At 42.1% G+C, this 57,671-nt stretch carries 43 protein-coding genes, 2 tRNA genes and 1 pseudogene (2 of these 46 cut by a window edge); 24 read left to right on the plus strand and 22 right to left on the minus strand.

What is annotated here, in order from left to right; genetic code table 11:
* The 8 genes from AACZ11_RS01335 to AACZ11_RS01370 form a co-directional block, all read left to right on the plus strand.
* A protein-coding gene (locus AACZ11_RS01335; RefSeq protein WP_290628727.1) for a TatD family hydrolase crosses the window boundary here: on the plus strand, nt 1-723 show its 3' portion. Its footprint begins 45 nt before the window's first position; 723 of the gene's 768 nt are visible here — the last part of the coding sequence; its start codon lies off the left edge, out of view; its stop codon occupies nt 721-723.
* A 25-nt stretch (nt 724-748) separates the two neighbouring features.
* Nucleotides 749-1,777 (plus strand): asparaginase, encoded by a 1,029-nt coding sequence (locus tag AACZ11_RS01340; protein WP_290628715.1) that lies wholly within the window; start codon nt 749-751, stop codon nt 1,775-1,777.
* An 82-nt stretch (nt 1,778-1,859) separates the two neighbouring features.
* A tRNA-Ser gene (locus tag AACZ11_RS01345) sits at nt 1,860-1,947 on the plus strand.
* A gap of 777 nt (nt 1,948-2,724) precedes the next feature.
* Nucleotides 2,725-3,531 carry a MotA/TolQ/ExbB proton channel family protein gene (locus AACZ11_RS01350; RefSeq protein ID WP_290628714.1) on the plus strand — a complete coding sequence of 269 codons (807 nt, stop codon included), beginning with the start codon at nt 2,725-2,727 and terminating at the stop codon, nt 3,529-3,531.
* Nucleotides 3,532-3,549: 18 nt separating this feature from the next.
* On the plus strand, nt 3,550-3,975 hold the full coding sequence (locus tag AACZ11_RS01355; protein WP_290628713.1) for a hypothetical protein: 426 nt from the start codon (nt 3,550-3,552) through the stop codon (nt 3,973-3,975).
* Entirely contained in the window at nt 3,975-4,598 is a 624-nt protein-coding gene (locus AACZ11_RS01360; RefSeq protein WP_290628712.1) for a biopolymer transporter ExbD, read from the plus strand. The genes AACZ11_RS01355 and AACZ11_RS01360 overlap by 1 nt, the downstream gene beginning before the upstream one ends.
* Nucleotides 4,599-4,610: 12 nt before the next feature.
* Entirely contained in the window at nt 4,611-5,084 is a 474-nt protein-coding gene (locus tag AACZ11_RS01365) for a biopolymer transporter ExbD (RefSeq protein ID WP_290628711.1), read from the plus strand.
* A gap of 90 nt (nt 5,085-5,174) precedes the next feature.
* A complete protein-coding gene (locus AACZ11_RS01370; RefSeq protein ID WP_290628710.1) occupies nt 5,175-5,876 on the plus strand; it encodes a porin family protein in 702 nt (233 codons plus the stop codon).
* Here the strand turns inward: AACZ11_RS01370 and AACZ11_RS01375 are convergent.
* From AACZ11_RS01375 to pyrH, 7 genes are all read right to left on the minus strand, one after another.
* A complete protein-coding gene (locus tag AACZ11_RS01375; protein WP_290628709.1) occupies nt 5,871-6,476 on the minus strand; it encodes a hypothetical protein in 606 nt (201 codons plus the stop codon). The genes AACZ11_RS01370 and AACZ11_RS01375 overlap by 6 nt on opposite strands.
* Nucleotides 6,476-7,942 carry an RNA polymerase factor sigma-54 gene (gene rpoN, locus AACZ11_RS01380; RefSeq protein WP_290628708.1) on the minus strand — a complete coding sequence of 489 codons (1,467 nt, stop codon included), beginning with the start codon at nt 7,940-7,942 and terminating at the stop codon, nt 6,476-6,478. The genes AACZ11_RS01375 and rpoN overlap by 1 nt, the downstream gene beginning before the upstream one ends.
* An 88-nt stretch (nt 7,943-8,030) precedes the next feature.
* Nucleotides 8,031-9,473, minus strand: a complete 1,443-nt coding sequence (asnS, locus tag AACZ11_RS01385; protein ID WP_290628707.1) for an asparagine--tRNA ligase — start codon at nt 9,471-9,473, stop codon at nt 8,031-8,033.
* Nucleotides 9,474-9,524: 51 nt separating this feature from the next.
* The gene (locus tag AACZ11_RS01390; RefSeq protein ID WP_290628706.1) at nt 9,525-11,930 is read right to left on the minus strand and encodes an efflux RND transporter permease subunit; all 2,406 of its coding nucleotides are present in this window, start codon (nt 11,928-11,930) and stop codon (nt 9,525-9,527) included.
* Nucleotides 11,931-12,000: 70 nt separating this feature from the next.
* Nucleotides 12,001-13,266, minus strand: coding sequence for a DUF5686 family protein (locus AACZ11_RS01395; RefSeq protein WP_290628705.1), 1,266 nt, complete (start codon nt 13,264-13,266; stop codon nt 12,001-12,003).
* Between the two features lie 85 nt (nt 13,267-13,351).
* The gene (gene frr / locus AACZ11_RS01400; protein ID WP_290628704.1) at nt 13,352-13,906 is read right to left on the minus strand and encodes a ribosome recycling factor; all 555 of its coding nucleotides are present in this window, start codon (nt 13,904-13,906) and stop codon (nt 13,352-13,354) included.
* Between the two features lie 65 nt (nt 13,907-13,971).
* A complete protein-coding gene (pyrH, locus tag AACZ11_RS01405; RefSeq protein ID WP_290628703.1) occupies nt 13,972-14,679 on the minus strand; it encodes a UMP kinase in 708 nt (235 codons plus the stop codon).
* Between the two features lie 176 nt (nt 14,680-14,855).
* On the opposite strand from pyrH, the gene AACZ11_RS01410 reads away from it, so the two are divergent.
* Nucleotides 14,856-16,310, plus strand: coding sequence for a peptidoglycan DD-metalloendopeptidase family protein (locus tag AACZ11_RS01410; protein ID WP_290628702.1), 1,455 nt, complete (start codon nt 14,856-14,858; stop codon nt 16,308-16,310).
* A gap of 101 nt (nt 16,311-16,411) precedes the next feature.
* Here the strand turns inward: AACZ11_RS01410 and tsf are convergent, their stop codons facing one another.
* The 4 genes from tsf to rplM all read right to left on the minus strand — a co-directional run bounded on the left by tsf (nt 16,412) and on the right by rplM (nt 19,372).
* Entirely contained in the window at nt 16,412-17,377 is a 966-nt protein-coding gene (gene tsf / locus AACZ11_RS01415) for a translation elongation factor Ts (RefSeq protein ID WP_290628701.1), read from the minus strand.
* A 101-nt stretch (nt 17,378-17,478) separates the two neighbouring features.
* On the minus strand, nt 17,479-18,261 hold the full coding sequence (gene rpsB, locus AACZ11_RS01420) for a 30S ribosomal protein S2 (protein ID WP_290628700.1): 783 nt from the start codon (nt 18,259-18,261) through the stop codon (nt 17,479-17,481).
* Between the two features lie 269 nt (nt 18,262-18,530).
* On the minus strand, nt 18,531-18,917 hold the full coding sequence (rpsI, locus tag AACZ11_RS01425) for a 30S ribosomal protein S9 (RefSeq protein WP_034259682.1): 387 nt from the start codon (nt 18,915-18,917) through the stop codon (nt 18,531-18,533).
* Nucleotides 18,917-19,372: a 50S ribosomal protein L13 gene (gene rplM / locus AACZ11_RS01430; RefSeq protein WP_290628699.1), complete on the minus strand. Its 456-nt coding sequence runs from the start codon at nt 19,370-19,372 to the stop codon at nt 18,917-18,919. The genes rpsI and rplM overlap by 1 nt, the downstream gene beginning before the upstream one ends.
* A 264-nt stretch (nt 19,373-19,636) precedes the next feature.
* Between rplM and AACZ11_RS01435 the strand changes: the two genes are divergently transcribed.
* Nucleotides 19,637-22,282 (plus strand): DUF5916 domain-containing protein, encoded by a 2,646-nt coding sequence (locus AACZ11_RS01435; protein ID WP_290628698.1) that lies wholly within the window; start codon nt 19,637-19,639, stop codon nt 22,280-22,282.
* 24 nt (nt 22,283-22,306) lie between these two features.
* Here the strand turns inward: AACZ11_RS01435 and polA are convergent, their stop codons facing one another.
* Nucleotides 22,307-25,147 carry a DNA polymerase I gene (gene polA, locus AACZ11_RS01440; RefSeq protein ID WP_290628697.1) on the minus strand — a complete coding sequence of 947 codons (2,841 nt, stop codon included), beginning with the start codon at nt 25,145-25,147 and terminating at the stop codon, nt 22,307-22,309.
* Between the two features lie 99 nt (nt 25,148-25,246).
* Here polA and AACZ11_RS01445 point away from each other — a divergent pair, with 99 nt between their 5' ends.
* The gene (locus AACZ11_RS01445; RefSeq protein WP_339831269.1) at nt 25,247-26,179 is read left to right on the plus strand and encodes an isoaspartyl peptidase/L-asparaginase; all 933 of its coding nucleotides are present in this window, start codon (nt 25,247-25,249) and stop codon (nt 26,177-26,179) included.
* On the opposite strand, the gene AACZ11_RS01450 is transcribed toward AACZ11_RS01445, so the two are convergent.
* Complete coding sequence (locus AACZ11_RS01450; protein ID WP_290628695.1) at nt 26,167-27,036, minus strand: cyanophycinase; 870 nt, start codon at nt 27,034-27,036, stop codon at nt 26,167-26,169. The two genes, AACZ11_RS01445 and AACZ11_RS01450, sit on opposite strands and share 13 nt — an antisense overlap.
* Nucleotides 27,037-27,130: 94 nt before the next feature.
* Here AACZ11_RS01450 and cphA point away from each other — a divergent pair, with 94 nt between their 5' ends.
* Nucleotides 27,131-29,767, plus strand: coding sequence for a cyanophycin synthetase (gene cphA, locus AACZ11_RS01455; protein WP_290628694.1), 2,637 nt, complete (start codon nt 27,131-27,133; stop codon nt 29,765-29,767).
* A 68-nt stretch (nt 29,768-29,835) separates the two neighbouring features.
* Here the strand turns inward: cphA and AACZ11_RS01460 are convergent, their stop codons facing one another.
* From AACZ11_RS01460 to AACZ11_RS01475, 4 genes and pseudogenes are all read right to left on the minus strand, one after another.
* Nucleotides 29,836-30,447, minus strand: a complete 612-nt coding sequence (locus AACZ11_RS01460) for a diheme cytochrome c-553 (RefSeq protein ID WP_290628693.1) — start codon at nt 30,445-30,447, stop codon at nt 29,836-29,838.
* A gap of 301 nt (nt 30,448-30,748) precedes the next feature.
* A complete protein-coding gene (locus AACZ11_RS01465) occupies nt 30,749-32,065 on the minus strand; it encodes a sugar MFS transporter (RefSeq protein ID WP_290628692.1) in 1,317 nt (438 codons plus the stop codon).
* A gap of 8 nt (nt 32,066-32,073) precedes the next feature.
* A pseudogene (locus tag AACZ11_RS01470) lies at nt 32,074-33,075 on the minus strand (N(4)-(beta-N-acetylglucosaminyl)-L-asparaginase).
* A gap of 6 nt (nt 33,076-33,081) precedes the next feature.
* The gene (locus tag AACZ11_RS01475) at nt 33,082-36,003 is read right to left on the minus strand and encodes a GH92 family glycosyl hydrolase (RefSeq protein ID WP_290628690.1); all 2,922 of its coding nucleotides are present in this window, start codon (nt 36,001-36,003) and stop codon (nt 33,082-33,084) included.
* A 103-nt stretch (nt 36,004-36,106) separates the two neighbouring features.
* Here AACZ11_RS01475 and AACZ11_RS01480 point away from each other — a divergent pair, with 103 nt between their 5' ends.
* From AACZ11_RS01480 to AACZ11_RS01495, 4 genes are all read left to right on the plus strand, one after another.
* Nucleotides 36,107-37,342: a metallophosphoesterase gene (locus AACZ11_RS01480; RefSeq protein ID WP_290628689.1), complete on the plus strand. Its 1,236-nt coding sequence runs from the start codon at nt 36,107-36,109 to the stop codon at nt 37,340-37,342.
* A gap of 54 nt (nt 37,343-37,396) precedes the next feature.
* Nucleotides 37,397-37,693 (plus strand): thioredoxin family protein, encoded by a 297-nt coding sequence (locus AACZ11_RS01485; RefSeq protein WP_290628688.1) that lies wholly within the window; start codon nt 37,397-37,399, stop codon nt 37,691-37,693.
* A 204-nt stretch (nt 37,694-37,897) separates the two neighbouring features.
* Nucleotides 37,898-39,358, plus strand: coding sequence for a hypothetical protein (locus AACZ11_RS01490; RefSeq protein ID WP_290628687.1), 1,461 nt, complete (start codon nt 37,898-37,900; stop codon nt 39,356-39,358).
* Nucleotides 39,359-39,499: 141 nt separating this feature from the next.
* Nucleotides 39,500-40,945 (plus strand): hypothetical protein, encoded by a 1,446-nt coding sequence (locus AACZ11_RS01495; RefSeq protein WP_290628686.1) that lies wholly within the window; start codon nt 39,500-39,502, stop codon nt 40,943-40,945.
* Here the strand turns inward: AACZ11_RS01495 and AACZ11_RS01500 are convergent.
* Complete coding sequence (locus AACZ11_RS01500; RefSeq protein ID WP_290628685.1) at nt 40,942-41,586, minus strand: polysaccharide deacetylase family protein; 645 nt, start codon at nt 41,584-41,586, stop codon at nt 40,942-40,944. The genes AACZ11_RS01495 and AACZ11_RS01500 overlap by 4 nt on opposite strands.
* A gap of 3 nt (nt 41,587-41,589) precedes the next feature.
* Nucleotides 41,590-44,883 (minus strand): DUF2723 domain-containing protein, encoded by a 3,294-nt coding sequence (locus AACZ11_RS01505; RefSeq protein WP_290628684.1) that lies wholly within the window; start codon nt 44,881-44,883, stop codon nt 41,590-41,592.
* A 229-nt stretch (nt 44,884-45,112) separates the two neighbouring features.
* On the opposite strand from AACZ11_RS01505, the gene AACZ11_RS01510 reads away from it, so the two are divergent.
* A tRNA-Gln gene (locus AACZ11_RS01510) sits at nt 45,113-45,185 on the plus strand.
* A gap of 156 nt (nt 45,186-45,341) precedes the next feature.
* Here AACZ11_RS01510 and AACZ11_RS01515 read toward each other — a convergent pair.
* On the minus strand, nt 45,342-45,953 hold the full coding sequence (locus tag AACZ11_RS01515; protein WP_290625682.1) for a hypothetical protein: 612 nt from the start codon (nt 45,951-45,953) through the stop codon (nt 45,342-45,344).
* Nucleotides 45,950-46,774, minus strand: coding sequence for a universal stress protein (locus AACZ11_RS01520; protein WP_290625684.1), 825 nt, complete (start codon nt 46,772-46,774; stop codon nt 45,950-45,952). Before AACZ11_RS01520 ends, AACZ11_RS01515 begins: the two co-directional genes overlap by 4 nt.
* A 158-nt stretch (nt 46,775-46,932) precedes the next feature.
* Between AACZ11_RS01520 and rimP the strand changes: the two genes are divergently transcribed.
* The 7 genes from rimP (at nt 46,933) to AACZ11_RS01555 (ending at nt 57,613) form a co-directional block, all read left to right on the plus strand.
* A complete protein-coding gene (gene rimP / locus AACZ11_RS01525) occupies nt 46,933-47,400 on the plus strand; it encodes a ribosome assembly cofactor RimP (RefSeq protein ID WP_290625686.1) in 468 nt (155 codons plus the stop codon).
* Between the two features lie 8 nt (nt 47,401-47,408).
* Nucleotides 47,409-48,641: a transcription termination factor NusA gene (gene nusA / locus AACZ11_RS01530; protein ID WP_290625688.1), complete on the plus strand. Its 1,233-nt coding sequence runs from the start codon at nt 47,409-47,411 to the stop codon at nt 48,639-48,641.
* Between the two features lie 57 nt (nt 48,642-48,698).
* The gene (gene infB / locus AACZ11_RS01535) at nt 48,699-51,401 is read left to right on the plus strand and encodes a translation initiation factor IF-2 (protein WP_290625690.1); all 2,703 of its coding nucleotides are present in this window, start codon (nt 48,699-48,701) and stop codon (nt 51,399-51,401) included.
* Nucleotides 51,402-51,684: 283 nt separating this feature from the next.
* A complete protein-coding gene (locus AACZ11_RS01540) occupies nt 51,685-53,034 on the plus strand; it encodes a T9SS type A sorting domain-containing protein (RefSeq protein WP_290625692.1) in 1,350 nt (449 codons plus the stop codon).
* Nucleotides 53,035-53,053: 19 nt separating this feature from the next.
* On the plus strand, nt 53,054-53,680 hold the full coding sequence (locus tag AACZ11_RS01545) for a porin family protein (RefSeq protein ID WP_290625694.1): 627 nt from the start codon (nt 53,054-53,056) through the stop codon (nt 53,678-53,680).
* A 141-nt stretch (nt 53,681-53,821) separates the two neighbouring features.
* Nucleotides 53,822-54,430, plus strand: coding sequence for a hypothetical protein (locus AACZ11_RS01550; RefSeq protein WP_290625696.1), 609 nt, complete (start codon nt 53,822-53,824; stop codon nt 54,428-54,430).
* Nucleotides 54,431-54,523: 93 nt separating this feature from the next.
* Nucleotides 54,524-57,613, plus strand: a complete 3,090-nt coding sequence (locus tag AACZ11_RS01555) for a T9SS type A sorting domain-containing protein (RefSeq protein ID WP_290625697.1) — start codon at nt 54,524-54,526, stop codon at nt 57,611-57,613.
* A gap of 52 nt (nt 57,614-57,665) precedes the next feature.
* Here the strand turns inward: AACZ11_RS01555 and AACZ11_RS01560 are convergent, their stop codons facing one another.
* Nucleotides 57,666-57,671, minus strand: the 3' portion of a protein-coding gene (locus AACZ11_RS01560) for an SPOR domain-containing protein (protein WP_290625699.1). 390 nt of this gene lie beyond the right edge of the window; 6 of the gene's 396 nt are visible here — the last part of the coding sequence; its start codon lies beyond the right edge, outside the window; the stop codon is at nt 57,666-57,668.

Consider the following 57,671-nt stretch of genomic DNA (forward strand, 5'->3'; position numbering starts at 1 on the left):
GAAGAAGACCGTAAAGCAATGATGGAGCGCGCCATGGATGCCGGGGTAAAAAGGTTTTTTATACCTGCAATCGACAGTACGTACACCAAAGCGATGTATACTTTAGAACAGCAACATCCGGAAAAGGTATTTTTAATGATGGGATTGCACCCAACTTCGGTGAAGGAAAATGTTGATAACGAGCTTCGTCACGTCGAAGCACAATTCCAAAAAAGGAAGTTCTACGCGGTAGGAGAAATCGGGATTGACCTGTATTGGGATACGTCCACACTCGAACTTCAAAAAAAAGCATTTCGACATCAAATACAACTTGCCAAAAAATATAAGCTTCCTATAGTGATCCATTGCAGAGAAGCGTTCGATGAGATCTTTGAGGTATTGGAAACGGAGAAGGGTGATGATCTCTTCGGAATTTTTCACTGTTTTACCGGAACCTTATCACAAGCAAAGCGAGCGATCTCTTATAATATGAAATTAGGAATAGGAGGCGTAATTACGTTTAAGAATGGTAAGGTGGATACGTTCTTGAACCAGATCGACCTAAAGCATATCGTATTAGAAACTGATGCACCTTACCTTGCGCCTGTGCCTTACAGAGGAAAACGCAACGAAAGCAGCTATCTTTCATTAATTTGCAAGAAAGTGGCAGTGCTCTACGGATGTTCTGAAGCTGAGGTCGCAGCTGTTACCACAGCCAATTCGAAAGAAGTCTTCGGCATATAAACCAATAAAATAGTCTAAGAAGCCTATGGATACAAAAGCGAACATACTCCTAATATATACAGGGGGAACCATTGGGATGATCAAGGATTTTGAAACCGGCACCTTGCGTAATTTTAATTTCAAGGACCTTTTAAAACACATTCCGGAATTAAAACTGTTGGATTGTACCATTGCAACGACCAGTTTCAAACAACCTATTGACAGTTCTAATATGAATCCCGGCTATTGGGCAGATATTGCCACCATCATCGAGGAGCAGTATGAAGCTTTTGATGGTTTCGTGGTGCTTCACGGAAGCGATACCATGTCGTACACTGCCTCTGCGCTTAGTTTTATGTTGGAAAATTTAAGCAAACCGGTGGTGTTTACAGGCTCTCAATTGCCTATAGGTGACTTGCGTACAGACGCAAAGGAGAATTTAATTACTTCCATTCAAATCGCAGCCTTGCGAGAAAAGGGACATTCTAAGATAGCCGAAGTTTGCCTTTATTTTGAATATAAATTATACCGCGCTAACAGGACAACAAAGATAAATGCCGAACATTTTGAAGCATTTGCCTCCTTAAACTATCCTGCCCTCGTGGAAAGTGGTGTACATCTCGTAATAAATAATGAGGCCTTATACCGACCCAACAGAAGAAAGAAATTACGCGTTCATAAAACGATGGAATCGAACATTCTTTTAGTAAAAATGTTTCCCGGTATTGATGAAACGACGGTCTTACATTTGTTCAATTATCCTGAAATAAAGGGACTTGTGCTAGAAACTTACGGCAGTGGGAATGTTACCAACGAAGAATGGTTCATTCGCGCATTAAAAGATTTGATCGGAAGAGGAATTCCTGTAATAAATGTAACCCAATGTTCCGGCGGAAGCGTGGCTATGGGGATGTATGAAACCAGTATTGAACTAAAACGGATGGGTGTCATTTCGGGAAAAGATTGCACGACCGAAGCTGCCTTAGCTAAGTTGATGTACCTGTTAGGTCAGAAGGTCTCACCAAAGAGTTTCAAAACAATATTTGAAACTTCCCTACGCGGGGAAATGGTATAAATTAACAGTGGAAATAGTTGTTTTGACTCATTTTTTTTTGTTATTTGCCACCCCTTTGGCGAGCCCGTCAAATTAATGTAATAGAGAGGTGGCCGAGTGGTCGAAGGCGCACGCCTGGAAAGTGTGTATACGCCAAAAGCGTATCGAGGGTTCGAATCCCTTCCTCTCTGCGAATACATTTGCGAATAAGAAAATTTGTCGAAGCTTGCTTCAGCAAATTTTTGCGTGAGCAAATGAAAGCCGCGCAGCGGATGTTCTGTAATGTATTGCCAGCATTCAATTTGGGATCATCGGTTCGCCGAAGGCGGAGCGATAATCCACAGGAGTGTGCTTCAGCAAATTTTTGCGTGAGCAAATGAAAGCCGCGCAGCGGATGTTCTGTAATGTATTGCCAGCATTCAATTTGGGATCATCGGTTCGCCGAAGGCGGAGCGATAATCCACAGGAGTGTGCTTCAGCAAATTTTTGCGTGAGCAAATGAAAGCCGCGCAGCGGATGTTCTGTAATGTATTGCCAGCATTCAATTTGGGATCATCGGTTCGCCGAAGGCGGAGCGATAATCCACAGGAGTGTGCTTAAGCAAATTTTTGCGTGAGCAACTATAAGCCGCGCAGCGGATGTTCTGTAATGTATTGCCGGCACTCGTTATATAGAACTTTCCATAGTAAAGGGCGCTAGGTGTTGTTGAAGATGCGTGTTAGTTCTATAGAACAAGAGAGCCCCAATTTTGTGTGAAAGAGTTTCAAAAGAAATTAGTTCAAAATTGGCAGGGATAACAATAAAATTAATGTACTTTGTATCGTAAGATTACATTTCAACTTATATTGAAGGCATTAGCTCGAAATTATAGTGATTACGGGCGTAGAACAAATTTTATTCTTGGAGATTAACTAAATTATTTTATATCTTTAAACCTTTAACTAAAATCAAACTTTAAGTCGATAGCAATGAAAAAATTATTTTCTATTTTGGCGATTTCTGCATTCGTTTTTGCGGGATCCATGAACGCAAATGCAACAGCTGCACAAACCCTGCCTACTAATGTACAGGCATTGGTAACGGCGGCCACTGTAACTATTATTCAGGAGGAAGAAGCAGCGGCAGCTTCCGAAGAGTCTGTAGGATGGCATCAAAATTTAAAACAACGTTTTATCGAAGGAGGTCCTGAGTTTATGGGAATTGTACTTCTTTGTTTAATTCTAGGGTTGGCAATTGCTATCGAAAGAATTATCTATTTAAACCTTTCTACTACCAACACTCAAAAATTAGCTGAGAACGTTGAAGATGCACTAAACAGTGGTGGAATTGAAGCGGCGAAGGAAGTTTGTAGAAATACAAAAGGGCCTGTTGCTTCTATTTACTACCAAGGGTTGGATCGTGCAGACGAGAGTATTGATGCTGCAGAGAAAGCGGTAATTGCGTATGGAGGTGTGCAAATGGGGCAGTTGGAAAAGAATGTTTCTTGGATCTCTTTATTTATCGCCTTGGCACCTATGCTTGGTTTCATGGGTACGGTAATTGGTATGATCTTGGCTTTCGATAAGATCGAAGCTGCTGGAGACATGAACCCTTCCTTGGTAGCCGGAGGTATTAAAGTAGCATTATTGACTACAGTATTTGGTCTAATTGTTGCAATTATCCTACAAATCTTCTACAACTATATTATTGCAAAAATCGATAGTATCGTAAACAGTATGGAAGATGCTTCTATCACATTGATAGACATGCTTGTAGACTATAAAAACAAAAGATAATTATAAAAAACCAATAGAATGGGTTTACATAAAATATTAAAAATAGTAGCAATACTGCTAAGTCTGGCCGGTATCGTGTTTTTAGCCATGATCCTTTCAAAAGGAGGAGATGTGGTGGCTCAAACGGGTGAAGGCGTAGACGGATATCTATACATTGCGTATATCACTTTGGCGATTACACTGGCCTTTGTTCTAGTCTTCGTACTTAAGGGGGTATTTTCTGGAAATGTAAAGAATACACTTGTATCAATCGGTGCTTTTCTTTTGATCGTAATTATTTCGTACGTCCTTGCCGATGGTACCGAGACACAACTTAAAGACGGTCAAATGCTTTCAGCCAGTGGTTCGAAATGGGTGTCTACGGGACTTTATGTCTTTTACATCATGGCTGTATTAGCTGTGGGTGCAATGATTTTTAGCGGAATCAAAAAAGTTTCAAAATAATGGCAAGAAGAGCAACACCCGAAGTAAATGCGGGGTCTATGGCAGACATCGCTTTCCTACTGCTTATCTTTTTCTTGGTAACAACAACCATTGAAAAAGACAAGGGGATTGCGAGACAGTTGCCACCCATGGAAGAAGTAGAACCGGAAGATGTTATCATCAAGCAAAAGAACTTGTTTGTGGTTAACGTGAACAAGAGCGATCAACTCCTCGTCGAAGAAGAATTGATGGATCTTAAGGACCTTAGACAGGCAGCTATCGCCTTTCTGGATAATGGAGGTGCACCTGCGGGAGATCCATTGTATTGCAGTTACTGTAAAGGACAACGAGATCCTGCTTCTTCAGACAATCCCGACAAAGCAGTTATCTCTGTTCAAAACGATCGGTTAACATCTTATAAGATGTATATCGCTGTTCAGAATGAACTGGTGGCGGCCTATAATTTTCTAAGAGACAGAGAATCACAACGTCTTTATGGTTGGAAATTTACTGAGGTTAAGAAAGCAATCGATGAAGGTAGTTTTCAAGGAGATGAAGAGGCTGTGCAGGAAAAACTGGAGAATATCCAACAGTTGTTCCCTATGAAACTCTCTGAAGCACAACCTAAGAAGCAAGGACAATAAACAATAAAGAACATGTCAAAATTCACAAAGAAAAAAAGTAGCGAAGTACCGGCAGTTAATACAGCGTCCTTACCGGATATTGTATTCATGTTGTTGTTCTTCTTTATGGTGGTAACCGTTCTGCGGGACAATAATTTATTGGTTCAAAATACCTTGCCTAAGGCAGATCAAGTTGAAAAACTGAAGAAAGACCGTTCCGTTTATATCTATGCAGGGAAGCCCAGTCAACGTTACCAAGATAAATATGGCACTGAAGGAAAGATCCAAATTGGAGATAAGTACACCGATGTTGGAAATATAAAATTCGCTTTGACCGAGCTACGAGCTAAGCTACGTCCTGAGCTTCAGGATAAAGTAATGGTTGCTTTAAAAGTAGATGAAGAAACCAATACAGGATTAGTTTCTGATATTAAGCAAGAACTTAGAGAGTTGAATATGTTGAAAATTATCTACATCACAACGCCAGGTAACGAAACCGAAAACTAAGTTATATTGCTATACATAATGTGAACACCTTGATATTTTTCAAGGTGTTTTTTTATTTTGGATATTGGCAAATACAATTATCTTTAACCTATGTCTCGCAGTCAACTTTATTGTATATTCTTTCTAACCTTTTTTGCGCTAACAAAAGGGATAGCACAGGACACTTTGGTCAAAAAGGTAGATTCCTTATACAGGGAAGATCAATTCTATCTTGGAATCACCTACAATTTCCTAAGTGCTGTGCCGGACGATGTTTCCATTAGGGGACTCTCCGGGGGATTACATTTTGGATATCTTAGGGACATGCCCGTTAATAAAAGGAGAAATGTTGCTGTGGCCATTGGAGCAGGGCTTGCATTCGACCGATTCGGACAAACACTTTTTATAGGTGAACTAGAATCTGAAGAGACCTTGTTTGTAGTACTTAATGATGAGGTCGATTTCGACTCAAACAGGCTTAGTATGGCTACCATTGAAGCTCCTGTAGAGTTTCGATGGCGCACCTCCACACCCGAAATCTATAAGTTCTGGAGGATTCATGCCGGATTTCGCGTAGGGTATACCTACTGGTATCGCTCCACGTTCAAGCAACCGGAGAACGAGGTGATCCAAACAGACATTCCTCAATTTCAACGAATACGACTAGGCGCTACGCTTAGTTTCGGCTATAATACCTTCAATTTCTACGGGTATTACAATCTGGCCCCATTTTTTAAGGATGCCGTCACAACAGATGGGGAGCCCTTCGATTTTAGTACTATTAAAATAGGATTGATGTTCTATATCCTATAGCCAGAAAGAGACTAAAATTAGTTGCGGAATAAGTCCCACGAAGAACCCGATAATTAATTCGGGATAAGTGTGTGATTGGGTATGCAGACGCGAAGAAGCAACCCATCCGTTGCTGAAAAAGAAAAATCCTATCCATAAAAGCATATTCACTTTAAAATGAACGCTTAGGGCAATTAGGAACATGGTGAGTCCGGCGATTCCCATTTGGTGCAAACTTACCTTAAACTTGAAGAACACTAGAAAAAGAGCCGTTATTGCCGAAAAAAGAATACCAATAAAAAAGTAATACATTTCCGGGCTGTCATAGGGATCAAAGACCATTTTTATAATGAGCAAGAGCAGTACGCTTTGAATCATTAAAGGAACCTTACGTTCTCTTACCTCCGCGAGATGAATGGATGCTATAACGCCTATGTTCTTCAGTAGGAAAAAAGTGATAAGGGGAATAAACAAAGTAATGATGGCAACAGCCGCCACCTTTGCTTGTATGAGCTCGGGTTCGACATATCTTGGGGTAATGCCAAAATAAAGCAACGTTCCAAAAAGTGGCATGAGAAGCGGGTGCATTACATAGGCTCCAAAGCGAAGGAAATAGTCCATCAGATCTCTTTTCTAAGGCGTGCCACCGGCAGGTCTAATTGTTCTCTGTATTTGGCGACCGTACGCCGTGCAATGGGGTATCCTTTTTCCTTCAGGATCTTCGCTAGCTTATCGTCTGTTAAAGGCTTTCGCTTGTTCTCTTCGGAAATAGTGATCTCAAGGATTTTTTTGATCTCACGTGTGGAGACATCCTCCCCTTGATCGTTCTTCATGGACTCACTGAAAAATTCCTTTATAAGCTTGGTTCCGTAGGGGGTATCTACATACTTACTGTTGGCAACCCTGGAAACTGTGGAAACATCCATACCTATCTTATCGGCAATGTCCTTAAGGATCATTGGCTTTAGTTTTCGCTCATCACCTGTTAAAAAATACTCCTCTTGATGATGCATGATTGCATTCATGGTCACATACAGGGTTTGTTGTCGTTGTTTTATCGCATCGATAAACCATTTTGCCGCATCCAGTTTCTGCTTAATGAACATAACGGCATCTTTCTGCGATTTCGACTTTTCCTTGGCGGCCTTATAGCCTTTCAGCATATTGGTATATTCGCGTGATACGTGTAATTCGGGAGCGTTTCTGCCGTTTAATGTGAGATCAAGCGCACCATCCACGATCTTGATGGCAAAATCCGGTACCACATGTTCTACAATCCTATTGTTGCCGGAATAGGTTCCGCCCGGTTTCGGGTTCAACCCTTCTATCTCTTGAATTGCATCGCGTAACTGATCTTCGGTTATGTCGTATTTCTGAAGTAATTTCTTATAGTGCTTCTTCGAAAAATGATCGAAACTCTCTTCTATTAATTGCGTGGCCAAGGCCACCGGCGGGGTCGACTCTTTGCGCTTCAGTTGAATGAGCAAACATTCCTGAAGACTGCGAGCTCCCACCCCTGCAGGATCTAGGTCTTGAACGATTTGTAAAACCTTTTCAATTTTTGCTTCGGAAGTATATACATTCTGAGTAAAAGCCAGATCGTCCACTATATCTTCCAAATCCCTTCGAATGTAGCCGCTTTCGTCTACGCTTCCCACCAAAAAAAGAGCGATCTCCTCTTCCTCTTCGTCCAGCCGATAGGTGTTAAGCTGCTGCATGAGGTGCTGGGTAAAGGATGTCCCTGAAGCATAGGGAGTTTGCTTGTCGTCATCGTCTGCACTGTAATTATTTGCCGCAAGCTTATAGCTGGGCGTCTCGTCATCACTAAGATAATCGTCTACGTTGATCTCGGTCTCGATCACTTCAGATCCGTCATCGTAATCGTCTTCATAGGAATCTTGGTTGTTTAGATCATCTTCAAAGGTGTCTGCATCCTCCTTTCCTCCTTCCAGTGCAGGATTTTCTTCCATCTCCTGTGCGATGCGTTGCTCAAAAGCCTGAGTGGGCAATTGAATAAGCTTCATCAACTGGATTTGTTGCGGAGAAAGCTTTTGTGATAATTTAAAGTTTAACTGTTGCTTTAGCATGATAATCTATAGTGACATATAAAGTTAAAAAAAACCAGCCACTAAAGAATACAAGTTGCTGGTTTTAATAAAAGCTTGTGATTTATACTTAAAATTCGGCATTGCCGGGAGTTCTGGGATACGGGATCACATCCCGAATGTTGCTCATCCCGGTTACGAATTGAACCAAACGTTCAAACCCAAGACCAAATCCGCTGTGTACGGCAGTTCCAAACTTACGCAGATCCAAGTACCAATACAATTCATCTTGAGGAATGCCCATAACTTCCATCTTTTGCTTTAGTACCTCATAGCGTTCTTCTCGCTGTGAACCCCCTACGATCTCTCCAATTCCGGGGAATAGAACATCCATAGCCCGAACGGTTTTCCCATCATCATTTAATCGCATATAAAACGACTTGATATTTGCAGGATAGTCAAAAAGGATAACGGGACAGTTAAAGTGTTTCTCTACCAAATATCGCTCATGTTCACTTTGCAGATCGGCACCCCACTCTTCAATGATATATTTGAATTTCTTCTTCTGATTGGGTTTAGAGCGTTTTAATAATTCAATGGCTTCAGTATAACTCACGCGCTTGAAATTATTCTCGAGGACAAACCGAAGCTTCTCTCTAAGGGACATCTCATTACGTTCTGCCTGTGGCTTGTTCTTCTCTTCATCCAGGAGACGATTCTCTAGGAACTCCAGATCATCTTGGCAGTTGTCCAAAGCAAACTGTATTACGTATTTTATAAAGTCTTCAGCGAGATCCATATTGCTGTCAAGGTCACAAAAAGCTACTTCAGGCTCGATCATCCAAAATTCGGCCAAATGGCGTGAAGTATTTGAATTCTCTGCCCGAAACGTAGGTCCGAAGGTATATACCTTCCCTAATCCCATCGCATAGGTTTCTGCCTCGAGTTGCCCGCTTACAGTAAGATTGGTTTCCTTTTCGAAAAAGTCTTCTTTATAGTCGATGTTTCCATTTTCGTCGAGAGGAGGGTTCTTAGGGTCTAGGGCACTTACCCGAAACATCTCTCCGGCTCCTTCTGCATCACTGCCCGTGATGATGGGCGCATGCATATAATAAAATCCGTTTTTCTGAAAATATTCATGAATAGCGAAGGCCAGTTTAGAGCGCAAACGCATCACGGCACCAAACGTATTGGTACGTACCCGAAGGTGTGCCTGCTCTCGAAGGAATTCCATACTGTGACGCTTCGGCGAAAGAATGGTGCGCTTTACTTCTTCAGGATCTGCCTCACCAAGAATCTTAATCTTTGAAACTTGTATCTCTACAGCCTGCCCTTGGCCCTGACTTTCTACCAGATGACCAACAACCTCAATGGCAGCCCCTACAGTGATCTTTTTCAGAAGGGATTCTTCAAAATTTTCAAAATCGACAACGCACTGTAAGTTGTGAATGGTGGAACCATCATTCAACGCGATAAATCGATTGCTTCTGAAACTGCGCACCCAACCCCGTACCATTATTTCGTGTAGCGAGGGCTCAGTGCGTAATACCTTAATTATTTCTGTATGCTGCATGTTCAAAATTTTTAAGGGCATAAAGATACTTCTTAGTACGAAAAGGAGCAACTAAAGCACAGTCTCATCTTCGTCTTCTTCTTCAGAATCCGGGATGATCTTCAATGCGGGTTGTTTTAGGGTCTCTTTGTTAGCAATACTCTTTTCCAAAGATAATAACAGTGAGGGGAGCAGTAATAAATTAGCCAGCATGGCAAACAATAGAGTGGCAGAAACAAGCGCCCCTAAGGCCACAGTCCCCCCAAAACTCGAAATGGTAAAGACCGAAAAGCCAAAGAACAATACAATGGAGGTATAGAACATACTCACGCCTGTTTCTTTTAAAGCTGCATACACCGACTTTTTAATACGCCAATTGTTCGCAATAAGTTCTTGCCTGTATTTGGCTAAAAAATGAATGGTATCATCTACTGAGATCCCGAAAGCAATACTAAATACCAAAATAGTAGAAGGTTTTATGGGAACGCCTATAAAGCCCATAAGGCCCGCGGTAATTATCAGCGGAAGCAGGTTGGGAATAAGGGAAACTAAAATCATTCGCAAGCTACGGAACATCCAGGCCATGAATAAGGCAATGAGAAAGATGGCCAGAGACAGTGAAATGATAAGATTGTTTACCAAGTATTTTGTTCCCTTTTGAAACACTAGGGCCTTTCCGGTCAAGGAAACCTCATAACGATCCGGAGGAAAGATTTTATCGATTTTTGACCTCAGGTCTTCTTCGATCCTTTCAAAACGCTCGGTCTTTGTATCCTTCATAAAGGTGGTGATACGGGCATATTGACCGGTGGAATCTACGTAACTTGACAACAGGTTGGTGCGATCTGCACTTCCTTTGGCGTACGAAAGTAAGAAGGTACGCTCTTGACTGTTGGGTAACTGATAGTATTCCGGGTTATTGTTGTAGTAAGCCTGCTTCGAATATTTTACGAGTTCAACGACGGAGAGTGGTTTTGCGAGTTCCGGAATTTCGTGAAGGTATTCTTGAAGCTCATCCATTCGTTGTAACGTGGCAAGTTTCATAACCCCTTTCTGGCGTTTCGTATCAATAAGGATCTCAAGCGGCATGATCCCCTCGTATTCGGATTCGAAGAATTGAATGTCCTTGAAAAAATCTGCATTTTTAGGCATGTCCTCAATGATGCTTCCGGAGATCTTAATATTGTACATCCCTACAATGCTTAAACAAAGAAGACATACCGCCGATATGTAGATGGCGATTCGATGGTTCTTAACCATGCGCTCCATCCAATTCACGAACTTACTTATCCATTCTTTGTTAAGATGTTTTAAATGTTTGTACTTCGGAATGGCCATATAACTATACACGATGGGTATAATAAACAGGCTCAATAGGAAGATGGCGATAATGTTGATGGACGCCACGATCCCAAACTCTTTTAATAACTGACTATTTGTAAGAATAAAGGTGGCAAAACCCGAAGCGGTCGTCACATTGGTCATTAAGGTGGCGTTCCCTACTTTCGCGATCACCCGCTGCAAGGATTTTGCCTGATTCCCATGCTGCTTGATTTCCTGCTGGTATTTATTAATCAAGAAGATACAGTTTGGGATCCCAATAACAATGATCAACGGCGGAATGAGCGCAGTCAATACCGTGATCTCGTAATGAAGCAGTCCCAACGTTCCAAAGGCCCACATTACACCAATGATCACTGTCGCCATGGAAATGAGGGTCGCCCGTACCGAACGGAAAAAGAAGAAAAATATAAGCGATGTAACCAGCAATGCCGCCCCGATAAACATCCCGATCTCGTCGATAATGTTTTGAGAGTTGAGCGTTCGAATATACGGCATTCCTGAGGTATACACCTGTACACCTGTTTCCAGTTCAAACTGTTCTATTCTGGGGATAAGCACGTCCACAATAAAATCCTTTCGCTGGGGCGTGTTTACAATGTTCTTTTTTAAATAAACCGCTGTTCTTACAGATTCCTTGTCAGGACTATAGACCAATCCGTTGTAGAAAGGAAGCTTATGGAAGAGTTCGTTCTTGTATTTAGCGAGCTTTTCGGTAGTGAAAATAGTATCCTGTATAAAAGGTACAAGCTTGAAACCGGCGGTATCTGAGTTTTTTTCCAGTTTCTGAAGATCGCCCAATGCGAGGGTTAGTTCTACTGCTTCAGAAGCACGAAGATCATTAGACAATTGTGCCCAAGCGTTGAATACTTTAGGGGTAAAAATCGCCGAATCTTTAATTCCAAGAACGATAAGATTGCCTTCTTCGCCAAATTCTGAAAGGAATTTATTGTACTCGACATTGATCTCATGGTCATCCGGAAGCAAATTCGCTTCGGTATAGGTAAAGCGCATGTGTTTCCACTGCATGGCGAAGAACACAGTAATAAGTGCAATTGCAATAAGAAGCAAGGTTCTATTCCGAAGAATAAATCGCGCCACCGTACTCCAAAAACCGATGCTGAAAAGTTTGTCCAATAGATGCCATTTTGGGCTGTGCAAAGGTATGAATTCCCCAGAAGGATAAAATTCTTTTTAGCGGCGTTTTTTACAATTTGAGGTAAAAAGTAAACTTGAAAGAAATGTTGTCTTCAAATTTCGGCAAATGATAGAAACCATACCGATAAGAGAAACTGAGACCGAAACCAAAGAGTAATTTGTTAAGTTCAAAACCAGATTCAGAATAGATCTCGTCCAAAGTATTAAACGTAATTCCTAAATGCTCTTCGGGCTTTTCCAGAGTTCCCAATGCATGCCGGGTAATGAAAACTAGTTCCGGCTGAAATCGCGACCCGAAATTGAAGCGTCGTAGACTGTGTTTTACTTGAAGCGTGGCCAGCTTGTCGGAAAAGAATTCTCCAAAATACATGGTCTCGAAGCTGCGGCGTCCCGCTACCGAGAAACGCTGCAGGATCTCATCTTTGGTGGGGCTGTTGGGATAGGCGTGAAACAGATGGGTTAAAGGAATATCTCCGGTAGCATAAGATCCTTCCAGCAAAATGTTGGTAGAAGAGAGATCGGTGCGCTTAATATAATAGTCCAATTTCAACCCCAGCTTGGTATAATTGAAATCGCTTTTTGTGATGCCTTTTACACCCTGTGTGATCTGTGCACTTATTTTCGGGAATCCGTCGAAATATTCAATACGACCGTCTTTTGTAGTAAAGAAGTTTTGTTTTGGGGAGATACGTATGGAAGCGGTTACTTCGGCCAATTCATAATTCGTATAGATTTGTTCATCTGTAACAAATTGATAATTCTCAATTTGATCGATCCTGCTTCGGGAAAAGCGCACTTCGGAAAGGATCTTGGGCGTGAACTCATGCTGAATGTTCGTTTGCCATGATCGGTGCTTATAGAATTGGGTCACATTCACCAAGCGCGGTTCAAAAACCGAGTAAACACGTGCATCGGTCAAATAGCTGAAACTTCCAATCTCGTTGATATCATCGTTGTAATATAAATTTAACCATGTATTGTGTGGGTCGCTAAGACGCAAACTTCCCCCAATGCCAAATTTAATATCTTGATCCTTAAAACCACGTGCGAAATACCCTCCTATCTTGAAGCGTTCAGATAAACGATCATTGGTAACACCGCCCACGCCCAAGCGGATTCCTTCGTAATTGTTGTACTTGATCAAATAACGAAGATCGAAATCGAAGAACCCCAATGGATAGAACCCCGTATTAAACGGATTTTGTTTTTTCTCGGTACGAGTTGCGGTAGTGTCCTGTTCGGTCTTTATGGCCGGTTCTTGCGCATACAAGGAATATCCCAGTAAACATAAAAGGATAAGGTACACATAGCGCATAGCGAAAGGATTATTGGGGGTTAAAAGTAAAAAATATAGCGGCAAATCGCCGCTACATTGTGTTTTGTTTAACGTAAAAAAACGTCTAGACCGTCATGATCTCCTTTTCTTTTCGCGCCAGGATCTCTTCGATCTTAGCAATGTGTTTGTCGGTCATGGTTTGCACATCGATCTCCAGATTCTTTTTAAGATCTTCAGAAATATCTAAGTCCTTGATTTCATTATTTGCGTTCTTACGATCATTTCGCACGCCAATCTTAGCTTCTTCAGCTTCGGCTTTGGCTTGCTTCGCAAGATCCCGGCGTCGTTCCTCGGTAAGGGGGGGGACATTAATGATCACGCTCTCGCCATTGTTCATAGGATTGAAGCCTAAATTAGCATGATGTATTCCTTTCTCAATCTCGGGAATAAGATTCTTTTCCCAAGGTTGGATGGTGATTGTCATTCCGTCCGGGGTATTTACATTGGCTACTTGATTGAGGGGAGTAGGACTACCGTAATAATCGACCATGACACTGCCCACCATTGACGGACTCGCTTTTCCGGCACGTATGTTCACCAGTTTCTTTTCTAAATGAGTGATCGCTTTCCCCATTGCTTCCCGGGTACTGTCGATAATAAAATCAATTTCTTCTTCCATGGTTACTTTTTTATAATCAGTTTTCAAAAATCACGCCATTTAAAACGTGGTAGTGACAGCTGTTATTATAAATTCACTTTGGTTCCAATTTTTTCTCCGGAAACTACTTTTAATAAGTTCCCTTTTGTATTCATATCGAAAACGATGATTGGCAATTCGTTTTCCTGACTTAAGGTAAAGGCCGTTGTGTCCATGACCTTGAGTCCTTTTTTAAGGACATCTTCAAAGGTAATAAAATCGAATTTTGTAGCCGAGGTGTCTTTTTCCGGATCACTGGAATAGATGCCGTCCACACGGGTTCCTTTAAGGATCACATCGGCACTTATCTCAATGGCACGAAGAACCGCAGCAGAATCTGTAGTGAAGTAGGGGTTTCCGGTACCTCCACCAAAGATCACTACACGTCCTTTTTCCAGATGCCGAATGGCTTTACGGCGAATAAAAGGCTCTGCCACTTCATTGATCTTAATCGCAGTTTGAAGCCGCGTAGGAATCCCTTCGTCTTCCAAGGCACTCTGAAGCGCCAGCCCATTGATCACCGTGGCAAGCATCCCCATATGGTCGGCCTGAACCCGATCCATCCCACGACTGGCTCCGGCCACACCTCGAAAGATATTACCACCTCCTATTACAATGGCCACTTCCACACCACGATCAACAAGTTGCTGAATTTCTTCGGCATATTCCTTTAGCCGTTGCGGGTCAATTCCATACTGTCGCGTTCCCATTAAGGCTTCGCCCGAGAGTTTTAAAAGAATCCTTTTGTATTGCATAGTGTGAGTTTACAGGCGCAAAAATAAAGAAAAATGTTGGTGTTTACAGAAAAAGAAAATTTCGTTTCAAGAAATTGCAAGTGATTTATTGATGACAATTTAAAAGTTGTACGATGAACTATATATAAATACTTTCAACATATAACATACGTGTAACAAGACAAAAATATCATTCTATGAAAATTCAACTACTTTGTATCGCACTATTTATCACATTCGGCACACATGCCCAAGAGAAATCCTTACCAAAGTCTGCTCCGGTTCAAGAAGGTTATACTGTGCCGAGTACCCATGTGTATTCAAGAAACAATGCAACCGTTCCCCCGGCATTCTTTAAGCCCATCCATTTAAAAAGTACACAATGCCTTTCCGACACTGAAAGGACACAACTTAAAAGAGATATAGAAGCAAATAAAAAAAGAATCCTTCAGAAGAATCCAAATGCATTTAAAACGAAGGGGAGTGCCCCTCTATTTAATCTGCCCATTCGTGCCAAAGCAGGTTTTAATGATTACGGATATTATACACTCAATTTTCAGGTGGATCAAGATCCCACTCCCAATGGCAATTTGTTAGACTACAACTGTGGAGCCCGCTCCTATGATTGGGCAACGGGCAATCATGCGGGGACCGATTATATTTTATGGCCGTATCCTTGGCGACGCATGCAGGAAGAGGTGATGGAAATTGTGGCTGCGGCACCCGGAATTATAGTAGACAAAAGAGATGGGTTCTTTGATCTGAACTGTAACAATAATGGCAATCCTAATTGGAATGGTATTGTATTGGAACACGGGGACGGCTCACAAACATGGTATCTTCACTTTAAGGATGGTTCAATAACTTCAAAAAACATTGGCGATAGTGTGACTATTGGAGAATATTTAGGCGCGGCAGGAAGTTCCGGAAGCAGTTCCATTCCTCATTTACATTTTGAGGTGTACGATGCGGCCGACAATCTTATTGATCCGTATGCGGGACCTTGTAATTCATTGAATACTGATAGTTGGTGGGCTTCGCAACCCGACTATCATGTGCCAACGATTAACAGGATTCGGACGTTAAACTCACAGAATTTTGACGATGCTTGTCCAACGGTAGAGAATACTTACGAAGCATTGAATTTTGACCCCGGAGATGAATTGGTAGTACGTGTGTTTTACAGGGACATTCAACTTAACTCTCAAACGCATTTTACCATCACCGATCCCAACGACGAGGTGATGTTCGACTGGACCTTTGATTCGCCTTGGGACTTTGCCACGGCATGGGCGCATTGGGTCTATAATGTAGACAATACCTGGCCTGAAGGAGTGTACAACATCACTGCCGAATTTGGAGGGAATTCCTACGAGACGATTTTTGGGGTGGGCACCAACCTTGGGATAGAAACTATTGAAAATACGAATTTCACTTTTTACCCGAACCCGTCAAACGGACTGCTCTATATTGAATCTGAATCGTTCATGCAGAAAGTAGAAGTTTTTGATCTTTCCGGAAGAAAAATGACGGAACTATCTCCTAACAGTACGCTGGCTACAATAAATTTAGAAACGGCAGCTACGGGACTTTATTTGGTTACTGTCTTTTTTGAAGGCGGCAGCCGTTCCTTTAAGATCGCAAAAGAATAGAATTTTGCGAACGTACTGTACATTCAATCGCTTATTAGGTATATAAAAAAAGAGGCTGAAAATTTTCAGCCTCTTCTTTTATTTAAAATGATCTTCAACAGTTACATCAAAGAAACACGTTTAAAACCAACTACTTCTACGTCTCCGTACGTTTTTACGTATTCTGCAACGCTCTTTTTATCGTCTTTGATAAAGTTCTGATCCAACAACGCTTTCTCATGATCCAGCGTTGTGTTGTCTGAAATAAAGCGTTCGATCTTTCCGGGAAGGATACGGTCCCAAATCTGTTCCGGCTTTCCTTCGGCTTTCAATTCGGCTTTTGCGTCTGCTTCGGCTTTTGCCAACACCTCATCTGTTAATTGCGATCTTGAAATGAACTGAGGAACATTCTTCAATGTTTTTCCTAAACGGCCCAATTCAATATTCTCTTTTTCTATCGCGGCGATGCGTGCCTCTGTTTCCGAAGCAACATATTCCGGAGAGAAATCTTTGTAAGACAGGGTAGTCGCTCCCATTGAAGCTACTTGCATAGAAACGTCTTTTGCCAATTCTTCGGCGTTGTCTACATTTTTAGACAATCCGGTTAAGGCACCAATCTTGTTTCCGTGGATATAACCTCCCACGAAAGGAGCTTCCAGAATTTCAAATCCGCCAATCTCGATCTTTTCACCGATAACACCGGTTTGCTCGATCAACTTCTCTTCAACGGTGATGTTGTCGAATTTCGCTTTTAAGAACTCTTCTTTAGAAGAAGTGTTCAAGGCGATATCGGCCATTTTATGTGCCATTTCCACGAACGAATCGTTCTTGGCTACGAAATCTGTTTCGCAGTTCAAGGAAACGATCACTCCTTTTGTATTGTCATCGTTCACTTTTGCGATCACAGCACCTTCGCTGGAATCACGGTCTGCTCTTTTTTCAGCAATTTTCTGTCCTTTTTTTCTAAGGATTGCAATCGCTTTATCGAAATCACCTTCTGCCTCGACCAATGCCTTTTTACAGTCCATCATCCCGGCGCCGGTTGCTTGTCTTAATTTATTTACTTCTGCGGCTGTTATATTTGCCATCGTTTTAAATGTTTAAGTTATGTATTAGTAAAAAAGTCGTTCAATTTATTTTCAGAAAGAAAAAGAACCAAACGACTTTGATATGTTTATAAGGGTACTCTTTATTCTTCTTCTTTGGAAGCGGCTACAGCTGCTTTTGCTTTTTTAGCCTTAGGAGCCTTTGCTTCAGGCTGTGTATCCTCATCTTTTCCACCTTTGCGTTCTGCCAATCCTTCGATGATCGCTTCAGAAACAGAAGCCATGATCTTTTCGATAGATTTTGAAGCATCGTCATTTGATGGGATCACGTAATCGATTTCCCGAGGATCGCTATTGGTATCCACCATGGCGAAGATAGGAATGTTCAATTTTTGAGCTTCCTTTACGGCAATGTGTTCACGGGTAGTATCCACGATAAATAACGCTCCGGGAAGACGGCTCATGTCACTGATAGAACCAAGGTTCTTTTCCAATTTTGCACGAAGACGATCTACTTGTAAACGCTCTTTCTTAGAAAGGGTGTTAAAAGTTCCGTCTTGCTTCATACGGTCTATGGAAGCCATTTTCTTTACCGCCTTACGGATGGTCACGAAGTTGGTCAACATTCCGCCGGGCCATCTTTCAGTAATGTAAGGCATGTTAGCATTTCCTGCTTTTTCAGCAACAATGTCCTTAGCTTGTTTCTTGGTAGCAACGAAAAGGATTTTTCGTCCACTGGCTGCGATCTTAGAAAGGGCCTCATTTGCCTCTTCCAGTTTTGCAGCTGTTTTGTAAAGATTTAAGATGTGGATCCCGTTACGCTCCATATAAATATACGGGGCCATGTTTGGGTTCCATTTTCTGGTCAGGTGACCAAAATGTACGCCTGCATCGAGCAGGTCTTTTACTTCTACTTTTTTTGCCATTTTTGTTTTAGTTTACGTTCTGCGTGTTTAGATGGTCAATCTTCCGGTGAATGCTTACGCGTTTGCGTAAGGATACGTTGGCTTGATTTAGATGCTAAACTAATCGCTACATCTTGCAACTGTGTAACAAGATGCAGCTAACAGCTTATTGATAATTAAATGTATGAACTTTGTTTCCGAATCCAGTTCGGAAGGTAACTCTTAAATAAAATTCAAGTTTCTTGAATCCTGTGATGCGCCAGAACGTTGTCGTGCCGAACGCTGAAGGATTAACGTTTAGAGAACTGGAATTTCTTACGCGCTTTCTTCTGTCCGAATTTCTTACGCTCAACCATTCTTGGATCTCTGGTCAATAGACCTTCCGGCTTAAGGATTCCTCTGTTCTCATCGTTTAACTCGCACATAGCGCGAGAGATCGCCAAACGAATCGCTTCGGCCTGGCCTGTAATACCTCCGCCAAAAACATTTACGGTAATGTCAAAGGTCTTGTCATTTTCGGTAAGTGCTAACGGTTGTTTTACTTTATACTGTAACGTAGCGGTTGGAAAGTAGTTCTCCAGTTCGCGTTTGTTCACAGTGATATTCCCTTTTCCTTCTTGAAGGTATACACGAGCTACAGCGGTTTTTCTTCTACCTATTTTGTGAATAACTTCCATTACTTGATATCGTTAAGGTTAATGGTTTTTGGTTTTTGTGCCTCTTGATCGTGTGATGCTCCGGCATATACTTTTAAATTTCTGAAAAGCTCAGCACCCAATTTATTCTTAGGCAACATCCCTTTGACCGCTTTTTCAACAACGCGTTCCGGATTTTTACTTCGCATTTCACTGGCAGTCAAACTACGTTGTCCGCCAGGATAGCCTGTGTGACGAATGTAGGTCTTGTCGGCCCATTTGTTTCCTGTAAGGTTGATCTTTTCGGCATTCGTAATAATTACATTGTCACCGCAATCAACGTGAGGGGTAAAGTTTGGTTTGTGCTTTCCGCGAAGTAATTTTGCAACTTCACTGGCAAGACGTCCAAGGGTTTGCCCTTCAGCATCTACGTGCAACCATTCTTTGGTCACAGTCGCTTTATTTGCTGATACTGTTTTATAACTTAGTGTATCCACTTTTATCAATTTTACCACCTGTCTTCACCTACAGGCAGTGTTAAACATTCCTTCTTTTGGATAAATCGGGGTGCAAATGTAGTATTATTTATTTGAAAAACAAGGGGTGTAAACTATTTTTCTACAAACAATAACATCCCTAAAAACAAGCACACGCAACAACGATGTTTAAATGTTAAAATTATCTTAAAATAGACTTCGAACTGTCACTTTCTCCTTAATTGTGTGTCCTTTAAGGTATCAATCAACAACGACCAACCACCCATGTTCCTCAAAACCGCCTTCTCTCTGCTGTTGTGTATTGCAAGCAGTTCCTTCCTGTGGTCACAAACAGAAATGATTTCCGAAGCGACCGAAAACAAACCCGAAAAGCGTGTATATACCACACGATCCATTGATGGTAAGGAGCCTATTGTGATCGATGGGAAGTTAGATGATGCTGCTTGGAATGAAGTGGATTGGACGACAGATTATGTTGAATTTGAACCCGATAATGCTACTCCGCCTACTGAACAGACCAAAATGAAGATCGCCTATGATGCAAGAAACCTATATGTGGCATTTCGATGTTATCAGAAGGATCCTTCTACCATTGAACGACGCATGGGGAGACGGGATGATTTTCCTGGGGATTGGGTAGAGATCAATATAGACAGCTATGGTGACGACCGCACAGGATTTTCCTTCACGATCTCTGCCTCCGGTGTAAAAGGAGATGAGTTTATTTCCGATAATGGAAATTTCGACGGAAGCTGGAATCCCATTTGGTATGTAGACACGCAAATTGATGCCGAAGGCTGGACTGCCGAAATGCGCATTCCATTAAGTCAGTTGCGTTTTAGTGCAGCCGACGAACAGGTTTGGGGTCTTCAATCCACCCGAAGGTATTTTAATAACGAAGAGCGATCCTTATGGCAACCCTTATTGCCCAGTCCTCCGGGTTGGGTGAGCGAATTCGGGGAATTACGCGGCATTAAAGGAATCAAACCGCAAAAGCAGATTGAGATTCAACCTTATACCGTGGCACAATGGGATACGTATGAAGAAGAACAAGGCAATCCTTTTCGAGATGGAAGTGATGGCCGACTCACCTTCGGATTGGATGCTAAGATCGGCGTGACCAACGACCTCACATTGGACGCCACAATCAATCCTGATTTTGGGCAAGTGGATGCCGATCCTGGAGCGGTCGCGTTGGACGGATTCGAGATCTTCTTTCAGGAACGTCGTCCTTTCTTTGTAGAGAACAAAAGCGTGTACGACTATCGCGTGGGAGGAGGAGCCGATAATTTATTCTTTTCAAGGCGTATAGGGAGGAGCCCGCAGGGTTCTCCATTTGGACCCACTACCGTCTACGCCGATCAACCCAACAATACCACTATTTTGGGAGCCGCTAAATTTAGTGGTAAGACCAAAGAAGGATGGACCATAGGGGTTTTGGAAAGTGTGACCGATAAAGAATTTGCCGATGTGATCAATGAGGATGGCACTGAGGAGGAGACCTTGGTGGAACCTCTTACGAATTATTTTGTTGGAAGAGTCCAAAAAGACTTTAACGACCGTAAGAGCAATGTAGGTGCAATTTTTACGGCAACACACCGTAATATGGATCCTAATGTTTCTTTTTTACACTCACAAGCCTATTCCGGCGGGTTGGACTTTCAGCATAATTGGAACGAACGAAAGCATTACATTAGCGGAAAAGCAACGTTTAGTCATGTACGCGGAAGTGCAGAAGCGATTACTGCCACCCAAACATCGCTAACACACTTATTTCAGCGAGTGGATGCGGAGCATGTTTCGGTAGATCCTACTAAAACGAGCCTTACCGGTACTGGAGGTAATTTTGAGGTGGGTAAAGGCGGTGGGGGTAATTGGCGCTATTATTTTGGCGGTAATTGGAAATCACCGGAGTATGAACTAAATGATATCGGCTTTTTGCGTCAGGCAGACGATATTCGCCAATACTCGGGAGGTCGCTACCTATGGAACAAACCTACTTCATGGTTTCGACAAGCGAATATTCGTGCCGATATCTCGACCGCATTCGATTTTGAAGGAAATTATAACCGAATCCAATATGAAATTGGAGGTTACGTGAATTGGAAGAACAATTGGTGGAGCGAACTAGGAGGCGCACACAAACCCCGAATATTTGTCAATACATTCTTAAGAGGAGGTCCGAGGTGGCGGTATAATCAAGAGAATTATGTATTCTTCTTTAGCGGGACCGATCAACGAAAGAAGCTAAGTTTTAGGGCCGGACATGTACACTCAAGAGCAACGCAAGACCAGTTCTCGTTTTATAATTATGAAGTAGGAGCACGATACCAACCGCTAAACAGCTTGAGTCTGTCTGTAGATCTCAATTATGAGGAAAGCCCCAGTAAGACGCAGTATGTTACGCAAGCAGATTTTAACGGAACGACACGTTATATCTTAGGGGAGATCGATAATGAAGCACTTAGTGCAACCTTGCGCATAAATTACAATATCAATCCTAATCTTACCATCCAGTACTACGGACAACCTTTTATATTTAGGGCAAAATTCTCCAATTTCAATTTTGTGAATAATTCCATCGCAGAAGATCTCAACGAAAGGGTTACCTTATATGGAAACGACCAAATAAATTTTTCTGAAGGTAGCTATCTGGTAGATGAAAATCGCGACGGAACGACCGATTACCAGTTTGGAGATCCCGATTTTGCTTTTGTTCAGTTCCGATCGAATTTGGTCGTGCGTTGGGAATACATTCCGGGTTCCGAAATCTTCTTGGTATGGTCTCAAGGAATCACAGGATTGGGCGATCCGGATAATCGGTTCTCCACCATTATTGATAATCAGATCCTGCAACAGCAACCACAAAATACTTTTTTAGTTAAGGCAACGTACCGCTTTGTGTTGTAAACAAAATAAGTTAAATCCTGAGGGTTAGTGGGCCTCCAACCAATTTTCACCCACACCTAACTCCACTTCCAGAGGTACTGAAAGTGTATAGGCTTTTTCCATTTCTTCTTTGATTAATACTTTCAATTCTTGCAATTCGGGTTTGTAAACATCAAAGACCAATTCATCGTGCACTTGTAAGAGCATCTTGCTTTTATACGCTGCCTTCGTCATCTTCTCGTGAATGCGAATCATTGCGATCTTAATGATATCTGCGGCGCTACCTTGAATGGGTGCATTCACCGCGTTGCGCTCCGCCGCACCGCGCACAACGGCATTACTACCGTTAATGCCGTTGAGGTAGCGCCGTCGTCCTAACACCGTTTGTACATAGCCGTGTTCCCTGGCGAAATCAATCTGTTCACTGATGTAATTGCGCAATTTCGGATAGGTCTTGTAGTACGTATCAATTAATTCCTTCGCTTCGCTTCGGGAGAGGTCGGTCTGGTTGCTCAAGCCGAAGGCGGATACGCCATATATAATCCCGAAGTTTACGGTTTTTGCATTGCTTCGTTGCTCGCGGGTCACTTCCGCTAAAGGAACATTAAAAACCTTGGCCGCAGTAGAGGCATGAATATCCTCGCCATTGGTAAAGGCTTGTATCATGGTTTCTTCTTCACTCAGGGCAGCAATGATGCGCAGCTCTATCTGTGAATAATCCGCTGCCAAAAGCACATGCTCCGTATCCCTTGGGATGAAGGCTTTTCGTACTTCCCGTCCGCGTTCGGTGCGTATGGGGATGTTCTGTAAATTCGGATTGTTACTGCTCAATCTGCCGGTCGCTGCTACCGTCTGCATATAATCGGTGTGAACGCGCTGTGTCGAAGGCTCTACTTGTTCTGGCAACGCATCGACATATGTACTCTTTAATTTTGACAACCCGCGATATTCCAAAACATCCCGAATGATCTTATGGTCTTTGGCCAGATAGGAAAGGACGTCCTCTGCGGTAGAATACTGGCCCGTCTTAGTCTTTTTTGGTTTATCAACCAGTTTCATCTTATCGAACAGGATCTCGCCCAGTTGTTTGGGGGAGGCAATATTAAATGTTTCACCCGCAGCTTCATAAATGGATTTTTCAAGTTTCAGGATGTCATTATCCAACTCCGCAGAAAGCTTTTTCAAGAAACCTTCATCCAGATTGATCCCTTCCAGCTCCATATCGGCTAGAACTCGAAGCAACGGGATCTCGATCTCATCAAATAATTTTTGTGTATTCGCTTCGCCCAATTCATTCTGGAAGTGTTCTTTGAGCTGCAGCGTGATATCGGCATCCTCTACGGCATATTCGGTTTGTTGGTCAATAGGCACATCCCGCATGCTGCCTTGATTCTTCCCTTTTTTCCCTATAAGAGCTTCAATTGCAACCGGAGTATAGTTGAGATAGGTCTCTGCTAGAACATCCATGTTATGACGCATATCGGGATTGATAAGGTAATGAGCGAGCATAGTATCGAAAAGTTTTCCTTGCACCGAAACATTGTACTTTGCCAGTACCTTGATGTCGTATTTTAAATTCTGACCGATTTTCTCAATAGCTTCAGATTCAAAAAAAGGTCGCAGTTGTTCAATAAGTTCTTGTGCTTCGGACTTGCTTTCCGGAAAGGGAAGATAAAAGCCTTTGCCCGCCTCCCATGAGAATGCGATCCCCACAAGTTCGGCAGTTAAGGGATTCAAACCCGTTGTTTCAGTGTCGAAACACACACTTTTTTGTTTTAATAGATTCTGAAGGAAGAGTTTGGTGCCCATTCCTGGCTGTACGGTCTGGTAGAAATGTTCGGTCGTGTCAATGGTCTTTCGGGAACTGTACTCCTTAATATCTGAAGTCGGCTCGCCATCACCTCCAAACAGTGAGAATTGACCGCTTCCGGCCGTTTTTTTCGCGGTTTTCTTAGCAGATTCCGAATTAGAGATTTGTGTGACTTCTTCCGAAGCACCTTCCGAAGAAAACAACTTTAAGAATTGATCCTTTAAGCGTCTAAATTCGAGTTCTTCAAATATTTGCTGCACTTTTTCAGCATCCGGCATGGACATCTCGTAATCCTTCTCGTTGAAGATAACGTCACAATCTGTCTTAATGGTGGCTAGTTTTTTGGACAGCAAGCCCAGTTCGGCATTTTCCGCTACTTTTTCCTTCATCTTTCCGGTGAGCTTGTCGGTATTGGCCAACAAAGCCTCCATAGACCCGAATTCGGCAATGAATTTTTTGGCTGTCTTTTCGCCTACGCCCGGTAACCCCGGAATATTGTCACTCGCATCGCCCATCATTCCCAAATAATCGATCACCTGTTCGGGACGTTCCACCCCAAACCGTTTCTTTACTTCCGGGATTCCCCAGATCTCGATGGCATTGCCCATGCGCGCGGGTCGGTACATAAAGATATTTTCTGAAACCAACTGCCCAAAATCCTTGTCGGGCGTTACCATAAATACCTGGTAGTTCTCTTTCTCCGCTTGTTTTGCCAAGGTGCCAATGATGTCGTCAGCTTCCATTCCCGAGATTTCCACACAAGGAATATGCATGGCCTTGATAATGTCTTGAATTATGGGTACCGATTGTCTTATCACATCGGGTGTTTCATCGCGATTCGCTTTATAATCTTCAAAAAGCTCGGTACGTTCGGCGCTGCCGTCTTTGTCAAAACACACAGCCAGATGATCGGGTTTCTCACGCCGTATCACGTCGAACAAGGAGTTCATAAAACCCATGATTGCCGAGGTGTCCTGTCCCTTCGAATTGATCCTGGGGTTCTTTATTAGCGCATAATATCCGCGAAAAATCAATGCATAGGCATCAAGAAGGAAAAGTCTTTTTTGGTTGGCCATGGGTCATACTATTGAAGTGTATAAAACTACAAAACTTCTTCCGCCAACCGAAATTAATTGAGATGCAATTCGTATTTTTCGGCATTGAACAATACATCTATGAATTCCATATCGATAGCAATACACGGCGGCGCCGGAACACTCGTAAAAGGGCAGATGACGTCAGAAAAAGAAGCGGCCTACAAGACCGCCTTAGACACAGCGCTAGAAGCAGGATATGCAGTGCTCCGAGAGGGCGGAACAGCGGTAGACGCTGTTGAGATTGCTGTACGCTTGTTGGAGGATTCGCCTTTATTCAACGCAGGTAGAGGCGCTGTATTTACCGCAGAAGGGACACATGAGATGGATGCAGCTATCATGGAGGGTAAAGAGCGAAAGGCCGGGGCCGTTTCTTTGGTAACAGGAATTAAAAATCCGATTGCCTTGGCTCGTGATGTGATGAATAAAAGCGAACATGTTTTTCTGGCTGGCGAAGGGGCTATGCAGTTTGCAAAAGAGCTGGGGTATACCTTGGAGTCTCCTGCCTATTTCTACGATTCCCTTCGGTATCAGCAATGGCAGGATATTAAGGGCACCAATGGCTTTCAGTTGGACCACAGCATAAAAAAGGAGAGTAAGTTCGGGACCGTGGGTGCGGTGGCCTGTGACAAGGACGGAACGGTTGCTGCGGCAACATCAACAGGGGGGATGACAAACAAGAAATGGGGACGTGTAGGTGATAGCCCTATGATTGGAGCCGGAAATTATGCGAATAACAAAACCTGTGCGGTAAGTTGTACCGGAAGTGGCGAATATTTTATCCGTGGGGTCGTAGCCTACGATGTTTCTTGCCTTATGGAATACAAGGGCTGTTCTCTGGAGGAAGCGGCCTTAGAAGTGATCCAAAATCGTATGGGAGAACTGGGAGGAGATGGCGGTTTAATAGCTGTCGACGCCAAAGGTAACATCGCGATGCCGTTTAATACCGAAGGTATGTACCGAGGGTGTAAAAATTCCGAAGGAAAAAAAATAATTGCGATCTACAACGATTGAGCATCCGTCACCGAAATTCCCAACGGTGAAACTCTAACTTTTTTCTTCTTGATATTAAAGCGGTCCCCGTTTGCCAATATGTGTGTTTTTAAATTGGTGAGTGACATAGGAGATCCTTTTGGCACCGACTTTCGGTTGTTGTGTTTTGCCTTTCTAGCGTTAAAAACGATCACCATTCCCGATCCTACTACTTCAAAAGTTCCGTTCTTAATAATGAGTCCTGTGTCTTCTGCCAGTCCGATCCCGATAATGTTAGGAAACTTGGCTACGGCTTCCGCCAAGCGGCCAAAGCGGCCTCTGCGAATAAAGTGAGAATCGATAATAAGGTCCGGGATAAAGCTCATGCCTTTTCCCATACCTGTTGCACCTTTGGTAAAGGCTTCTTTAATACCGCCGCCGGTGATCATCTCTTTGCTCATACACATGGCACCTGCACTGGTGCCGGCAATTACGAACCGTTCGTTCTCATAACGCTCGAGCATGATCTTATGTAGCGATGTACCGCCAATCTCACGTGTGATGTTGGATTGATTCCCACCAGAGAACATGACGCAGTCTGCCTCTTTCATCCTACGAATATTTTCGGGATCTTCAGACTGCGCGCGTTCACGTATGTCCATAACATGGAGATTTGTACATCCCAATTTTCCGAACGCCTGTAAGTAATTCTCACCCACTTCTTCTGGAATACTGGAAGCAGTAGGGATTATTATTATAGAGGCATCTTTACCACCGCTTTCTTTTACAACACGCGATAAGATGCCTTCTTGTATAAATTCCAAGTGGTAGATCTCACTGGTTTCAATGCCTTTGTCTTCGTTTCCGCCTATGGGGATAAGAATTCCTTTTACACTCATGAAGTCAATTTATTGACGGCAAAAATAGCGGTTTTGTTCTAAAAAAAATTATATATTTATAATCTTTCACCCTTTAGAAATAAACCAACCCAATATGAGAATACGTGAGATAAATGCCATGCGCGGACCAAATTACTGGTCGGTACGCCGCCATAAACTAATTGTGATGGTTTTGGACCTCGAAGAAATGGAAGAACTGCCTTCCAACAAAATTTCGGGTTTTAGTGATCGGTTAAAGGAAATGTTTCCCAGCATGTACTCTCACCGTTGCAGCGAAGGTTGTGAAGGTGGTTTTTTTATGCGGGTGGATGAAGGAACCTGGATGGGGCATATTATTGAACATATTGCGTTGGAGATCCAGACCTTGGCAGGAATGGATACCGGCTTCGGAAGGACTCGTGATTACGGCGAAAAGGGGGTTTATAACGTGGTTTTTTCGTACATGGAAGAGAGCGTGGGACGTTATGCTGCTGAAGCTGCAGTGCGCATCTGTGAAGCCTTGATCGCTTCTGAAGCATACGATCTGGAGGACGACATTCAGAAAATGCGGGAACTCCGTGAAGCAGAACGGCTAGGTCCCAGTACAGGGTCTATTGTGGAAGAGGCGGCCAGTCGTGGTATTCCGTGGATTCGGCTCAACAAGTACTCGTTGTGTCAGTTAGGGTATGGGGCAAATCAGAAACGGATACAGGCAACCGTTACTTCAGAAACCAGTAGCATAGGTGTTGAGATCGCCTGCGATAAAGAAGATACCAAGTATTTATTGGAACAAGCCGAAGTTGAGGTGCCAAGAGGAGACATCATTAGTAGGGAGAGTAGCTTGAAGGAGGCGTGCAATTATGTAGGCTACCCACTGGTGATTAAACCCATTGACGGGAATCACGGACGTGGAATTACGGTGGATATACGCACGTACGAAGAGGCTGTAGTAGCCTTTCATGCGGCGAAGGAAGTCTCTCATCGCGTGATTGTTGAAAAATTTATCACGGGAGAAGATTACCGTTTGTTGGTAATAAACAACGTGTTGGTAGCAGCCGCTAAGCGCACACCTGCCCATGTGATCGGGGACGGGAAATCTACCGTAAAAGAATTGGTAGATAAGGTAAACGAAGATCCACGAAGGGGCTATGGTCATGAAAATGTCCTTACCATGATTACCATTAACGACCTCACCAAGACCATAATTAAGGATGCTGGTTATACAGTAGATTCGGTGATTCCTGAAGGGGAGCGTCTTGTTTTAAAAGATACGGCAAACTTGAGTACGGGAGGAACAGCCGAAGATGTGACCGATATTGTACACCCTGCGAACGTTTCCATGGCAGAACGTATCTCGAAGATCATCGATCTCGATATTTGCGGGATCGATATCATGACCACCGATATAAGCAAACCGCTTTCAGACACGGGCGGTGCCATCTTAGAAGTAAATGCCGGTCCCGGTTTTAGAATGCATTTGGCCCCAACCACAGGGTTGCCAAGAAATGTCGCTGCTCCTGTAGTAGATAAACTATTCCCGAATGCGGGAGATACCGGGCGCATTCCCATTGTGGCTATCACAGGAACCAACGGGAAAACGACCACCAGCCGCCTGGTAGCACACATGGCGAAAATGAAAGGCTATCGTGTAGGTTATACTACCAGTGATGGGGTATATATCCAGAATCGACTATTGATGAAAGGGGATTGTACGGGCCCGGCAAGTGCAGAATTTGTACTCAAGGACCCAACAGTAAATTTCGCTGTCCTCGAATGCGCCCGCGGGGGCTTGTTACGCGCAGGATTAGGGTTTCATAAATGTGATGTGGCTATTGTTACGAATGTTGCTGCGGATCATTTAGGCTTAAAAGGGATTCATACCATTGAACAATTGGCTAAAGTAAAAGGCGTGATCCCCGAAACGGTACTTCCGGATGGGTATGCCATTCTCAATGCCGATGACGATCTCGTGTATGAGATGCGTAGAAGTATCAATTGTAACTTAGCCCTATTCTCCATGGACGAGGAAAATCCGCGCATTCAAGCCTTACAGCGAATGGGAGGGATTACAGCAGTATATGAGAACGGGTATGTTACGATTTGCAGGGGCGCTTGGAAGATGCGTGTGCTAAAAGCTGAGAATATTCCTTTAACTTATGGAGGCAAAGCAACCTTCATGATACAAAATGTGTTAGCAGCCATATTAGCCGCTCATGTACGAGGCATCAGTATTGAAGATATGAAAGTAGCGCTCGAAACCTTTATTCCTTCTGCCTCACAAACACCCGGTAGATTGAACTTATTTGAATTCCAGAATTTTACCATACTTCTCGATTATGCCCATAACCCGGCAGGAATGCGAGCGCTTCAGAAATTTACAGATGCTTTGGAAGCAACAGTAAAAGTGGGGATCATTGCGGGTGTAGGGGATCGACGTGAAGAGGATACCAACGAGATTGGCAGTATTGCTGCCGAAATGTTTGATGAGATCATTATTCGTCAGGATAAACGCTTACGGGGACGTACCGAAGAAGAACTTATTAAGATGCTGAACGATGGAATTCAAATGAAAGATCCGAATAAAAAGACAACGATCATTCCTTCAGAAAAAGAGGCGATTACTTATGCTGTGAATAACGCTAAAAAGGGATCTTTGATCATCTTGTGTAGTGACGTGATCCCGGATGCGTTAGACCTTGTAACTCGATTCAAGGAACAAGAGGCGCGCGGCGAAATTGTATTTGCTCAATAAAAAAAGCCCCTGCGATGGCAGGGGCTCAACCACTCCTCCTCAAAAGCGGTTGTATGGTTTGTTGGGTTTTATTGTATTTCAGAAGGTGGAATGTAACTAGGCACCACATTCTCAATAGGCTTAATGGACATCAAATACATATACATTGCACGAAGATCCTCATCCTTCATTTCTTTATAGGATTGCCATGGCATTGGCGGCATTAAGGGGCGAGAATTCTCCATACCCTTGAACTTTCCTTCCGTCATAGCTCTTTTAAATTGTTCATAAGACCAAGAGCCGATCCCTGTATCATCGGGTGTTAGGTTTGCGCCAAAACTGGTTCCCCAAGGTCCTACGGCAACCGTAAGATCATTGTTCATGAGTATCCACTTCCCGGGCCCCACCACATTTTCCGGAATTTCAGGAACGGTCGCATTTGCCGGATGACCCATGAGCCAACGATCCATGTCCGGTACAGGTCCTTGATCTGTCATTTTCTTTGGTGTATGACAATGGTCACATCCAATGATTTTTACCAAGTATTCTCCCTTTTTAATTAGGTCTGTTTCTGAAGTTTCAGTAGTAGTACCGTCCTTCTTCGAAATGTAGGCTTCTTCTTTTTTCTTGGACATACACGCTGTGATACTAAAAATGAAGAAAAGCATGAGGAAAGGCCGTAGTGAAGTACGTGTTTTCATGAGAGTTGGTTTTTATATAAACACTTAAGTATAGGTGGTTAAGCGAATTAAAGAGGGGAGATTAAAGGTATAAAAATTAGAAACAGGTCCTATCTATGATTTCATAGATTTTTGAAAGTATGGGAATTCATTGCGTGAGAAGAAAAAGAGGAAAAATAGAAAAGCCATCACGGTTGTGATGACTTTTCGCCCCAAATTTGATCGATAACCCAAGTTATCAACCTACTTATGTCACGTAAAATTACAAAAATAATTCCATTGAAAGCCTATTTAAGAAAATTATATGACTTTCAAGTCTGCATTATGATCTATATAAAAGACTTGTTTTCAGTTTTTTATACGCGAAGAATACAATATATCCGTAACAAGCTATTAACAATATCAACGCCCATTTAAAACCTACTTGGTCTGTAAGAAACCCATACGCAGGAGGGACCACAGCTCCCCCAACAATGGCCATGCACAATAAACCTGAAGCTTGAGGCTTCAGGTCGTCAAGTCCGTTCAAGGTGAGTGTAAAGATGGTTGGGAACATGACAGAATTGAACAGTCCTACTGCCAAAATACTCCACATGGCGATCAATCCTTGTGAGTTCATGGAAATGGACAGAAGCACAATGGCGCCAAGCGAAAACAGGATGAGTACCCGGGCAGGAGCAATTACTTTCGTAAGATAAGCACCTATAAAGCGACCTATCATAGCACCGCTCCAGTAGAACACTACAAACGCTCCTACGATCGCCTTTGCATCAATTTGTGTCATATCCTTTCGTAAGATACTTTCAGAAATGCTTCGCATTAGGGGAGTGTCTGTAATGGTCACTGCTAAGTTCATATCCAAAAAATAATTCACTAGATAACTACCAATGGCTACTTCAGCCCCAACGTACAGGAAGATTCCAATCACACCCCATAAGACCATGCGATTCTTTAATAAAGTGAAATAACCCGATTTTGTACTTTCCTGAATTAGCTTCGGAAGTTTTAAAAACACAAACAACAAAGCTAGTACACCAATAAAAGCCGCGATCCACAAAAAAGGTTGTTGTACGGCAGTTGCTTCAGCCGTAAAATAGGCTTGTTGTTCTGCTTCAGATAAGAAAGAGATCTCTTCAGAATTCTTTATTCTATCGCTCAATAAGAACAACGCGCCAACCACCGGGGCGATGGCAGTTCCCAGCGAATTAAAAGCCTGCGAAAGATTTAAACGACTGGCGGCTCCCGCCTCTGTCCCTAACACCGAAACATAAGGATTGGCAGCGACTTGGAGGATCGTGATCCCGGCTGCTAAGATGAAATATCCAAATAAAAAAATACTGAAAACACGGTACGAAGCCGCAGGATAGAACAGCAGGCATCCCAAGGCCATGGTGACCAAACCCAATATGATCCCTTTTTTATAGCCTATGCGTGACAAGAGGTATCCTGCCGGAACAGAAAACAAAAAGTAAGCGATAAAAAAAGCAAATTGAACCAGCCCGGCTTGAAAATAACTTAACTCAAAAACATCCTTTAATCTAGGGATAAGGCTATCTACCAATACTGTAATGAATCCCCATAAGAAGAAAAGGACCGTAATGATAATAAATGCCGTACGATAATCTCTTTTTTGATCCATGAGGCTCCTTACTTTTTGTGGTAAAAATCGACCGCTATGGCTTCATTGTGATCATTTTGATATTTCATCATAGTAAAGCCTTCGTGAATACAGTACGCTCCGGTTTCACCGGCTTTGTTCATCGCTATATAAGCGACTTGAAAATCTGTATAAGCCTCATTTTTGCTAACGATACGCCTCACCGCTTCTTCGCAAGCAGCTTGAGGCGACAAACCGTTTCTCATGAGTTCCACAATAAGAAAACTACCCACGGTTTTTATAATTTCCTCCCCCATGCCCGTTGCCACGGCTCCTCCTATTTCATTATCCACAAAGAGACCGCTCCCTATAATGGGCGAATCACCCACGCGGCCTTTCATTTTATACGATAAACCGGAAGACGAGCAGGCTCCGGCAATGTCCCCGTTGTGATCTAAGGTTAACATTCCTATCGTGTCGTGATTCTCAATATTGATGATAGGCTTGTATTCGCTGGTCTTTAACCATGCATGCCATGCCTCTTTGGCGGCTTCCGTTCAAAGAGTTTCTTTTTGCAAGCCTTGGCTGTACGCAAATTCTTCTGCCCCTGCTCCCGCAAGCATTACATGGGGCGTCTCCTCCATTACCGTACGAGCTAAAGCAGCCACCTTAGTAATTGTTGCGACATACACCACCGATCCGCAATTTCCATCCGAGTTCATGACACACGCATCCAGTGTGACATTCCCTTCACGATCTGGAGCGCCTCCTTTCCCTACGGTAGTATTCTTTAGATTCTCTTCTTCAACTTCCACTCCTGCAATGGCAGCATCCAATGCGGCTTTTCCTGCTTTCAGTGCTTTTCCTGCAGTAGCATTTGCCTCAGTGAATCGCCAAGTACAAATAGCGATAGGGGACGGTGTCTTAGTTTGCTTCATAACAGTTTTTTCAATTTTTTCTTCGGAAGGATCTTTACAACCCATAGCTGCAGAACTAGCCACGAGGCCTATGCCGGTTAGTGATGCATTCTTTATAAAATGTCGTCGTTTCATAAGAATCTATTTTATGCTGATCTCGTCTGCGAAAATCCATGCTTTCCCATTCATCGGTGCACCCAGATGCCATGCGGGGAGTGCTCCTAAATTAGTCGCTTTTATTTTTATATAACGCCCTTTTTGACCACTGAGGTCGAATGGGATGGTCTTTATTTCAATTTTTTCTGAAGGTATTTCCGAAGCAATCGTTTTTGTAAATAATGGCGTACTGAAACTGTTGGTATTTGACACGAAGCATTCTATTTTCGTGGGATAAAAGATCCAACTTCGCTGATCTTGTAAAAAATTGATGTTTAGCATATCTAAAGACTGGACGCTTCCCAAATCGATGACAGCAACAAGATCTGTGTCTTGGTATCCCTGCCAGGCTCCGGTCCTAAAATCTCGCTCACCATAGATGCCGTCGATCAAGGCGGAAGCTCCACCGCCATTGTACTCATTCGCATATTGGGTGTGCAGACGAATGCTTCGGTTTGGGTCGATCTTAAAGAATTTTGTGGCAATAATGCTGCTTTTTATCCCTTCGTATTCAGCATACGTAAAAAGGGTAGATGCTTCCTTGACAACGATTGGAACCTGATAGCGTTTAAAAATAGTATCATTGATACTATAATAGAGTGTCGCATTCTTTTCTGCATTCCCTAACGTGACCACAGTCTCTTCTTTAAAAGCTACATCTCCGGAGGCGATGTAGGGCGCAGGAACAATGGGATGTACAGTGATCTCAGTACTTGGAATCTCGTGGTCTTTGGTAGCCCAGTTTGATGGGGTTTCTGTCATCTCAAAAGTGATCGTTCCTCCCTTTGTTAATTCTTCATGCCATAGATAACTGCGGTTAAGCGGCACACCGTTCAAGATAGCCGAGGCTATGAACTTATGCTTCGGACTGTGATTATTGGCTACGATTGTAAACTGATTTCCATTTTCGAAGTGCATGGTAGCTTTTTCAAAAAGAGGAGTACCTATAATGTATTGGTTGCTTCCGGGAGTAACCGGATAAAAACCCAAAGAACTTAATACATACCATGCACTCATTTGCCCACAGTCTTCGTTGCCGGAAATGCCGTCGGGACTGTTTTTGTATAAGGTTGTAAGGATCTCATGCACTTTTTCTTGGGTCTTAAAAGGCTGGTTTACAAAATTATAAAGGTAGGCCATGTGATGACTGGGTTCATTGCCATGTGCGTATTGACCGATAAGTCCGGTAATATCGGCTTGCTCCCTTCCCGAAGTAGTTGAAGAAGTTTCGAATAATGTATCCAAGTGATTAGAAAACACATGTTTTCCCCCCATTAGTGCAATCAATCCGGAGATGTCTTGAGGCACATACAAACTGTATTGCCATGCGTTGGCTTCGGTATAATTGAAATTAACCTCAAACGGATCAAAAGGAGCGAACCACGTATTGCGAAAGCGTCCCTGCATGAAGTTTGTTTGTGGATTGAAACTGTTCTTGTAGTATTGGGCTCTTTCAGAAAAAAGTTTTGCATCGGCATCCTTACCCATGGCCTGCGCCATTTGAGCTATGGTCCAATCGTCGTAGGCGTATTCAAGCGTTTTCGACACCGATTCGCTTTCGGCTTCCACAGGAATAAATCCGAGTTGCTTGTAAGATTCCAATCCCAGATGATCCTGCATGGCACTGTGTTTCATGGCAGCAAACGCCTTTTCGGCATCAAACCCTCTAATCCCTTTTAGATAGGCGTCTGCAATCACGGGAACCGCATGATAGCCAATCATGCAGCCGGTATAATTACCGGAAAGGTCCCAAATAGGGAGGATGCCGCCCTCGCTATATTTGGTAAGGAAGGTGTTGATGAAATGAGTAGTGCGTTCTGCTTCAATAAGTGTGTAGAGCGGATGTGCGGCTCGATAGGTATCCCAAAGTGAAAATACCGTATAATAATCAAATTTTGAAGTTTGATGGATTTCCAGGTCCATTCCGCGATAGCGTCCGTCTACATCCTGATATAGATTGGGTGCTAGCATAGTATGGTAGAGCGCTGTGTAAAAATTGACCTTATGAGTCTTATTCTCAGTCTCAACAACGATCTTATTAAGTTGTTTTTCCCAAACAGATTCGGCTTCTTTTTTAACTTGTACAAAGCTTTTGGAGCCTATCTCTGCGTCGAGGTTTTTCTTGGCTCCGGTTACATCAACTGCCGAAATACCCACCGATACGGTTACAATCTCATTTTTCGGATTTTCGATCTGAAATGTTGCTTTTGTAGGAGATAAGTCTTCGTTCGGGGGGTGGGTTACTGTGACCGGGTGGGAAAATTTGATATGGAAATACAAACGCTGATCTTTTGCCCAGGCTTCAGAGAAACGATATCCGTTAAATTCGGTGCTCGAGAGTTGCGTTATGGTATGATCCAAGAGCTTATCGCGATGTTCGAGATCCAGAATAACGAACTGATTTTCCGAAGAAGGGAAGGTATATAAGTGCATGCCGGCTCTATTAGTAACGGTAAGAGCCACCGCTATATTGGTGCTGTCCAGGGTTACTTGATAAAAACCCGGAGAAGCCTTTTCATTAGCATGCGAGAAGGGAGCCCGGTATCCTTTTTTTCCGTCTGCCCCATTGTGAAAGTTGATTTCGTTAGTAGGCATTAGGAGTATATCGCCGTAATCGCTTACTCCTGTACCGCTAAGATGTGTGTGCGAAAAACCGTATATGTATCGATCGCTGTAATGGTAGCCACTACAGCCATCCCAACCCTCTAAACGCGTATCAGGACTGAGTTGCATCATCCCAAACGGAAGTGTAGCGCCGGGATAGGTATGGCCATGGCCACCCGTGCCGATAAAAGGATCTACATAGGAGAGAAGCGATTTCGTCTCTTTTGAGTGTGTAACAGAAGAAGCGTCTTTGCAACTAATGAGCAGCAGCATGCAATAACAAAGATAGAAAAGCTGTTTCATAGGCGTTGACTTCCGAAAGATAGTGAAAACCGTTAAAAAAAAGTGAATCACTAAAACGCCCTTTGGAAAGGTAGTATCTTTAAAAATTAACTCAGTAGCTTTCATGATACGCTGGATCATCTTTATTGTTATATATATTCTTATTGACCTCTATGCTTTTCAGGCAATACGTACGGTAACGCGTAATGCTTGGGTCCATTGGGGTTACGTAATTGTATCTCTAAGTGTTTTGGCAATGCTCATTTATCAATTGACTGCTGGCAGCTCTACACGAACCATGACGCCGGAGCGCATGTATGTGTTTGGGATCTTTTTGGCGGTTTTTGTTCCGAAACTTATCTTAATCATTTTTATGTTTGGCGAGGACCTGTTTAGAGTATTTGCCGGTCTATTCTCTAAAATGGGAATTTCAGATACTTCGGAAGGGTTTCATATTCCTTCACGCCGTAAATTTTTGAGTGTCGTTGCCTTAGGGATCGCTGCAATTCCCTTTACAACGCTTCTATATGGCATGTATAAAGGGAAATACAATTATAAAGTTTTGAAATACGCTTTAGAGTTTGATGATCTGCCCGAAGGATTCGACGGGTATACCATAACGCAAATAAGCGACATCCACAGCGGCAGTTTTGATAATGCTAATATGGTGAGCTATGCCGTAGACCTCGTGAATGCGCAAAAGAGTGATGCCATTTTCTTTACAGGGGACTTGGTGAATAATTTAGCCGAAGAAATGCATCGGTGGAAGGATGTTTTTTCCTTATTAAAAGCGAAAGATGGCGTTTTTTCGGTATTGGGGAATCACGATTATGGCGATTATGTTCGGTGGGAATCTGAAGCGGCCCAAGCCGAAAATCTTTCAGAATTAAAGCAACTGCAACGAGATATGGGATGGGATTTACTCTTAAATGAACACCGTACCTTGGAAAGGAATGGTGACGCAATAAAATTGATAGGTGTTGAGAATTGGGGGGCCGGCGGATTCAAAAAAGCAGGAGACCTCAATAAAGCGAGTGAAGGAGTTGACGCAAATGATTTCAAGATCCTCTTAAGTCATGACCCGTCTCATTGGCAGGAACAGGTAAAACAGGATGATCGAAACTTTCAGCTTACACTAAGCGGTCATACCCACGGCATGCAGTTTGGCATCGAGATCCCGGGTTGGTTCAAATGGAGTCCGGTAAAATATAGGTATGAGAATTGGGCCGGGATCTATGAAGAATTTGGACGTTATATCAATGTAAATCGCGGTTTCGGTTTTATCGGTTACCCGGGACGCGTAGGAATATGGCCGGAGATCACTGTCATTCAACTTAAAAAACGACGCACTACTGCTTAATTTGCGGGAAATGCTATATTTGTAATACAATTGTTGAAGTAACACATTAAATAGATGTCAAAATTTGGGGAATTAATTGAAACGAGAGTTCCTGTATTACTCGACTTTTATGCCGAATGGGATGAGGCATGTAAAGGAATGCACCCGGTGCTAAGGGACGTCGCCGCAGCGCTAGGCGATAAGGCCCGTGTCATAAAAATTGATATAGAAAAGAATAAAGAACTCGCCGATGCCTTACGCGTAAAAGGACTTCCAACACTCATGATCTACAAAAACGGAGAAATGAAGTGGCGGCAGAGTGGCGAACAGGACGCCAATACACTAATCGGTTTGGTGAAAGAATTCGTTTAATTCATTTAAAATATTATTCATAGGGACCGGAAGCACTTGCTTCCGGTTTTTTTTTTAACAAAAAAGTAACAGTTTCAGGATCAATAGTTTATATTTAAATTCTTACATTTTTGTTAAATGGGTTGTAAAAAATCGACAAAATGTTTATTTTTTTCGATGAAAATTAATTTATTTGCCTCAAAGTAACCCCACAAATCTGAACCTATGATACTTAGTAAACCTCACGATTCCCTTTTTAGGAAAGGATTATTCCTTGTATTTGCGTTTTTTATCACAATTCTTACACACGCTCAAGTAGGAATTGGAACTATCACACCGGATCCTTCTTCGGTTTTTGATGTTACATCAACCTCGAAAGGTCTCTTAACTCCTCGTATGACTACTGCGCAACGAGTGGCCATTTCTTCTCCTGCCGAAGGACTACTGGTGTTCGACACCGACTTGGATGCTTTCTTTTTTTACGACACCAAGACTTCCACTTGGAAAAAATTATTAAGCGACAAGCTTGAACGAGATAATTATGTACTGGTGAAGAGTCAAGCCGATCTTCCAACTCCCTCCGGAGGAATCATAACCTTAGACGAGAATACCTATTACGAGATCAATGGAACCATAGCATTGACCAATTCTATTAATTTGAACAACGCTTATATTAGCGGGGTCGATGCAGGAGAAGATATTTTGTCTTCTTCAGGAACTGTATTTGTAGGTAATATGGGAGGTAGTATTCGAAATATAACGATTACCGGTGGCGGTACGGCATTTAATGTTACAGGAGGAACCTCGCTATTACTTCAAAATACCATTATAGATGGTATGAATAGCGTTGGTACCATAGCCGGGGTGGGACTTTACTTCTCTAACATCGTTCAATATGTGAACAATACAAATGGAGTCACCTATAATAACATTGGAAATTTACTGTTAAGCAATCAAGGATGGTTTTCTTCCAATGCCGGTACCTATGAGCGATTTACAGGTACTTTCGCTCTAATACAAAAGGTAAGTGGCTTTAGTACGGTAAATGGTGCGGCTATAGGTGTTGATGTAAGTGGCAATCCCACTGTGGGTAACGGAGTAATTTTTGGTAGCGCCTTTTCCGGAACCAGTACGCAATATGTGAAGCGATACACTACAGGCTCGTTTCCGGGCTATAATTTTACCAATGCATGGACCGTAAACTGTCCCGGAATCCCAAGAGAAAGTGATGATGTCGCTGCAGGGAACCTTTACTATAATGGGACAATCACCACCGGATTCGTTCAATCTGTTACTAATAACAATGAGTTTAACTTAACCGGAAATTCCGGGAGCAATTCAACCACAGCGGTAAACTTATTCCGTGTTACTTCACCACAAAATAACCGAATTACTTATACGGGAAAAAAAACGAGAACCTTTCAATTTAATGCAGCCATATCTGTTAGAGGTAATAGTGGAACAGGAGATTACTATGCCTTTTTCATTAAAAAGAATGGGATAACGACACTTACGGAGACAAACACCATATTTAGAGTGAATAACACGGCTGACATTTCAAGTAACTCGATCTCGGGAACGGTAGAACTAGCTCCTAATGAGTACATAGAAATTTGGGGTCAACGACTGCTAGGAAGCGGGACCACCTCAATTACGGTGTTTTCATTAAATCTCAGTATAAAGTAGAGCTTCTCTGCATCCATATTCATAGATACATTAGTGTTCTAGTGGTAGTTACGTTGAGAATGTAATATTTAACATATTCTTTTAACAAGCTGACCCTTTGTAGTGTACATTCGCACGATTTTTTAAAACATTTAATTTTTTATGAATAACCCCTTTACCTACTTAATTTTTGCGCTACTACTTTTCTTGGCGCCCTGTATGGTTACCCAAACAACTGCTCAAGTTGGTATGGGAACTGTTACTCCAGACCCTTCATCGATGCTAGATATTAGCTCATCGAATAGCGGATTGCTCGTTCCTCGAATGACTACGGCTCAGAGAATCGCCATTACGACGCCAGCCAACAGTCTGTTGGTGTATGATACAGCAGTTAGGGCCTATTTTTACTATGATGTCACAACCACATCATGGATAAAAATGGCTTCAGATTCGGACAAAAGAAATAATTATAAGCTCGTTAGAACCGCTGCTGACCTCGCACCTGAACTTACAGCCGGTGGTGGCACAAAGTATCTGCTTACAGCGAACACCTTGTACGAAATAAATGGAACAGTTTCCTTGGCGGCACCTATAGAGATGAACAATGCCTACATTGCAGGGCGCGACACCAACGAGGATATCCTATTGCGATCTGGAGGAGTACTGTTTACCGGGTCAACCGGAGGAAGTATTCGCGGACTTACATTATCAGCACCGGGAGCAGGCGGTACTGTATTTCAACTCTCCGGAACAACTACCCAGAATATCATTTTTAGAGACTGTGTTGTAGCAAGTTCCAACTCTGTAGGGACTATAAGCGGTTTCGGATTAGTATTCTTAAGTATTGTACAGTATGCCGGCAATACCAATGGAATCACTTACTCGAATATTAATCGCTTGCTACTTAGTAATGAAGGTTGGGATTCCAACAACACGGGAACTTTTGAAACATTTACAGGGACTTTCGATCTTATTCAAAAGGTAGGGGGTTATAGTCACGTACTCGCCGGCAGAACCGGCATGCGAGTGACCGGTGTAACCACTATCACCAGTGATGCCATATTAAAGGACGTAGTATTTTATGGAGGCGGGACGTATGTAGCAGGGACTTCACCGTATGTAGGATTTAATTTCACCAAGAAATGGACAGTTAGTTCTCCCGGAATTCCCGTTGAGAACGATGAAACCGCTACCGGAAATATTTATATCACAACGCCTGCAACCACAACATTTACTGCTACCGGAGCTGGGGGCAGAACAAAGATTTTGGGAACCACTACCGCTACAGAATTATTTAGAACTACCTCAGCTACTAGCAACAGAATCGTCTATGATGGTTCTAAAACACGAAAATTTAATATACAGGCTTCATTTACTGTCGATGCTGTGGGGAGCAATAAGTTCTTCACCTTTTATATTGCCAAGAACAACGTTGTGCTAACTCCAACTGCAATTTCTACCAAGGTAGTGGGAGGCGGGGATGTGCGTGCTCTGTCTTTTACAGGTACGACTACTTTAGCCCCAGGTGATTATATTGAGGTGTGGGCCCAAAACGACAGTGATACCTCAGGATTGATCGTGCCGTTTTTGAATCTTTTGATCAATTAGGTAATCACCGTAGTTTCGAGGCCGTTACTATTCAAAAACTCAAGAACCTTCGGTAATGTGTACCGAAGGTTTTTTTCTGCTTTTAAACTGTCATGAAACACAACTATGCTTCCAGCTTGAATATGCTTGGTTACATTCTGAAGGCATGCATTTTCTGAAACAGTCGCGTCAAAATCGGCACTTAGAACATCCCACATTACAATGCGATATCCCAGTTTCTGAAGCATTTTCGCTTGGGACGAACGCAGTTTTCCATAGGGAGGTCTAAAGAGAAGGTTTTTAGGCGTTTTTTGTCTGTATATTTTGAAGATTGCTTCAGCTGAACGCACTTCTTCAAGATATGCTGAAGGGCCTAACTTCCATCCGTTTACATGGTGAAAGGTATGATTGCCAATGGCATGTCCTTCAGAAAGTATCCTTTGAAATAGCGCAGGGTGTTTCCTCGTATTGTCGCCAATGCAAAAAAAAGTGGCCTTCGCATTGTAATGCTTCAGTGTATCTAATACCCAAGGGGTGACTTCAGGAATGGGGCCGTCGTCAAAGGTTACATAAACAAGATTCGATTCACGTGGAAACGCCCAAATTCTTTTTGGGTAGATCCACCGTAGAAATTTGGGCGTTTTTATGAAATAGGCTCTCACTCTTTAGTTTTCGGCTTCTAAAGCCTCTAGTAAGGCAGAGTCTAGTTCTGTTTGCAGACTGCTATCTTCTAAAGGAGGTTTTTCGTTTACATCCACCCCTTCACTTTCATCATAAAAATGTCGGAACAGCTTCAAATAGTCATTGAATTTTTGTGCTTCTTGCTTGGCAAATTCTTCAGTATCCATTACAATAAGGATGTCAACCAGACTTCGATAGCGTTCCATATTACTAATAATCTCATCGGCCAGCGCATATTGACGACTCACTTTCATGCCGCTAAAGAACAGTAAATATTCTTGGTATTTTTGTGCTACAGACTCATATACCGCACGGGCTTTTTTAGGCGCACCCACTTCATAATACCCCAATACATAGGGTTCTAGCAATGAATAATATTCAAAATATGCTACCGGCATTTTCTCCATAGCGAGGTCGAGTACCTTTTCGGCCTTCTCCTTTTTGCCTTCGTTGATGAGTGTTTCGGCTAAGCGAGCCAGATTGCTTCGGTAGGTAATACCATTACGGCGTGTTTCTGTATCGTGATAGATATCCGGACTTCCACTGTTACCCCAATCCCAGCTCATTACAATATCGTACATTTTGTCACTATCAATCCTACCCATATCGAAGGGATTTCGTTTGTCTACCTTGGTTCGAATGGGAACCAGCTTATAGACTACTCCATCCAACTGAAGGTAATCCTTCATCCACAAGTAATCGTCATCACCAAATGCACCACCGCTGAAATAGATAGGGCGTTCCCAATTATTATTGGCAATAACATCCAACATCATCATTCGGTTCTTATAAAGAACATCCCCTTTTAATTGAATATCGATATAAGGTACGATCTGATCTGCATCCTCCGGTGCTACAATACCGTTCCGAAGCACAGCTTCTTTATCTACAGGAATACGGATGATCTTCGAGGGAAAAGTATTGGCCATTTGACCGCTTTGTAATTCTACCTGGGTGGCCGGACTGTCATTAGCGACCCAATTCATCCACGTATTTATATCGATAGTATCCTGTTTTGTTTCTTGGAAGAAAAGGAAATCACGAGCCCCTACCCTATATTTATCATGCGTAAGCTGTGACGGTATAGGATCACTGCTGAAAGCTTTTTTCTTCATATCGTCTATATACCAATCCGTCTGGAACAAGCTCGTATTCACAATTCGTACATCCTGCCGATATCCTTCGACATTCTGAATATACCATAAGGCGAAAGTGTCATTATCCCCAATGGTAAATAGAATAGCATTCTCATCAACCGAATCCAGATACATTTTCCCCATGGATTGGGCCGTATAACGATTGGATCTGTCGTGATCATCCCAATTTTGAGTCGCCAGAAGTACCGGACCTGCAAGTGTGGTTGCGATCAGGACGATAGGGATGGCTATTTTAGGTTTCACGTATTCTTTAATCACTTCATATAATGCGTACACACCATAACCGATCCAAATGGCGAATACGTAAAATGAACCTACCAAGGCATAATCACGCTCTCTGGGTTCAAAAGGGCGTTCATTTAGGTAGACCTTTAAAGCGAGACCCGTAAAGAGAAAGAAGACCAATAAGACCCAAAAACTCCTTAGATCATTCTTTGCGTGAAATACAAGACCCAAGATCCCGAGGATAAGCGGAAGGAAGTAATACGTATTTCTCGCCTTATTATCTTTCATATCGCTAGGGAGATTGTCCTGTGACCCCAACCGAAGTTCATCAATAAATTTGATCCCGCTAATCCAATTTCCGTGTAGGTCGGTGTACTGACCCTGCACATCATCCTGTCTGCCGGCAAAGTTCCACATAAAATACCGCCAATACATATATCCGAATTGATATTCGAACATAAAGCTCATATTATCCCAAAACGACGGCTTTTGAATATCCAAAAAGGGGCTAAAATCTGTTAAGAAGTCATGATAATCTTCACTATCCACCAGGCCGTTGGCATTGGCTTCCCTAAAAGCATTTACTTCGTCGATTAATCGTTGTTCGCCGCGGTATTCTCTTTTAATACTGAAATCTACGCCACCGGTAAATTCAATATAATTTGCATTGTGTTCCAAACTCCACATTCGAGGCAGAATTGCCTTTTGTGCGTCGTCTGTATTTTGGCTTGCGTTCTTATAATTATTTACGATCACATATTTGCCAAGCGACTCATCCTTTTCATACTTGGGCTTGTCGTCCTTATATGGATTGTCCGGGTCTAAGCCAACATAAGCTTCAGTAAAGAGCGGACCGTAGAATAAATGAGTTTCTGGATATTGCTCACGATTGTAATACGCTAGTAATTCGCGAGCGTTGTTAGGATTGTTCTCATTGATCACCGTTCCGGCATTTGCGCGAATGGGTAACATGAGCCAGCTGGAGAATCCAATAAAAATGAAGAGCACGCATAACAGCATGGTGTTGAGTTGTGCATATCCCTTTTTGCGCGTATACTTCAGTCCGAAATAGAACAAAGCGATAAAAATAAGTCCGGCAATGACCGTTCCTGAATTGAATGGCATGCCTATACTATTCACGAAGAACAATTCCGAAGCACTAAAAAACTTCATTGTCATTGGGAGGAGCAACTTGAATATAAATAGAAGGATAGCCACCGTTACAACATTGGCAATAATAAAATTTCGAGTGGTTACTGTCTTATAATTCTTGAAAAAATACAAAAATCCAATGGCGGGGATTGTAAGGAGTGCCATAAAATGTACGCCAAAGGTAAGCCCGATTAAAAAGGCAATTAGGATCACCCAGCGATCGCCGCGTGGGGTATTCATTTCTTGTTCCCATCGTAAAGCCGAATAGAACAATACTGCCATAATAAAAGCAGCCGAGGCATACACTTCGGCTTCTACGGCGCTATACCAAAAACTATCGGTAAAAGCAAAAGCCAAGGACCCTACGGCAGCACTTCCTAAAATAGCAACGGCGTTATTTTTTGTAAGTTCTTGGTGTTTGGCAACAATATTCCTCAATAAAAGCGTAAGGGACCAAAACATGAATAAAATGGTAAAAGCACTCGCAAATACCGACATGAGGTTGATTGTTAAAGCAATGCTGGTTGCTTCCATGGCAAAAATGGAAAAGAAAGCCCCAAGTAATTGATACAAAGGAGCTCCGGGTGGATGCCCTACTTCCAGATTGCTTGAGGTAGTTATGTATTCGCCCGCATCCCAAAAACTGGCAGTGGGTTCCACAGTCATCCAATAGGTAATAAGTGCTACGGTAAAAACGAACCATCCTAAAATATTATTCCATTTGGCAAAGTGAAAGGAACCCATAATTTTATTGAATTATTGTTGGGGACGAATTTACTAATAATATGAATAGCCCCAAATATGAAATAGTACTAACGTAGTTAGAATACGGGATATTTTACATAAGCGTCTTGAAAAATATGCTTTTTTGTGAAAAATGTTTGTACAAGACAAAGTTTGTTTTAAATTTGCACCCTCCTTCGCTTAAAAACAGAGGAGCTTCGAAGGGCTTAGCCCTTATTTAATGAAGTATTGGCCCATGGTGTAACTGGCAACACGTCTGGTTTTGGTCCAGAAGAGTCTAGGTTCGAGCCCTAGTGGGCCAACAAAATGTAAATCCCAATCTTGAAAAAGGTTGGGATTTTTTGTATTTAATATTACTGCCGTCAAACTGGGGGCCTATATCTTCAGGTTTATGGAAGGACGTCGATGGGCCTTTTTGAACGGTAGCATGTTCGGCGATGACGACTCGTAAATATCGACTAGCGCTGTTTGTACGGAACGCTTTCACTAAGCAGTCGCCATGTATAGCCCAGTTCGCTTTTTGCGTCAAGATCGAACACCGAATAATAGCGCAGCATGTAACCGGGATTCGCAGGATCTATCGTGATGGGTATCAGGGTGTCGCTCACATGACTTTTATGAATGGCGAACCGGTTGACGACCAATTCCCAACGACCGTTTTGAAATTGATACAAATAGTACTTATTGAAGTTCGGATCCTTGATCTTGGCGGTGACTAACAAGAGATCACTCTCAAATTCGTTGAATCGAAGGCTCGACAAGGAAGCGCCAACGGTTTCAGGAATGCGAATGGGAGGAATGGCAGCGTCTTCGAATGCGATCTCTGTAACACCCAATGATGTATCCACCCCTTTTACATAGGCATAGAAAGGTGTTTGTTTGGTTATAAAATTTGCGGTAACAGCTCCCGACGGAAGTATCGGCTCGGAAATCACAGGGTTTTCGATCACCGCTTCAGTTTCAGTTTTCGGCTCCGGTTCTCCTATAATGTTCTTTGAGCCTTGTGTGGTCGAGCCCCCACAGCCTTGAAGCATTAAAAATACTATTCCGCAACCAATTATTCGGGTCATCGTATCTTGAATGTGATCACCGGCATCTTGGCATGATTTACGAGGTCTTCACTAATGCTGCCGTTAAAGAAATGCGAAAGTCCTTTGCGGCCGTGGGTGCTCATTCCAATGAGTTGCGCTTTGGTATCCCGGGCGTAGTTCAAGATCCCTTTTTCTACAGAAGTATCGTTATAAATGTTCAAGGTATATTGACTTGCATTGGTACCTTTTACAAAATCTTGCATCATCCTATGAGCTTCGGCACTGGTCCTAAAATCGTTCGGGGTGTTGATGTAGAGCAAGTGCAAGGTAGCACCTACTGCTTCGGCAAAATCCAGCGCATCGTTGAAACTTCCTTTACATTCTTCAGCAAAATCTGTTGCAAACACAAAATCTTCAATATTGAAGACCGGATGATGGTTCTTGATTACCAGCACCGGAATTTTTGAGGTGCGCACTACTTTCTCGGTGTTACTCCCTATAAACATCTCTTTAAAACCACTGGCGCCGTGTGATCCCATAACAATAAGATCAATATCATTTGCAGAAACTGCTTCACTCACATCTTCGTAGATCTCGGCATGCCCAATAGCCTCACGAACTTCGACATCCTGCAAATAAGGCTTTTGTAGGAGTTCTTCAAAATTCTTTTCAGCCAGTTTTATAAAGTAAAGCGACTCAGGGAGGCTTCCGCCGCTGCCGGATCTCGCTAAATGCAAAGGCAGATCTAACGAGTGTAATAAATAGATTACACTCGCGTGTTTTTTTGCCATTTGAACAGCGACTTGCAATGCATTTTCAGCTTGAGAAGAGAAATCTGTTGGGACTAAAATTCGTTTCATATACGGTGATTATTTCGGTTGATTTGTAACAATTAAATTACAAAAATAAAACGGGCAGCACCCGTTTTTTTAATATTAAAAAATGTAGTATATTTGCAGCGAATTTGATACGTAACTAGCTGAGGGGACAAAAAAGTCCCCTCTTTTTATAGCTGAAAATGATGCGGGAAAAGGTAACACAACTTCTGGAACAGGCGTTAGAAAAGAACAAGTCTTTATTTTTAATTGATTACAGTATTTCTGAAGCGAACCATATTCGTGTTATTTTGGATGGTGATAAGGGTGTTTCGGTGGAAGATTGTATCGCAGTAAGTCGAGAGATCGAACATAATCTGGATAGAGAAGAAGTAGATTTCTCTTTGGAAGTGATGTCGGCAGGTGTTTCAGAACCTCTAAAATTACCGAGACAGTACAAAAAGAATGTAGGCAGGACGCTAAAACTTAGAACTAAGGACGACAGTGCTTTTGAAGGCACGCTCGTTTCGGCCACAGAAGAGGCTGTGACCTTGCAGTGGAAGGCCAGAGAACCAAAACCGGTTGGAAAAGGAAAGGTCACCGTACAAAAAGAAGCGGTGTTGCCTTATAAAGATATTGCGGAAGCAAAAGTGATGATAACATTTAATTAAAGGATGATATGGAAAATTTAGCGTTAATTGATTCTTTTTCAGAATTCAAAGACGATAAACTGATTGATAGAGTAACGCTCATGGCGATACTGGAAGACGTTTTTAGAAACGCTTTAAAGAAGAAGTACGGTAGTGACGATAATTTTGATATTATTATTAACCCCGACAAAGGAGATTTGGAGATATGGAGAAACCGTGTTGTGGTAGCCGACGGTGAAGTAGAGGATCCTAACGAAGAGATCTCGTTGTCTGCAGCACGTAAGATCGAGCCCGACTTTGAGATTGGTGAGGATGTTTCGGAAGAAGTAAAATTAATTGACTTAGGTCGTCGATCTATCTTGGCCTTGCGTCAAAATCTTATTTCTAAGATCCATGAGCACGACAACACCAATATTTATAAGCATTTTAAAGAATTAGAAGGAGAAATCTACACCGCCGAAGTACACCATATTCGCCACAGGGCAGTCATACTTTTGGACGACGACGGGAATGAGATCATCCTTCCTAAGGATAAGCAAATTCCATCGGATTTCTTCAGAAAAGGAGATAACGTGCGCGGTATCATTGAAAGTGTAGAGCTTAAAGGAAACAAACCCACGATCTTGATGTCTCGCGCAAGCCCTTTGTTCCTTGAAAAATTGTTTGAACAGGAAATCCCGGAAGTATTCGACGGATTGATTACAGTAAAGAAGGTCGTTCGTATCCCGGGAGAAAAGGCAAAAGTAGCTGTGGATTCATACGACGACCGTATCGATCCTGTGGGCGCATGTGTAGGGATGAAAGGATCTCGTATTCACGGAATCGTTCGTGAACTGGGTAATGAGAACATCGACGTTATCAATTACACCAACAATCTTAACCTATTCATTACGCGTGCATTGAGTCCGGCGAAAGTGACTTCGATCAAGATCAACGAAGAAACAAAACGTGCTGAGGTAATCCTAAAGCCGGAAGAGGTTTCTAAAGCGATTGGTAGAGGCGGTCACAATATACGATTGGCAGGACAGCTAACGGGTTATGAGATCGATGTGTTGCGAGAAGGCGCTGAAGAAGACGTAGAGTTGAGAGAATTTTCCGATGAGATCGAAGATTGGATCATTGCCGAATTCCATAAAATTGGTTTGGACACCGCAAAGAGTGTCTTGGAACACGACATCAACGACCTAGTAAAACGTACCGATTTGGAAGAAGAAACCATCCGGGAAGTAATAAGTATATTAAAAGAGGAATTTGAAGAGTAGTATAAAGATTAACTACTTTTATCATATATTAAGAGAATAACAGGAGAAAGCATTTTTATGGCTGAAGTAAAAACGATAAGGCTTAACAAAGTATTACGCGAATTCAATATCTCATTGGACCGTGCCGTGGAATTTCTAAGTTCCAAAGGACACGAAATAGAGGCACGTCCTACTACAAAGATCTCGGGAGAAGAATACCAAGTGCTATTTGAAGAGTTTCAAACCGATAAGAGCAAGAAGGTAGCTTCCAAGGAAGTAGGGGAAGAAAAGCGTAAAGAAAAGGAAGAGCTGCGTTTGGCGCGGGAACGCGAGTTAGAGGAAAAGGAGAAAAAAGAAGCTTCCAAAGTTATTAAGGCCGAAGCAAAACTTGGCGGACTCAAGCAAGTCGGGAAGGTAGATCTTGAAGGGGATAAGCCCAAAAAAGAAACGGTTGCTGAAACTCCTGCGGAAGTCAAAGAACCGATAAAAGAAACACCTAAGACCGAAACGCCGGTAGTGGAAAAACCTGTTGCCGAGAAAAAAGAGGAAGCTCCAACAAAAGTTGAAGCTAAAATCGAAACTCCTAAACAAGAGACTCCTAAAACTGAGGAAGCTACGCCTAAGAAGAATGATGTTGTTGAGACCAATTATAAAAAACTGGATGGGCCTAATTTTACAGGAGAAAAAATCGACCTCACCCAGTTTAAAAAACCTGAAAAGAAAAAAACCGAGAAAAAGGACGATAAATCTTCCGAAAAGAAGGGACGTCGTCGTCGTATAAGTAAAGAACCTTCCAAAAGTGGCGGTAATTTTAGAGACAACCGAGGTGCCGGTCGTAAAGGCACCGGACGCTCAAATGTCCCTAAAGAAGAGCCTAGTGATGAAGAAGTACAAAAACAAGTACGGGAGACCCTGGAAAAACTTCAAGGGAAATCATCCAAAGGGAAAGGAGCAAAATATCGAAGAGAAAAAAGAGACAGTCACCGTCAAAAAACGGAGGATGATCTGGCACAACAGGAGGCAGCAAGTAAATTGCTTAAAGTTACCGAGTTTGTAACTGTAAGTGAGGTTGCCACGATGATGGATGTTCCTGTTACCAAGGTTATATCGGCCTGTATGTCACTGGGAATGATGGTGACCATGAACCAACGTCTTGATGCCGAAACACTTTCTATTGTTGCCGATGAGTTTGGCTATGAAGTAGAATTTGTTACTGCCGACATCGAAGAGTCTTTCGTAGAAGAAAAAGATGCTCCGGAAGATCTCGAGCCCAGAGCTCCTATAGTAACCGTGATGGGACACGTGGATCACGGTAAAACATCTTTACTGGATTACATTCGTGAAGAGAACGTGATTGCCGGGGAATCTGGTGGGATCACACAGCATATTGGCGCCTACGGCGTGCAACTGGAGAACGGTCAAAAGATCGCCTTCTTGGATACACCGGGTCACGAAGCCTTTACGGCGATGCGGGCAAGGGGAGCTCAAGTTACCGACTTGGCCATTATCGTGGTAGCAGCAGACGATGATATCATGCCGCAGACCAAAGAGGCTATAAGTCATGCACAAGCAGCCGGAGTACCTATTGTTTTTGCGATCAATAAGATCGACAAACCAACGGCCAATCCCGAGAAGATCAAGGAAGGACTTGCGCAAATGAATTTGCTTGTAGAAGATTGGGGAGGAAAGATCCAATCCCACGATATTTCAGCTAAAACCGGACAAGGTGTACCTGAATTATTAGAAAAGGTATTGCTTGAGGCCGAATTACTTGAATTAAAAGCGAATCCAAATCGATCTGCATACGGAACTGTAGTGGAAGCCTTCTTAGATAAAGGGAGGGGCTATGTATCGACCATTTTAGTACAGGGAGGAACTTTAAAAGTAGGAGATTACGTATTAGCAGGACAGAACAGCGGAAAAGTAAAAGCCATGCACGATGAGCGTGGGAATAATATCAAGGCAGCCGGACCCTCGACACCTGTTTCTATTCTAGGACTCGACGGTGCGCCTCAAGCGGGGGACAAGTTCAATGTCTTTGAAGATGAACGAGAAGCCAAGGCTATTGCTACCAAACGTACACAGTTACAGCGGGAGCAATCGGTTAGAACACAGCGTCATATTACATTGGATGAAATAGGAAGACGAATTGCACTAGGTGACTTTAAAGAGTTAAATATTATTCTTAAAGGAGATGTGGATGGCTCTGTGGAAGCGTTAACAGATTCATTCCAAAAGCTTTCTACGGAAGAGATTCAAGTGAATATTATCCACAAAGCTGTGGGTCCTATTACTGAAAGTGATGTGTTGCTGGCGTCTGCTTCCGATGCAATCATTATTGGATTTAACGTGCGACCTATGGGGAATGCGCGACAAATCGCAGATAAAGAAGAGATCGATATTAGAACCTATTCCATTATCTATGACGCGATCAACGATCTTAAAGACGCAATGGAGGGAATGCTATCTCCGGAAATGAAAGAGGAGATCACCGGTACTGCCGAAATTCGGGAAACCTTTAAAATATCTAAAGTGGGAACTATTGCAGGATGTATGGTTCTTAGTGGTAAGATCTTTAGGACCTCCGGAATACGATTGATTCGTGAAGGCGTGGTTGTGTATACTGGAGAATTGGAATCTTTAAAGCGATTCAAGGATGATGTGAAAGAAGTTTCAAAAGGGTACGACTGTGGAATCCAAATAAAGAACTATAATGACATTCAAGAAGGGGATATTATAGAAGCCTTCCAAGAAGTTGCTGTCAAGAAGAAACTCAAGTAATGACGCTATAATATATTATTTAAAAAACGCCTCCCACGGGAGGCGTTTTTTAATTTCATCATACATATATCCCATATTATAACATGACCCTTCATTTATGAATGGCGACCTTTAAATGCCTGAAATACTGCAAAAAACGCAGACGAAAGTTTGGATTTAAAAAATCTTGTCTTACATTTAGAATGCCAACAGGCTTTATTTCCTCCCCGGTTATTGTCAAAAAAGGGAACCATTATAATGGTAATTCTGAGTAACAACCGTACTAATTCTAAACACCAAACTTATGAAAACACGTTTTTGCACCGCCTTATTCGCGTTCACCATCATTACAATTAGTCAGGCACAAATTGTATCCATACCCGATACCCATTTTAAGAATAAACTGATAACCCATGATCCCATCATCGATACGAATACAGATGGTGAGATACAGTTAAGTGAAGCTCAGGCACTCACGGGAGGTTTGTTTATAAACGGAACCTTTGCCAATCCTGGTCTCATTAGTGATCTTACAGGTATCGAAGCCTTCGTAAACATTACAGAACTGAATTGTTCTTTTAATCAGATAGGCAGTCTTCCTTTGACCAATAATTTACTTCTGGAGAAAATAGATGCACGTAATAATTTATTAAGCGCCTTGGACGTAAGTTTACAAACATCACTCATTGAGTTAAATGTAAGGAATAATAACCATATTGCTCTGGATGTGTCTAACAATGTAGCTCTTGAGATCCTTTATTGTGATTCTAATGATATAAAAGATCTGGACACCTCAGCAAATACTGCAATAACGTATTTGGAAATATCCAATAATCAAATTAGTTCTTTGGATCTTGAGACCAATGTAAATTTAGAAACCTTATCTGCAAATTTCAACGCGTTGGGAACATTGGATTTGAGCAACCAATCTATGTTGAAACGCCTTGATTGTACCGTTTGTGAACTTACATCGCTCGATATTTCAAATAGCATTGCTTTAGAGAACTTATACGTACCAGCAAATCAGTTGACTTCATTGGACCTTTCCAACAAACCGGCGTTGGAATTTGTTCGCTGCACACAAAACCAAATCACATCCTTGGGGGAGCTTAACAGTCCGTTTTTAGAGAACTTATTTGTAGATGAAAATGACCTACAGCTTTTGGATGTGAGTGACACAGGTGTGTATAGAATAAATTGTAACGACAACCCTAATCTTACCTACATTAACCTAAAAAATGGTTTAAATCAAAATATGGATACCTCAAGTACGTCACTGAATGATTTTACAAATCTTCCGGCGCTAGAGACCGTGTGTGTGGATGATGATACTTCAGCATTAACGGTATTTATTGAAGATCAAGTGGGGCATTCGGTCAATTTCACCGAAGAGTGTTTGTTGGGGCTTCAAGAAAACCAAATAGCATCTATAGTATTATTTCCAAATCCCGTAAAAAATTGGATCGATATTCGTTCTGACATAGGTATTGTAGAAATTTACATTTATTCCTCTTTGGGAAATTTACTAATTCACTTTTCTGAAATTGACAGAATACAAAAGTGCGACCTTTCGTCCCTAGACAGCGGGATGTATCTCATTAAATTAGTAGATACGGAAGACAGAAGTGTCGTTAAGAAGGTATTTAAACTATAAATATAAAAAGGCAATTTATATGAAAATTAGGTTAACTATATTCATTGTTCTAATGGGTTTCAGCGTGAATGCCCAAGAAAAGTTCAGTTATGGTTTCCATGGAGGAATCACCTACGCTGTCCTAAAAACCCCCGGATTATCATTTGATGATTATTTTTCCACAAACAGTGGTTTGTTAATAGGTATCCATGGTAATTACAATATAAGTAAGCGAAGTTCATTAGTTGCAAATCTTTCGTTTGAGCAAAAGGGGGCAATGACAAATTTTGAAGGAATTATTGACCCTTCTACAGATATGCCATTTGGTATGAATGGAGAGATAAAACTCGATTATTTGGTATTGCCTGTTTTATATAGATATACCATAGGCGGAGGAAAACTAAAGTTTTTTTTGAACGCAGGATTTTTTATGGGCATCTTAATCAATTCTGAAACAAATAATCATCCAGTAGAAGCATTTGACAACACAGATTATGGATTCTCGGTTGGTTTAGGATTCGATTACAATCTTTCAGAAAAGAATCGAATGTTCATTGAGTTTAGATCAAACATAGGGGCTACTTCTATTAGCACTTTGAGGAATTCGAATGCTACAAAATTAGAGACAGGCAGTAATACGATTGTGCTAGGTTTTACATTCTTGTAAGTAATAATAATTTAGGACAGATTCTCATGAGAGCAACAATTTTTCTCATAGTCCTTTAGAAAAGAGGAGAAATTTAAAAGAAAATTAAAAAGGCAATTTGAGATAAACGCTAACAAATAGAATTACTTAAAAACAAAAGATATGAAAATAGCAATTTTAATACTATCAGTGTTCTCGCTTCTGCACATAGGATGTAGTATTAATATATCAAATGACGAATTTGTCCCTCACTTACCCCTTATTACACAAACGGGGGAGAACACTTTTGGCTGTTATATCAATGGAGTTTTAGTCACGCCACGAGATGGGACTGGATCATTTAATGTGGAAGATAAAGGGATGCAATTTTTTGCAGGGCCTTCTTCATCAGATATTAAATACCATGAAATTCGGGTCAATGATTTTGCGAGCGATAAAACATCAAAAATTAGAATCCACATTCGAGGTTTGGATTCTATAGGAGTGGGTATTTATATTGTAAATAAAAGCAATTGTCAGCAAGGTTTTCAGTCGTTGCCAACCCATAATATTCATGGCAGAGTGTACGATTTTAACGAAAGTATCTATAAGAAATACTGTTCGCTGCCCAATTCGGGAACCATTACTATTACCAGATATGATAACGGCATATTGTCCGGCACCTTTTCTTGCAGAGCCGCAAATGAAGATGATCCAAATGATATTGTAGAGATTACAGATGGCAGGTTTGATCTTGACTTATCAAGATTACAGTATGAAGACTTTCCTTAATTATATAAAAAAAGGGCATCACTGCAATGACGCCCTACGTAAATAAACAAAACCGATTTCACTCAATGTTTCACTTATTAACACTTTAAAATTATGAGAAAATTATCATTTCTACTCGTTTTTCTCCCCATTTTAACATTTATTCAAGCCCAAAATCCACTCCCAACCAAGATCGACAGCATGTTGGTGGAGATTGATCAATCGACATTTACTTCCGGAGTTCTCTATGACAGGACGGTAGGCTGGTCCAACCTCACCTCCTTTAATGATGAAGATAAACTGGCCACTGTGGATTTGTTTGAGCAAGCTTTGTCAGATATGTATAAAGCATCAAACGAACAGAAATTTGTATCTCACCATGCGTTACGTGCAAATTATACCTCCGATACAATTCATGATATAGTTGACGTTGGAATTCTTAACGCAACATTTCATAAGCTCAATTACAAACCCGAAAATGAAGGAGAAGGAGCACTGAACAAGCAACAAGACAAATTTCAAAAGATTAATAATGATCAGCCTGTTTTCATCGAAAATCATGTTTTCCTAGCTTCTCCATTGAAAGGTGGAGTTGCGGGAAATACGATTACTTTTAAATTTGAAACATCGTTCTTGATCGAAGAAAATCCTTCAAAAGAACTCCAAACTCTTGTTGTAAATTTTGATACAAATCAAGATTACCAAGTATTTAATAATGAAGAATTTATAACAAACAGTATCTCTGTGGATTATCCTGAGTCCGGTTATAAAACCTTAACATTTGAGGCAACATTTGCCGATGGCAGTTCATTGATAACCCAAGCAGTGATTCATGTACAACGAATTATTTATGTGCCCCCAAATCCACAAATTGAAAATGGAAGAATTGATGCCGAGATACCTTTTCAAGGGTATGATGAGAACACCCCTAGACTTGGAAAATTGGATTACCGAATTTTTTATAGTTCACCCAATGCAGTATTAATGAAACCTATAATTATTATTGACGGTTTCGATCCCGGTGATAAAAGAAAGTTTGAAGATACAGATCCTCATCCTGGGAGTACGAATGAAGACCATGTTTCAATTGTCGAATTTATGAACTATATGGTCGGGGAAACATCAAGAAGTTTAATAGATGAATTAAATAATTTGGGCTATGATGTTGTTTTGGTAAATCATCCAACATATAACAGTATTAGTGGAGGAAGTATTATTGATGGTGGAGCAGACTATATAGAGCGAAATGCACTCACGCATGTCAAATTATACCAAGAACTAAATAATAGGTTGGTACAGAATAATAGTGACGAACAATTGATTATTGTAGGGCCCAGTATGGGTGGACAGATCTCTCGGTATGCATTGGCCTATATGGAAAAGAATAATATTCCTCACAATACCCGCTTATGGGTTAGTGTGGACAGCCCGCACATTGGGGCTAATATTCCTATTGGTCTACAGGCAATGGTTAACCAGGTGGCCTCCACGGGAAACATAATGGCTCAAGACTTTGTAGAAAGCCAATTAGGTGCTGCAGCTGCCAAACAGCAACTTATTGAACAGTTTAACGGTTGGAATGGGAACCAATTAAGACAAGATTACTTTAACGCCCGTGCAATAGGTCAGGGTTTTTCTGAGAATAGAGGCCATCCTTTTTTTGTGCAATTCTACAATAATCTATATAATAACCGTACGTCAAATAATAGGGGATATCCGGAGGATCTGAGAAAAATAGCGCTTGTGAATGGATCCCTGACTGGGAAACGAGATTTTTTCAACCCATTTAATGAACAATTTGACGCATTTATTGATGACGGGCAGATTGGGGCAAACATAAGGGCATTTCAAACAGTCTGCTCTCCGTGGCCTGTTTGTTGGGATGTGCATATTGGAAGTTCTGAGGCCTATAGCATGCCTGGAATCAATGGGAATGGAAAAGTTTCCAGATTCAAATATCTTTTTGACGATAAATCCAAATATGCTACTAACATAAACTCACGTGGCACCATGGACAATGTGCCGGGAGGCTGGTTCGCAGGATTCAATGAAGTAGTTGGAGATATTGATGGCACAGATCCAATAGTTCCTTCCGGAGGATTTTGGTCTTCTTGGGATGGGATTTACTCAACCATCTTTTCAATTTTTTCTGACATCATTGGGGGTGCTGAATTAACTGTTTACAATAACGAGCACGCTCATTCTTTTATCCCTACCATAAGCTCATTAGGATTTTTCAACCCGGATTTTAACTGGAATGAGAAACTTAATCGAAACTTGGTATGTACCAACGAGATCCCTTTCGACAGTTATTTCGGCCCTAAGATCAACGAAAGACATACCTCCTTTACCGAAGAAAGCGTAGCGTGGCTATTGGAAGAACTGGCCGGCAATCCGCAACCTCCTACAGTTTATTTGGAAGGTGACGATATGAATGGTCCTGCAGCTGTATGCGCTAGTGGTCCTGTAGCATACGATTTTGACATATGTACGAGTCCTCCGGTGGAGAGTTGGGAAGTGTCCGATAATTTACAGATCCTAACTTCCGATGATACTTCAGTTACGGTACAAGCTATAAATGGTACGGTGAGCGGTAGCGGTTTTATAAAGGCGGTTTACCCGTATACAGAAGTTAAAAAAACAGTTTGGGTAGGTAATCCCACGCAAGCTCCAGTAATTACAGCACTCACTCAAAATTTTCCGGATTCTCCCGTGAACTACACTTTTGAGATCGATCCAAGTATTAGTACCATACAAGGGACAGTGCTGGAACGACATTGGGGTATTTTCCCGACCTATATGGTTCAGATCATGAACGAAGAACAGGTAGTTATAACCACTCCCGCCAATGAAGGAATCATGTTAGATTATTATTATAAATTCAGAAATGAATGTGGTTGGAGCCCCCAGTCTGAAGCACATGGACATACCGTGGAAGATCCTAACGGGGACGGTGGTATCGAATCGGAAATCATCCTCTTTCCAAATTCCTCTGATGCCGAATTACACATAGATTTGCGTACAACAGCCAATGATACCTATATTTTGGATCTGTACGATCAATATGCTAATTTGCTGCATCATTCAGAATGTACCAACATTCTAAAAACTATAGATACCTATAGTTTAGATAATGGCATATATTTTCTTCATATTTCAAACGGAGAAGAGCTGGTGATAAAACAGGTGGTGATCAATCATTGATTCAAATATAGCAATACTAAAAACGCCTCGATTCGAGGCGTTTTTTTATAATTTATTT

The sequence above is a fragment of the uncultured Altibacter sp. genome, assembly GCF_963972995.1.
GTDB lineage: Bacteria > Bacteroidota > Bacteroidia > Flavobacteriales > Flavobacteriaceae > Altibacter.

Coding starts and splice junctions, on each gene's coding strand:
- AACZ11_RS01460 (WP_290628693.1), bottom strand. CDS start 30,447: ATGAAAACACGTACTTCACTACGGCCTTTCCTCATGCTTTTCTTCATT.
- AACZ11_RS01350 (WP_290628714.1), top strand. CDS start 2,725: ATGAAAAAATTATTTTCTATTTTGGCGATTTCTGCATTCGTTTTTGCG.
- cphA (WP_290628694.1), top strand. CDS start 27,131: ATGAGAATACGTGAGATAAATGCCATGCGCGGACCAAATTACTGGTCG.
- rpsB (WP_290628700.1), bottom strand. CDS start 18,261: ATGGCAAAAAAAGTAGAAGTAAAAGACCTGCTCGATGCAGGCGTACAT.
- AACZ11_RS01545 (WP_290625694.1), top strand. CDS start 53,054: ATGAAAATTAGGTTAACTATATTCATTGTTCTAATGGGTTTCAGCGTG.
- rpsI (WP_034259682.1), bottom strand. CDS start 18,917: ATGGAAGTTATTCACAAAATAGGTAGAAGAAAAACCGCTGTAGCTCGT.
- AACZ11_RS01555 (WP_290625697.1), top strand. CDS start 54,524: ATGAGAAAATTATCATTTCTACTCGTTTTTCTCCCCATTTTAACATTT.
- AACZ11_RS01445 (WP_339831269.1), top strand. CDS start 25,247: ATGAATTCCATATCGATAGCAATACACGGCGGCGCCGGAACACTCGTA.
- AACZ11_RS01340 (WP_290628715.1), top strand. CDS start 749: ATGGATACAAAAGCGAACATACTCCTAATATATACAGGGGGAACCATT.
- asnS (WP_290628707.1), bottom strand. CDS start 9,473: ATGCAGCATACAGAAATAATTAAGGTATTACGCACTGAGCCCTCGCTA.
- rimP (WP_290625686.1), top strand. CDS start 46,933: ATGATGCGGGAAAAGGTAACACAACTTCTGGAACAGGCGTTAGAAAAG.
- AACZ11_RS01505 (WP_290628684.1), bottom strand. CDS start 44,883: ATGGGTTCCTTTCACTTTGCCAAATGGAATAATATTTTAGGATGGTTC.
- AACZ11_RS01480 (WP_290628689.1), top strand. CDS start 36,107: ATGATACGCTGGATCATCTTTATTGTTATATATATTCTTATTGACCTC.
- AACZ11_RS01465 (WP_290628692.1), bottom strand. CDS start 32,065: ATGGATCAAAAAAGAGATTATCGTACGGCATTTATTATCATTACGGTC.
- AACZ11_RS01450 (WP_290628695.1), bottom strand. CDS start 27,036: ATGAGTGTAAAAGGAATTCTTATCCCCATAGGCGGAAACGAAGACAAA.
- tsf (WP_290628701.1), bottom strand. CDS start 17,377: ATGGCAAATATAACAGCCGCAGAAGTAAATAAATTAAGACAAGCAACC.
- infB (WP_290625690.1), top strand. CDS start 48,699: ATGGCTGAAGTAAAAACGATAAGGCTTAACAAAGTATTACGCGAATTC.
- AACZ11_RS01365 (WP_290628711.1), top strand. CDS start 4,611: ATGTCAAAATTCACAAAGAAAAAAAGTAGCGAAGTACCGGCAGTTAAT.
- frr (WP_290628704.1), bottom strand. CDS start 13,906: ATGGAAGAAGAAATTGATTTTATTATCGACAGTACCCGGGAAGCAATG.
- polA (WP_290628697.1), bottom strand. CDS start 25,147: ATGGCCAACCAAAAAAGACTTTTCCTTCTTGATGCCTATGCATTGATT.
- AACZ11_RS01410 (WP_290628702.1), top strand. CDS start 14,856: ATGAAAATTCAACTACTTTGTATCGCACTATTTATCACATTCGGCACA.
- AACZ11_RS01395 (WP_290628705.1), bottom strand. CDS start 13,266: ATGCGCTATGTGTACCTTATCCTTTTATGTTTACTGGGATATTCCTTG.
- AACZ11_RS01370 (WP_290628710.1), top strand. CDS start 5,175: ATGTCTCGCAGTCAACTTTATTGTATATTCTTTCTAACCTTTTTTGCG.
- AACZ11_RS01435 (WP_290628698.1), top strand. CDS start 19,637: ATGTTCCTCAAAACCGCCTTCTCTCTGCTGTTGTGTATTGCAAGCAGT.
- AACZ11_RS01520 (WP_290625684.1), bottom strand. CDS start 46,774: ATGAAACGAATTTTAGTCCCAACAGATTTCTCTTCTCAAGCTGAAAAT.
- AACZ11_RS01495 (WP_290628686.1), top strand. CDS start 39,500: ATGAATAACCCCTTTACCTACTTAATTTTTGCGCTACTACTTTTCTTG.
- AACZ11_RS01550 (WP_290625696.1), top strand. CDS start 53,822: ATGAAAATAGCAATTTTAATACTATCAGTGTTCTCGCTTCTGCACATA.
- AACZ11_RS01485 (WP_290628688.1), top strand. CDS start 37,397: ATGTCAAAATTTGGGGAATTAATTGAAACGAGAGTTCCTGTATTACTC.
- rpoN (WP_290628708.1), bottom strand. CDS start 7,942: ATGCTAAAGCAACAGTTAAACTTTAAATTATCACAAAAGCTTTCTCCG.
- AACZ11_RS01375 (WP_290628709.1), bottom strand. CDS start 6,476: ATGGACTATTTCCTTCGCTTTGGAGCCTATGTAATGCACCCGCTTCTC.
- AACZ11_RS01355 (WP_290628713.1), top strand. CDS start 3,550: ATGGGTTTACATAAAATATTAAAAATAGTAGCAATACTGCTAAGTCTG.
- AACZ11_RS01360 (WP_290628712.1), top strand. CDS start 3,975: ATGGCAAGAAGAGCAACACCCGAAGTAAATGCGGGGTCTATGGCAGAC.
- AACZ11_RS01490 (WP_290628687.1), top strand. CDS start 37,898: ATGATACTTAGTAAACCTCACGATTCCCTTTTTAGGAAAGGATTATTC.
- AACZ11_RS01540 (WP_290625692.1), top strand. CDS start 51,685: ATGAAAACACGTTTTTGCACCGCCTTATTCGCGTTCACCATCATTACA.
- pyrH (WP_290628703.1), bottom strand. CDS start 14,679: ATGCAATACAAAAGGATTCTTTTAAAACTCTCGGGCGAAGCCTTAATG.
- AACZ11_RS01515 (WP_290625682.1), bottom strand. CDS start 45,953: ATGACCCGAATAATTGGTTGCGGAATAGTATTTTTAATGCTTCAAGGC.
- AACZ11_RS01475 (WP_290628690.1), bottom strand. CDS start 36,003: ATGAAACAGCTTTTCTATCTTTGTTATTGCATGCTGCTGCTCATTAGT.
- nusA (WP_290625688.1), top strand. CDS start 47,409: ATGGAAAATTTAGCGTTAATTGATTCTTTTTCAGAATTCAAAGACGAT.